We start from the raw sequence: 57671 nt of genomic DNA on the forward strand, positions 1-57671 counted from the left end.
TTTCCCTTTGATTATTGTAACCACTTTAATCATGGCACATAGATGCCGTATAGGGAGGAGACCATTACATCAGGTTAAATAAGCTTTAGCTCATTAAGTATTGGTGCATCCATTTTTCGTTACTGAGTATGTTTTTATAAAGCGCGAGTTGGTTTTGTGCTCGCTCTAAATTATGCTCTGCATGAGCCACTTTAAAGTACACATCGTTATTTAAGTAATCAGTTAAAAAGCGCACACTTAACATGAGCGGCATTATTTTAGCGCCTAACAGCAGGCTTTCTTGTTCTTTTGTACTCATGCTACTTTTTAATGGCGTTACATAGCCTTTAACAATGGCTGAAAATATATCTTTTCGAATAACAACGTTGCGTAAGTTTGTTGAATCCTCGGCTTCGGGGGAGCAAAAAGTGCGTACCATGTCGCCAAAATCATAAAGCCTAAATCCTGCCATACAGGTGTCTAAATCAATCACTGCTTTTGCTTTGTGAGTTGTATTACAAAATAGCATATTATTTATTTTTGTATCGTTATGACACACTCTAAGCGGTATCTGCTTGGCAATGTTGCTAAGCTCGGTAATTAAATGCTGCTGCGATAAGCAATATTCTATTTCGTCAGCGCAGTGCTTTACTCTATTTACAGAGTTATTTGTGATTGCGATATTTAATTGCTCAAAGCGCATCGCTAAGTTGTGAAAATCAGGGATTACAATATGTAGTTGTTGTGCATCAAAATCTTGTAATGCATGGGCGAATACGCCAAAGGCGTAAGCCGCTTGCTCGCTCTGTTGCGCATTTTTAACAACGTCTTCGCTGTAACTGTCACTAATATAGCTAAGGACGCGATAATGCGCGCTATCAATTTCTATTAAGTGTTCGTTGTTTTGTATGGCTATATGCTTAACTGTTTCAAGGGGGTAGTTGCTTTGTAGTTGTTTGGTATTTAAATGCTGCTCAATTAGTTTTGCATTACTTACTAATTGAGCAGGGTATTTAAATACCTCAGTATTAAGTTTTTGCACAATAAACTGTTTATCAATACACGTAAGTAGCCATGTACTATTTATATGGCCGCTACCAATCACACTAACTTGAGTTAACTCAGGATTTAATGCTAATTGTTCGCTTAGCTTATTTTGTATTGAGATGTTCATTGTGCTCACTTGTACCTAGTTTATTATGCGTATCGGGCTACTATTTTCTCGATAATTTCAGCATTAGCTTCAGGAAAATCATAATTTTCTAATTCACTAATTGCTACCCATTCACTAGGTTGTCCTTCAGCGCCATGTGCTTCACCGCTAAAGTTACTCACTACGTGTACATCTAATTTAACGCACTTATCGCCGTAGTCATGTTCAATCACCATAAGTTGACTAGAGCTGTGAATTGTTAATCCAACTTCTTCAATAAGCTCGCGTTTAAGTGCAACAAAAACACTTTCACCTGCTTCTACTTTGCCACCAGGAAATTCCCATAAACCGCCTTGATGTTGTTCATCTGCGCGTTTACAAATGAATATAGCGTTATTTTTCTTAATAACACCAACAGCTACATGTACAATTTCTATAGTCATTACTTTAAAACTCCATAAAAAAAAGCGACGCTAGCGCCGCTTTTTAATAAGCTAATAACAATATTGGGCTATTTTAATTTACCGCAACATTGTTTGAATTTTTGACCTGATTTACAAGGACAAGGGTCATTACGACCTACTTTTGGTTCTGTACGAGCCATTACAGTAGCTGTTTCTGGTGCTGGCGCTTCGCCACCTACTTGCTCAGCTTCTTCATGTTGGTATTCGCGAGGAGCATTTTCACTTTTACGGTGTTGCTCTTCTACTTTTTCAACATCTTCTTCTGCGCGTACTTGTACTTTACTTAGGATGCTTACAACATCTACTTTCAAGTTTTCAAGCATTTCAGAAAACAGCTCAAACGACTCACGCTTATACTCTTGCTTAGGATTCTTTTGCGCGTAACCACGTAGATGAATACCTTGACGTAAGTGATCCATAGCAGCAAGGTGATCTTTCCAATGCTGATCAAGACTTTGTAGCATAATCGCTTTTTCGAATTGACGTAAAACAGAGTCGCCAACTTGCTCTTCTTTTTGCTTGTACGACTGCTCAACCGCCTGCTCAATACGCTCACGAAGTTTTTCTTCGTATAGTTTATTGTCATCTGCTAACCACTGAGTAATTGGTAATTCAATTAAGAAGTCTTGTTTTAAACGTTCTTCAAGGCCAGGAATATCCCACATTTCAGCAAGGCTTTGTGGTGCAATGTACTGATCAATTACACTAGCAAGAACATCACCACGAATTGCTGTGATAGTTTCTGAAATATCGCCTTCTTCAAGTAGCTCATTACGTTGAGAGTAAACAACGCGACGTTGATCGTTTGCTACATCATCGTACTCAAGCAATTGCTTACGAACATCAAAGTTACGTGCTTCTACTTTACGCTGTGCATTTTCAATCGCACGGTTTACCCATGGATGTTCAATTGCTTCACCGCGTTGCATACCTAGTTTACGCATCATGTTAGTCATGCGTTCACCAGCGAAGATACGCATTAATGCATCGTCCATCGATAGGTAGAAACGGCTAGAACCGGCGTCACCTTGACGACCAGAACGACCACGTAATTGGTTATCTATACGACGAGATTCGTGACGTTCAGTACCAATGATATGTAAACCGCCAGCATCAATTACCGCATCATGGCGAATTTTCCAAGCTGCTTTAATTTCAGCAATTTGCTCAGCAGTTGGGTTCTCAAGTTTTTCAACTTCACTGTTCCAGTTACCACCTAACACGATATCGGTACCACGACCGGCCATGTTGGTTGCAATTGTTACTGTACCTGGTAGGCCAGCATCTGAAACGATATCTGCTTCTTGCGCATGAAATTTGGCATTAAGTACGTTGTGCTTAATTTTTTCTTTGCGTAAAAACTGTGATAAATACTCAGAGCTTTCAATTGAAATAGTACCTACAAGTACCGGTTGTCCGCGGTCTTGACAGTCTTTAATGTCAATTAAAATTGCTTCGTATTTTTCTTCTTGCGTTAGGTAAACTAAGTCGGCGCGATCATCACGAACCATTGGCTTATTAGTTGGCATAACAACAGTATCTAGGCCGTAGATAGATTGAAACTCAAAAGCTTCAGTATCGGCAGTACCTGTCATACCTGCTAATGTTTCGTATAAACGGAAGTAGTTTTGGAACGTAATAGATGCAAGTGTTTGGTTTTCGTTCTGAATATTTACACCTTCTTTAGCTTCAACAGCTTGGTGTAAACCTTCTGACCAACGACGACCTTCCATTGAACGACCAGTATGCTCATCGATAATGATTACTTCGTTTTCTTTTACTACGTAATCAACATCTTTTTGGTATAGCTTGTGGGCACGAAGGGCCGCATAAACGTGACTTAGTAGCGTAATGCTTGCTGCTGAGTAAAGCGAATCGCCTTCTTCAATTAAGCCGCGTTCAGTAAGTAGCTCTTCTACTTTAATTTGACCACGTTCTGTTAAATGAACTTGCTTAGACTTTTCATCAATAGTGTAATCGCCGTCGCCTTCAACACCTTCTTCGTCTTCTTTTTCTTGAAGTTCAAGTAAAGGAACGATGGTATTTATTTCAGTGTATAGCTCAGAGCTGTCCTCAGCTGGGCCTGAAATAATAAGCGGAGTACGCGCTTCATCAATTAAGATTGAATCCACTTCATCGACTACGGCATAAAATAATGGACGCTGAACACGTTCATCAATGCTAAAAGCCATATTATCGCGAAGGTAGTCAAAACCAAATTCGTTATTTGTACCGTACGTAATGTCAGCAGTATAAGCTAGCTTCTTCTGCTGTGGCATCATACCCGGTACGTTACAGCCTACAGTAAGGCCTAAAAATTCAAATAACGCACGGTTGGTTTCAGCATCACGTTTAGCAAGGTAGTCATTCACAGTAATTACGTGAACACCTTTGCCTGTTAAGCCGTTTAAATAAGCTGGTAGGGTAGCTGTTAGTGTTTTACCTTCACCGGTACGCATTTCTGCAATGCGACCTTGATGTAAAACCATACCACCTAATAACTGCACGTCGAAATGACGCATGCCATTTACACGCTTTGACGCTTCACGTACCACAGCAAAAGCTTCAGGTAGGATATCGTCAAGGCCTTGTCCGTTATCGTAACGTTCTCTAAACTCAGCTGTTTTAGCTCTTAAATCTTCATCAGAAAGCGCTTCAAGTTGCGTTTCTAGCGCATTGATTAGCGCGACCGTCTTTCTTAAGTTTTTAATAGTGCGGTCATTGCGACTACCAAAAAGCTTGGTAAATAAATTAGATATCATGATAAAACCGTTACAATGTATTCTTTGTCAGCCGAGTATCGGCTAACCCATTTTTAACAATTGGTAATTAATATGTGCTTTTAAATAACACTTAGAACATATTAATTAGCAATATTGTATTAAACCGCTCAAAAAGCACTGTTTATTACGTGCGCTACTATACCAGACTCTGCCAAACAACAAACTATCTCAATAAAAAGATCTGTGTATAAAATCGAAAAATTTGATCTGGTTCGTAAAAATAACTTTGTATTACTCAATTACAGTAAAAATAGTAGCGAACTGTAAAGATATGGTGCTAAATAAATTAAAAACAAGGGTTATAGCTGCGCTTAAGTTTGACGCTTAAACACAGCTATTAAATGAGTGTTTTATAATTTAAATTGGTTAACCGTTTTGTTAAGTGCTGCAGCTAAATCACTTAAGTCACGAGCTTCGTCAGCGAGGGTGTGCGCATGGTCAGCTGTACTGTTCACTAAGTTATTAATTGCCGAAAGGCTCGTATTAATATCTTCAGCTACGACTGTTTGCTCCTCAGTTGATGTTGCTATTTGATGACTTTGGTCTTGTACTTTAGTGACCGACTGCGCAATATTGTGAAGTGAGCTAAGTACTTCTTTAGTTTGCAGTACTGAGCCCTCGGTTTGATCTTGTCCTTGTTGCATCATCACTGAGGCCTGTTGAGCTATTTGCTGCAAGCGCGAAATCATATTACGAATATCGTCAGTTGATTCTTGTGTGCGACTTGCTAGTGAGCGTACTTCATCAGCAACAACGGCAAAGCCTCGACCGTGTTCACCGGCACGAGCTGCCTCTATAGCCGCATTAAGTGCAAGTAAGTTGGTTTGATCGGCAATTGAATTAATTACATCGACTAACGCACCAATGTTATTACTTTCTTGTTCAAGGCCTGCTACCACTTTAGATGCTTCGCCAATATGCAACGCCAGCTCAGTCATTACTTTTTGCGCCTGTGTAGAACGGCTTGCACCTTCAGCTGTAATTGCCTGAACTTCTTCAGCTGCGTTATTTGTATGTTGTGCATTACGTGATATTTCAAGCACAGTAGTCGCCATTTCAGTTACCGCAGCGCTGACGCTATCAACTTGCTGCTTCTCTTGCTGAATTTCAGAATTAGTTTGCTCAGAAACATGTCTTAGCTGAGCTGCTGCATTACTTAGCTGTTCTGCTTGCGCTGCGGTTTCTAGCATCATGGCGCGTAATTTATCAATAAAAGTGTTCATATGATTGGCCAGCTGTCCCACTTCATCTTGGCTATTAATATCAATTTTTTGAGTAAGGTCGCCTTCGCCCGATGCTATATCACGCATAATGTGCGTAAGTGTTGTGATGGGTTTTGAAATCATATGAGTAGCCCATAAAATCATGGCTAATATAATAATTAAGATAATAACTACTGCAGTTGTTGTTGCGGTTACTGCGGCATTTACGGGCTCTTCAATCATGCTAGTAGGAATAAGTAGACCTACATACCAATCTATATAAGGCTGCTCTAGCTGCAGACGATGGTAAACCACATAAAACTGCTCACCTTTAAAAGTAACCATTTGGCTACCTTTAAGGTTATTTCGCATTTGTGTATTTAATTCTTTAAAGCCTGCTGTATCTGTAAACTGTTGCTCAAGCGCATCGAGTCCTTCTTTACCGTTTGCACCTTCATCTGTAATTGAAAGTTTGTGTCCAGTGGCTTTTGAAAAGTGAACTACTTTTTGATTTCCATCGAGTAAAAATCCATAACCTTGGCCGTTAAAGCGAATATTTTCGACCATGTCGTTAATTTTGTTTAGTTGTAAATCAACACCGCCCATACCAATGAGTTTACGCTGTGCGTTATAAACAGGTTGTTGTACTACTGCGGATGCTACGCCTGTGGTTAAATCAACAGAGATTGGACCTACGTAAAGTTTGTTAACTTGCATGGCTTCTTGCCACCAACCACGCTTGTAGGCGTAATAAGGCTGGCCGTTGTAGTGACTTGTACGTTCATTTTCTTTAAAGTATTCACCGGTGGTTGCTGAGGCAAAAAAGGCCGATAAAATGTTTTCGTCATTTGAGCTTAAACGGACAAAGTCTTGGTTTACTTCGTTGTAGCCAGGGGCGCTTTCAAGTGCTTGATCGCGAGTATCCCAATTTTCAAAAAAGTTGATTAAATGTGGGTTATTAACAAAGGTTGATACCATTTTTCCGTACATCGCAAAGTAACTTTGCATTGAAAGTTGCTCGGTCTGTAGATAACTTTGCGCTTCATTTTCTATGTTTTCTCTAGAGAGGTTGGCAATGTGTTTAACAAAAAATGTTGAGGCAATAATTAGTAAAACGGTAATTGTTCCACCAATCAATAATAATATTTTCTTCCGTAATGATAAATTATTTAGCATGAGTACGCATATTTTTATTATTTATGAAATTATATCTAATCATATCTTACTTAAAATCTCTATAAAGTTAGATAGAAAGAACTAATTATGCGTTTAAAATAAAGGCTTATACAAAAATGACAAATAAAAGTAATAAATTAGTAGTATTAGGTGCAGGTTGGTTAGGACATGCGTTATGCGTAAGTGCGCAAAAAGCTGATTGGCAAGTACAAGGAACGCATAGAACAGATATACACGAGTTTGACTTTGAGCGTCAGTTTACACTTGAAGATGGGCAATTAAGACATCAAGTTGATTTACAAAATGCTTATTGGGTATGTGCTATTCCACCACGTAGCAGGCACAGTGAAAGTAATTATCCTGAAACACTCACCGCAGCGCTTAAGCTTTCAAAGGAGTTAAACGCAAAGGGCTTTTTATTATGCTCGTCAACCGGGGTATACGATCAAGAGCCTGGTGTATATAGCGAAAGTTGCGATATTTCATGCACAAACGAGCGCCAAATAAAGCTCTATGAGGCAGAAGAGCAAGTACTTGAGCAAGACGGGAAAGTGCTGCGTTTAGCTGGATTACTAGGGCCTAATAGAGAACCTGGTCGTTTTGTGGCAGGCAAAGAGCTTAATACATCAAGTGAGCAAGTAGTAAATATGGTGCACCAACAAGATGTAATTAATGCTATCTTTGCGGTGATAGAGCACTGGCAAGTAGGGCAAAATATTTATAATGTTGTTAATCCTGCGCACCCGACAAAAGCTGAATACTACGCAGTGAAGTGTGCAGAACATGGTGGCGAGTTACCACGCTTTACCAGTGATGATAAAGCTGAGCGCAAAGTTATTGGCTCAGCTATTGAAGCGCTAGGCTTTACTTACCAATATGGTATTTAATATGCTGAAGGCAGGGGACTGCTCTCTATGAAGTCACATAGCTTACCTTCACTTAGTAATGTATTAGCAGCTTCGATATCGGGAGCAAAGTAGCGGTCTTTATCATAATAACTCACATGCTCGCGTAATAACGCTTTAGCGCTTTGCACTTTATTTGATGGTTCAAGCGGCTTTCTAAATTCTAGCCCTTGAACCGATGCTAACCATTCTATTGCCAAAACACCTTGGGTATTATTGGCCATTTCATCTAAGCGCCTTGCTGCAAAGGTTGCCATAGATACATGATCTTCTTGATTTGCAGATGTAGGCAAGCTATCGACCGAAGCCGGATGTGCTAATGATTTGTTTTCTGACGCAAGCGCAGCAGCGGTTACTTGAGCAATCATAAAACCTGAATTTACCCCGCCGTTTTCAACCAAAAATGGCGGTAACTTAGATAGGTTTGAGTCAATAAGTAATGCAATTCGTCTTTCTGCTAAAGCACCAATTTCGGCAATCGCAATAGCGAGGTTATCGGCAGCCATTGCAACGGGTTCTGCATGAAAATTCCCTCCAGAAATGATGTCGCCTACATCGGCAAAAACTAGCGGATTATCGGTTACACCGTTTGACTCGCATAGCAACACTTCTGCGGCTTGGCGTATCTGAGTTAGGCAAGCACCTAGCACTTGAGGTTGGCAGCGAAGGCAGTATGGATCTTGTACTTTTTCACAATTGACGTGGGAATCACTAATTTGAGAGTGCGTATCGAGTAGCTCTCTAAATACTTGAGCGGTGTCTATTTGTCCGCGCTGACCACGAATATCATGAATACGTGCATCAAATGGCGCGCGACTGCCCATTGCAGCTTCTATGCTTATCGAGCCGATAACGCAGCTTTGTGCATATAAGTTCTCGCTTCTAAATAGGCCTTGTAGTGCAAACGCAGTTGACGCTTGTGTGCCATTTAATAATGCTAAGCCTTCTTTAGCTGCAAGGGTAAGAGGTTCAAGCCCCGCTATTTTTAACCCTTGTGCTGCACTAATTATTTTTCCTTTATGTCGCATTTGACCTTCAGCTAATAAAGGTAGGCACATATGCGCAAGAGGGGCTAAATCCCCCGATGCCCCCACTGAGCCCTTTTTAGGCACGCACGGATATACTTCGCTACTAAGCAGCTGCATAAAAAATTGGATTACTTGCAGGCGAATACCCGAGTAGCCGCGCGAAAGCGAGTTTACTTTTAAGGTGATCATTAATCTTACTGTGCTGTCATCCATGTATTCGCCAATGCCCGCAGCGTGTGAAAGCACAATGGAGCGCTGTAATAATTCAAGTTCGTCGTCGGCTATTTTGGTATTAGCTAATAACCCAAAGCCGGTGTTAATCCCGTATACAGTGCGGTGCTCATTAATAACGTTTTGAACGGTTTGTGCGCTGGCAGCTATTTGTGATTCAGCATGCTGTACAAGGCTTAACTTTACTGGTGAATTATTAATTTTTTTTAGCGTGTTTAAATTAAGTGAGCCTGGAGTGAGAGTAAGTTTGAACATGATTATTCCTTGTCTAACATTGGTAGGTCTAAATTTTGTTCTTTAGCGCAGTTCTTTGCTATGTCGTATCCAGCATCAGCATGGCGCATTACACCCGTTGCAGGGTCGTTCCAAAGTACGCGAGCAATACACTCTTTAGCTTCATTTGTACCATCGGCAACAATAACCACACCAGAGTGCTGACTAAAGCCCATACCTACACCGCCGCCATGATGAAGGGACACCCAAGTAGCGCCACTTGCTGTATTAAGCAGTGCATTGAGTAATGGCCAATCCGATACCGCATCAGAGCCATCTTTCATACTTTCTGTTTCGCGGTTAGGGCTGGCAACTGAGCCAGAGTCGAGGTGATCGCGACCAATAACGATAGGGGCTTTAAGTTCGCCATTTTTAACCATTTCGTTAAAGGCCAATGCAAGGCGTGCTCTATCTTTTAAACCTACCCAACAAATACGTGCAGGTAGCCCTTGAAATTGAATACGTTCACGGGCCATATCAAGCCAGTTATGCAAATGTGCATCATCAGGAATAAGCTCTTTTACTTTTGCATCGGTTTTATAAATATCTTCTGGATCGCCTGATAGTGCTACCCATCTAAATGGTCCAATACCTTCACAAAATAAAGGGCGAATATAGGCGGGTACAAATCCAGGAAAATCAAACGCGTTGGTAACACCTTCATCAAACGCCATTTGACGAATATTATTTCCGTAATCAGTAGTGGCGGCACCCGCTTTTTGCAGCGCCAGCATGGCTCTAACTTGGACTGCCATTGATTGTTTAGCCGCTTTTACTACCGCTTTTGGATCTTGCTCACGCATTTTTGCTGCGTGCTCCATTGTCCAGTTTTGTGGTAAGTAACCATTTAATGGATCGTGAGCTGATGTTTGATCTGTGACTACATCAGGTGTAATACCTGTTTTAACCAGTGTACTAAATACATCGGCAGCGTTACCAAGTAAGCCAACTGATAGGGCTTCACCTTTTATGCACGCGTCGGTTATTAATTGCAGTGCGTGTTCAAGGTTCGTTGCTTTTACATCAACGTAGCCTGTTTTTATACGAAAATCGATACGGCTTTCATCACATTCAACAACTAGCGCACTAAACCCTGCCATTGTAGCGGCAAGTGGTTGCGCACCGCCCATACCTCCAAGGCCACCCGTTAATACCCACTTGCCTTTAGCACTACCTGAAAAATGTTGCTTTGCCATGGCTATAAAGGTCTCGTAAGTGCCTTGTACAATGCCTTGCGAGCCAATATAAATCCAAGAACCCGCTGTCATTTGTCCGTACATCATCAAGCCTTTTTTATCGAGCTCGTTAAAGTGCTCCCAATTTGCCCAGTGTGGAACAAGGTTTGAGTTGGCAATAAGTACACGAGGGGCATTACTGTGGGTTTTAAATACACCAACGGGTTTTCCTGATTGTACAAGCAGAGTTTCGTCGCTTTCGAGTCTATCGAGGGTTTCTATAATTTTGTCATAACTTGGCCAATCACGAGCTGCTCGGCCAATACCACCATATACAACAAGTGCATGAGGATGTTCTGCAACTTCAGGGTCTAAATTATTCATTAGCATGCGCTTAGCAGCTTCAGTTTGCCAGCTTTTAGCACTTATTTTATCGCCATGAGGTGCACGTATTACGCGACTTGTGTCGAGTCGGTTGTTCATGTTTTGCTCCTGTTGTATATACAAGGTGATTTGTTATAAAAAAAGCGCAGTAAGCGCTATTGTTTGTTATTTTTTAAATGTTAAGTGTCCACCTAAGCGATATTTACTGCCTGGTGATACAAGGCGCGCAAAGCTTACAATGCCGTTAATAGACCATGTGCGTCGAATAACTTGTAAGCATGGTTCTTCGTTATATAAATTTAACCATTGGCACATTTCGCTGTTTGGCATAATAGCCTCTACGGTATGCCTCGCTTGGGTAAGTGGTGCAACACTAGATAGATATTCATGAGGTGTAAGCGTGCTAAAGTCTTGTTGTAAGTAACCAGCCGCAAGTGCAGGGTTTACAAAACGCTCTTCTAGCTGCAAGGGGCTGTCGTTTTCGTTATGCACGAGTACACTTCGATATACAACACTGTCAATCTCAACACCAAGCGCAATGGCAATAGGTGCGACTGCATTTATTGATTCAAGTATGAGTACACTACAGGTGTAGTTGCCGTTACGCTCTTTTACTTCATCAGCAATGTTTTTTATTTCGAGTAACGATGACTGCGATTTAAATGTGGCTACAAATGTACCAAGCCCTTGGCTGCGGGTTAAAATACCTGCCTCGGTTAATTCGCTTAGTGCTCGGCGGGCTGTCATTCTGCTGACACTAAATTGACTACTTAGTTCGTTTTCAGAGGGAACACGTTGGTTTTCTTGCCACGTACCGCTGCGAATTTTATCAACAATGAATTGTTTTATTTGCGCAAATTTAGGTGTCGTCATTAAATTTATGGTTACATTAAAAATAAACTATATAAATAAGATGACACAATTACCTTGTATATACAAGGTGGGTTGTTAGACTATATTTTCATCACTCTGGGCGTAAAAAGGGCTGTAAAATGCAAAGCACAACAAAAAATTATGAGTTAGAAGAAATCGACTTACTTTTAACTGATGCCAATATTGCCACTATGGATAGCAATATAAATGCCCCTTATGGCGCAATCGAAAATGCTGCTATAGCTATTAAAAATGGTGAAATTGCGTGGATTGGAGAGCAATCAACGTTGCCCAGTTTTGATGTGTTTGCAACGCCGACATTGAGTATAAAAGGGCAGTGGTTAACGCCGGGCTTAATAGATTGTCATACACATTTAGTGTTTGCAGGTTCAAGATCGCAAGAGTTTGAGCAGCGCTTGCAGGGTGTAAGTTATGAGCAAATCGCAGCACAAGGCGGTGGCATAGCAAGTACGGTTAAAGCCACAAGAGCAGCCGACCGTGAGCAATTGTTTGTTGATGCAAAAGATCGCTTAAATACGTTATTAAAAGAAGGTGTAACCACCGTTGAAATAAAGTCGGGCTATGGGCTAGATACTGAAAACGAGATAAAAATATTAGAAGTAGCTCGTTTATTAGGTGAGCATCATCCTATTGATATTAAAACTACTTTTTTAGGGGCGCATGCTCTACCGCCTGAATACAAAGGCCGTGCTGATGAATATATTGATTTGGTATGTACTGACATGCTTGATCAGGTAGTGGCTAATAATCTTGCTGATGCAGTCGATGTATTTTGTGAAAATGTAGGCTTTAGTCATTCGCAAACCAAACGTGTTTTCCAGGCGGCTAAAAAGCATAACCTCCCAGTAAAATGCCATGCTGAGCAGTTATCTAATCAACAGGGTGCTAAGCTGGTGGCGCAGTTTAATGGCCTTTCGGCGGATCATATTGAGCATCTCGATGAAGAGGGTGTAAAAGCCATGGCAGACGCTGGGACGGTCGCGGTGTTATTGCCAGGTGCATTTTATTTTTTAAGAGAAACTAAATTCCCACCTATTGAATTACTTAATCAATATAAAGTACCGATAGCTATTGCGAGTGATTTTAACCCAGGTACTTCACCGCTGTGCTCAGTGCACTTGATGATGAACATGGCATGCACATTGTTTAGATTAACACCTGAGCAAGCATTAGCTGGTGTTACTCGAAATGCAGCTAAAGCACTAGGGTTAGACGAGCGTGGTATTTTAAAGGTTGGCGCAAGAGCTGATATTGCGCATTGGCAAATAAGTCATCCATCACAATTAAGTTACCAATTTGGCGTAAATAAACTGCTAAATTTATGGATTTTGGGTAGAATTAATTAGTTTGTATTATTTTTACCCACATATAACTTGGTTTAAACTTTTTTAGCGAATACGGATGCCGTTAATTTGAACATACTAACCGACAGTAATTTTCCAATATTTTTTAGTGGTGCACTATTGATGGCGATGATTGCCACTTTATTTGCCGTTAAAAATGCCAGTATTAAATTTAGCTATTTATGCACAGCAGGTGTTGGTTTGGCTATTTTGAGTACGGGCGCAGCTTGGCTTGCCATTTTACTTGCCTTTGGATTTTGTTTTCATTTATGGCAAGCCTTCGAGCGAAATAATTGGAGCATGATTATTACCAGCTCAATGGCTGGTCTTTTATTTGTTGTTCTATTTTCAGCTCATTTATTATTGGAAGTTCCGTTATTTTGGGTTGTGTTAGCGATATTATTATTAGCTATTGTTGGCTTTTTAAATGATGAAAGCGCTGAAATAGAAGTCGTGATAGAGCCAGAACCTACAGGTGATGCATTTATTGAAGAGTCTCCGCTTTCGGTTTTTGCAGATAGAAAACAGTTACGTCAAGGTTACTATGCATGGTGCGACAATAAGCAAGTAAGTGCAGCGTTAATCGTTATTCGTCTTGAAGGATTTGAGCAAGTTAACCAGCACATTGGACGTGACTTTGGCGATATACTGTTAGCACAATCGGCTAATCGAATAAAAGAACTGCTTTCAAGTGACGAAATAGTGACTTTAGTTGGGCAAGAAAAGCTAGCCCACTTAGGGGGCCTTAACTTTGCATTTATTTGTAGTTTTGCGAATCAAAAACATTTGCATGAGTTGGTTATTGAACAAATACTGGGTGCAACGCTTAAGCCATTTAATGTCGCTAACTGCACTGTAGAGGTAAAAGCGAGGGCGAGTTATGTTGATTGTAATGAGCAAGACAATAACTTTGATAATTTAATATCGTACGCATACCTAGCACTCGATAGCCACCCAAATCGCAAGGTTGTGCCTTATCATCAACAAATGATGATTGAACTGCGAGAGCAACAAGCGCGACTAAAAGAATTAGCAAATATTGATTTTTCGAGCGAATTAGAACTCTATTTTCAACCTATAATTTGCAACGAAAACGGTCAAATTGAGTTTTTAGAATTACTACTGCGTTGGCAGCATCCTAAGCAAGGAATTTTATCTGCTAATCGTTTTATTGACGACATAAGAATAGCAGGGCTTGGTTACCCGCTTGCTAAATTTGTAATGGAGAGAGCCGCTGAGCTTGCAATGGCGCTTAGAGTAGAAGGTATTTCTATACCGCTTAGCATTAACGTATTTGGCCCTGAAATGCTAAATGAAGAGTTTGTTGAATTTGTTGATGTTGTTATAAATGAGCATCACTTAGAGGCGGGAGACTTGATTGTTGAATGCCCTTTACATATTTTTGCTGGTTTAGATGACAAAGGTCGAGGCATGATCGCAAGGCTTAATAACATAGGCTTAAAAGTATGTGTGGATGGACTTGGTGATAACCCAGTACTACTTTCTAAGTTACCAAGTTTAGCGGTTGAGTATATTAAGGTTTCACCTTCACTTACCGCTGACTTTAGTAATCAAAACAATATACGCAGTTTAGTTGGTGGAATGGTTGATATGCATAGCCAACAAAAAACAAAAGTAATTTTTGAAGGAGTAGAAACACTTGAACAACTTAAGTTTGTAAAAAGCTTAAAAGGTTATGCTGCACAAGGTTATTACTTTGGTCATCCGCTAAGTAGTATCGGCTTAATGAGCTGGCTAAAAGAGTGGCGATCGGTTCAACAACGTTAAGTGTTTTCTTTGGCTTGTAGGTAGCTATTTACAAGTGCACTAATCACTTGCCCTACATGGGCAGCACCGGCATCTAACCCGTTAGGATGCTGGCTAGGCGCTGCTTCACATAAGTGTAAGTACTTAGAGTAGCGATGGCTTGCAGCTAAATGCACAAAGTGCTCAGTGTCACTCACGCTAAATCCGCAATATGTATACGCACTAACTGGCATATAAGTAATACTATCTAAATCAACTTCAACACCCAGTGGTAAATCATTAAAATTACTTAGTGCATTTTCAATTGCCTGCGTTAGTGTGATTTTTCGCTTAACTTGTATAGATTGATAGCTATCAAACTTAAAGTTAGCTTCACTCATTGCATCTATAATTGCTTGATTATTTTTTAATTCATGTAAGCCAATAACATGGTAATTACTTAAATGTTGCTCGTTATACGCGTAGCGAAAACCATTACCACTATGACGACCTTCACATTCTCTAAAATCGGCATGAGGGTCAAAATTGATAGCATTAACAGGCGTGTTTTTTGACTTACTTAGCGCGCGAATAATACCTAAGCAATTATTGTGACCTCCGCTAATTACGATTGGCTCAAGCCCTGCTTTAAAAATAAGGCTTAATACTGACTCTACGCGTTCATCAAGTTGTTGGCATAAATCTCGTAATTGAGTTAACTGCTGGGCTTGCTGATTATTAAGTTGGTTGCTTTGCGCCATTAAATCATCAGTATTTACTTCACCCAATAAAAGTACTTTTTGAGTGGCAATAAATTGATTATGAGGTTGGTTTAAAAAACGTTTTAAAAAAGCAGACCATGCTTCGTTTGCACCGCCATTTCCTAAATTTGCTTTTGGGCCAATATCTTCGCAAATACCAAGAAGTACGTAGCGAATGCCAAATTGAGCTGCGTCAATAAGTGCTTGTTGCAGGTTTACTTGAGTGTCTAGCAAGGCCATTGATTGCCATGCTTTTTTTTCATTTACGCGGCTAGAGCAAAGTGCTCTAACCGCGCTTTCATCATATACTTTTAAATGGGAGGTCACGTTATACTTCTACAACTTCCAATTCTAATTCTTCTGCAGATAAAACAATGCCAGTACTATCAGCATAAATAAAGTCATCATCAAAAAATGATACACCGGCAAAGTTAACGCCTATAGCATCCTCGCCAGCACCTTCACTGTCAGCTGCAACAGGAATGGAAGCAATTGCTTGAATGCCTAAATCAAGTTCTTCAAGCTCATCAACGTGGCGTACTGCGCCGTAAACAACAATACCATTCCAGTTGTTTTCAAGTGCAAGTTCGGCCAATTCAATATCAATAAGTGCACGGCGAGTTGAGCCACCACCGTCAATAAGAAGCACTAAGTCTGTACCGTCTTGAGAAAGTAATTCGCGGATCAGTTCATTATTTTCAAAACATTTAACCGTTTTAATGCGGCCACCAAAGCTGTGTCGACCACCAAAGTTGATGAACATTGGCTCTAGCACGTCAACCACATCAGCAAAGTGGTCACATAAATCAGAAGTGCTGTAATCCATTATTTTATCCTCAAAAGGTACATTAATTTATACCTCAGTATACCCTCCTTATAAGCAATAACAACGACTTAATCGCAGTAAATTTAGACAAAACAAGCGCTAAATCATTAATCGCAATAATAGTGTCTTAAAAGCGTCACTCAATTGTTATTTACAACACATAAGCTAAATCGGTGTTCATATATTATGCAATGAGGGGGAAGTGATGGATAACAATAATATGTTTAAAAGGGCAGCTCTGCTAGATGAGCAATTATTTTTAACTCTGTTTAATTGCAACTCACCGAAGTGGTTTAAAACAATGGCGTTTGGATTATCAAAAAGCGGTGATGGAGGGCTTTACATACTTGTGTGTTTAGCGGTGTGGTGGCTTAGTAATAATGAGCAGCAACAATTATTACCTGTAACGATATTAGTTGGTTTTGCTATAGAAAGGCCCATTTATTTATTGGCCAAAAATAGATTTGCCCGCATCCGTCCATGCGACTGCTTAGTAACAAATGCTTATATAGTACCAAGTGATAAATTTAGTTTGCCCTCGGGTCACAGCGCTGCAGCGTTCTTAGTTGCGATTATACTAAGTCACTTTTTCCCTGAATATATATGGCTACTACTTAGTTGGGCTGCTGGTGTGGCTATTTCTCGTGTTGTATTAGGCGTACATTTTCCTGCTGATATTATTATAGGTGCGATTATTGGCAGTGTTTGTGGCTTATTCGCATTAGCGCTTGTGGTACCTGTATGAAAATATTGTATGGAGTGCAGGGTACCGGTAATGGTCATATAACGCGGGCTAGGGTTATGGCAAGTTGCTTTAATAAACTTGGTATTGATGTTGATTATGTGTTTTCAGGGCGAGCAAATAAAGATTACTTTGATATGCACGAATTCTCAGATTATAAAGCGTATCGGGGCTTATCGTTTAGTACTGAAAATGGGCAAGTGAAAAATTTAAAAACACTTAAAAACATGCGAGTTTGTAAGCTGGTGAGTGATATAAAATCGCTTGATATAAAACAGTACGATTTTGTACTTAATGACTTTGAGCCAGTCACAGCATGGGCTGCAAAACGGGCCGATATACCCGTTATCGGTATTAGTCACCAAGCCGCATTTTTGTCAGAAAACGTACCTATATTTGGTCGTGGTGTACTTAGAAAATCACTCATCAAGCATTATGCACCAGCATCTACCTACTTAGGCGTACACTGGAAGCCATTTGCAAATAATATAATCCCGCCTTTTATTGCTCATCATAATCATGAGAACCCTGTCGCGGTACTAAATAAGGTATTGGTATATTTACCGTTTGAAAACTTAGATAGCATTGTTGATTACTTAAAAGACTTTCCCGAAAAAGAATTTTATTGTTATCACCCAAATGCCTGCAATCAGTCTTTTGGACATATACATTTGCGACCACCCTCACGTTCTGGCTTTTTAAATGACTTAGCAAACACGAGTGGCGTTATTGGTAATGCGGGGTTTGAGCTTGCCAGTGAAGCGCTTAAGTTAGGTAAGAAGTTACTATTAAAGCCTTTAGATGGGCAGTTTGAGCAAACCGCAAATGCACAAACTTTGTTTGCCATGGGCATGGCGCATGTTATGAACTATTTAAACCCGCAAGCCCTTGATGACTGGAATAGCGCCCCGCAAAATAAGCAAATAAATTACCCTAGCGATCCCGCGCCTTTAATTGATTGGTTGGTTAAACAACAGTGGAATAACACACAATCGTTACACAAAGGTTTGTGGGATAGTGTCGCTTTATAGCCATCATAATTAAGTAGCTTGGAATAACCAATAATAAAAAGTTAAATTAATGAGTCGCTTCTGAGCTATCAGCTATAATACAAATGCATATTTTAAAAAGGCGTTAGCGATGAATTTTTTACAAAACTTAACAATCAAACGACGTTTACAGTTAAACGCAGTCGTTGTTGGTTTAGCAATGGTGGTCCTTTTATGCGTAATAATTTATGAAGCGAGAACAACGTTAAGCTTAAATAAAACAATTCAGCTTGCTGAAGAGCTTAATATCCATGAATTAGAACTGCGTAAACATGAAAAAAACTTTCTTTTTTATAAACAAGAAGAAGCATTAGACTTATTTGAACAAGATTATAACCAGCTTAAAAGTAAGATTGCTAAGTTGAATGTAATTATGCAAGAGCAGGGTATCGAAACCCAAAAAATAAGTAATCTAGATAGTTTGGTAAGTACTTATAACAATGACTTTATGAGTGTTGTTGTGCTACAAAAACGCATTGGATTACACCCAAAAGATGGGCTGTATGGCGAACTAAGAAGTGCAGTACACGAGGTTGAAAGCTTGCTCAAAGAGCAAGGTAATTACAAACTCTTATCTTCTATATTACAGTTAAGACGGGCTGAAAAAGATTTTATGCTACGTTTTGATCTTAAGTATTTAACTCGATTTGATGAAGGGGTTGATACTTTAAAGCAGCAAATCGCTCAGGCTCAATTTGATACGGGGTATACAGCTCAATTAAATGGCTTTTTAAATTCCTACCAAACGCAATTTCAAGCATTGGTCCAGGCACAGGTTGAATTGGGCTTAGATTTAAATTCAGGTGCACTTGGAAAAATGCGTAAAAGTGTTGAACAAAGTGATGCAATCGTTGCGCAGATACTATTAAGCACTAAGCAACAGGTAGATAAAAGCGTTGAACAGGCACAATTTTTAGCCATTCTTATTTTTGTGATTGCTGGCATTATTGTTTTGATGTTGGTTTATTTCACGAGCCGCTCGATTATTGTGCCTATAGAGCGGGTTTATCACACCATTAACGATATTCGTCGTAATAATGATTTAAGCGTGATGATAGAGCAAACAGGTAAAGACGAAATTACCACCATGACGGTCGACTTTAATAGCTTAATAGGCGATTTTAAAAACTTAATTAACGAAGTTAATGGTGCTTTAAATACGCTTAATATAGCAACAGAGCATTTATCAGAAAGTACTGCAGCAACAAGCTCCGGTATGCAAGAGCAATTACATGAAGCCGACATGGTTGCAACTGCAGCCACCGAAATGCAGGCGACGATTCAGGATATTTCACATAATACTGAAGCGGCTGCTAAAAAAGCAGAGTCAACAAATTTAAGTGCTCAACAAGGGCGCAGTGAAGTTGACTCTACCGTTAAGCACATTAGGGCCCTATCTGATTCGTTAGGGAATGCATCAAATGTAGTGTCGCAACTTGAAAAAGATGGCGAAACAATTGGTTCAGTGCTTGATGTAATTCGGGGGATTGCAGATCAAACAAATTTACTCGCACTTAATGCGGCAATAGAAGCGGCCCGTGCTGGTGAGTATGGTCGTGGCTTTGCTGTTGTTGCAGATGAGGTTCGTTCATTAGCGAAGCGTACTCAAGAGTCTACGAGTGAGATTGAAGGTATTATAAGTACCTTACAGCAGCGTACTCAAGAAGTGGTAAGTATTATGCACAAATGTCGTTCTCAAGGCGATGAAAGTGCCTCGCAAGCAATTAAAGCAGGTGAGTTATTAGGCGCAATTACTGAAGATGTACAAACAATAATGGAAATGAGCTCTCAAATAGCGGTTGCTATTGACGAGCAAAGCCAAGTGGCATCAGAGGTTAATAAAAATGTAGTAAGAATTCGCGACATTGCGCAAGATGCAACTGAACATGCTGCTAAAAACGCCCAAACTAGCGAAGAAGTATCTGAGCAAGCTAGAGTGTTATTTAGCGCTATTGATAAGTTTAAAGTGTAACTAACTTGAACCCTGGATAGTAAATATCTTAACCAGGGTTTAGGTTAACTAATCTAAAAATACCCACCTAAAGTTACCAATAAGGTTTAAGGAATAAACTTTATTGGTACACTGTTTTTGTTTTGTTCGTGCTCGGCTACGCGTGCCGAATATTCATCGCTCAACGTTTGTTGCTGCGCTTGTAGTTTTTCAAAGTAACTCCAACTGAACAGTCCGCTATTGTGACCATCATCGAAATCTAAACGCAGTGCATAATGCCCAACAGGTACTATGTTTTTTATACCTACAGATTGTTTATTAAGTACTAGCTTCATTGGACCAGAGCCATGGCCTTGCACTTCAGCAGAGGGAGAGTGAACGCGTAAAAATTCACAGCTAAAGACTGCTTGGCTATCGTCGTCAAAATAAACATCTAAATTTTTACTCACGCTGTGGTAATGCACTTTTGTAACGTGTTTCATTTTATATATCCCATTAAAAAGCCCCCAATCTGGAGGCTTTTAGTATAACGTTTATATTCGTTTTATAGAATGAAGCGGCTTAAGTCTTCATCTTCAACAAGTGCGCCTAGATGTTTTTCAACGTAAGCGGCGTCAATGACAAGTGATGAACCTGCTTTTTCAGAAGCATCGTATGAAATTTCTTCCATCAATCTTTCCATCACAGTATGCAAGCGACGAGCACCGATGTTTTCGGTTTTTTCGTTAACTTGCCACGCTGCCTTAGCAATACGCTCAATAGCATCATCACTAAACTCAATCGTTACTTGCTCAGTTTTAAGGAGCTCTCGTTGTTGCTCAGTAAGCGATGCATGCGGCTCTGTCAGGATACGTTTAAAGTCATCTGCAGTTAGTGGTTCAAGTTCTACTCGAATCGGTAAGCGACCTTGTAGCTCAGGTATCATGTCTGATGGTTTAGACATTTGGAACGCACCTGAGGCAATAAACAACATATGGTCAGTTTTAACCATACCGTGTTTAGTGTTTACTGTTGAGCCTTCAATTAGCGGTAGTAAGTCGCGCTGAACACCTTCTCGGCTCACATCAGGGCCTGAAGAATCACCACGTTTACAAATTTTGTCTATTTCATCTATAAACACAATACCGTTTTGCTCTACTGCAAAAATAGCTTGTTCTTTTAGCTCTTCAGGGTTTACTAATTTAGCGGCTTCTTCTTCCGTTAATAGTTTGAAGGCCTCTTTAATTTTTAACTTACGTTTAGTGCGTTTATCGCCGCCCATGTTTTGAAACATGCTTTGTAACTGGTTGGTCATATCTTCCATACCAGGAGGCGCCATAATTTCTACGTTTGATTGAGCTTGCGCTAATTCAATCTCGATTTCTTTATCATCTAATTGACCTTCACGTAATTTTTTACGAAATGTTTGGCGAGTAGATGAAGTATCGTCGCGTTGGCTTTCGCCATATTGATCTTTAACCGGTGGTAAAAGTGCATCTAAAATACGCTCTTCTGCTGCTTCTTCGGCGCGATGTTTAAACTTTTTAGTTTGCTGTTCGCGAGTCATTTTAATTGAAACATCAACGAGGTCACGTATGATCGTATCTACTTCTTTACCAACATAACCAACTTCAGTAAATTTAGTCGCTTCTACTTTAATGAATGGTGCGTTAGCAAGTTTTGCTAAACGGCGGGCAATTTCTGTTTTACCTACACCTGTTGGGCCAATCATTAGTATATTTTTTGGTGTTACTTCACTGCGTAAATCTTCATTTAATTGCATACGGCGCCAGCGATTACGAAGCGCAATAGCGACTGCTTTTTTAGCTTTAGCCTGACCTATAATGTGCTGATCTAGCTCGTGAACAATTTCTCTTGGGGTCATATCAGACATAATAGTTCCTATTATAATTCTTCGATTGTTTGGAAGTTATTAGTAAATACGCAGATGTTGCCTGCAATAGTTAAGCTTTTCTCTACTATTTCACGAGCGCTTAAATCTGTATTTTCTAAAAGGGCGGTTGCAGCTGATTGCGCAAAGTTACCACCACTACCAATCGCAATTAAATCGTTTTCTGGCTGAACTACATCGCCATTACCGGTAATAATTAAAGAGGCTGTTTCGTCTGCTACAGCGAGCAGCGCTTCGAGTTTTCGAAGGGCACGGTCGCTTCGCCAATCTTTAGCCATTTCTACTGCGGCTTTAGTTAGGTTACCTTGGTGCATTTCTAATTTGCTTTCAAAACGTTCGAAAAGAGTGAAGGCATCAGCAGTACCGCCGGCAAAACCAGCGATTACTTTGCCATTATAAAGACGTCGAACTTTGCGGGCGTTACCCTTCATTACGGTGTTACCAAGTGAAACTTGGCCATCGCCGCCAATTACAACTTTGTCGCCGCGGCGAACACTTACGATAGTAGTCATGTTATTCCTCATCATCGAGCTGCAGAGGCAACTCGTAAAAAACGATTATGATGAGGTTATATGGGTGAATGGTTTATTTTCAAGTCCAGCCCCAAATTCCGCAGCCGACTATTTTTACACGTTTAAGTTTGTTTTTATCGCTTTCGGCTTGGCGTTTGGTTTTATAAGGGCCTAAACGTACTTTATACCAAGTACCATTGCTGCCTTCAGCCTGTTTTATCTCAGAAATGAGCCCTGCAAATGCGATTTTAGCTTTTAACGATTCAGCTTGTGCATGAGTTCTGAACGAACCGCATTGCATAACATAAGGACCTTTTTGCTCAAGTTCTTTTACTTCAACTTGAATCTCGTGGTTTCTAATTTCTTTAATAAATTCCGGTGTACGTGGAATAACAACTTCTACTTTTGCGGGTGCAGTTGGGTTAGCTTGTTTTTCGACAAGTTTTGGATCGGCATTACTTTTTATAAACCATAGTGTGTAGGCAAAACCACCTACAAGTAAGATGGCTATAACGGCTAAAAGAATAGGAAATGGTTTTTTAGCGGGTGCGTTTTTTTTACTGTTTCTGCCTGCAGGCTTTTTATTAATATAATCGTGCTGTGCCATGGTGTTATTTTGGCCTTAACCTAAATCATGTCTATAGGGTCTACGTCTAAGCTCCAGCGTACTTTTTGTGCAAGTTTACTGGTACTTAAATAATCAACCATTTGCGCAAGGTACTGATGTAATATGCGACGATCTTGCGCTTGAATATGCAATTGAAAACGATACATACCTGCGACTCTTTCAAGTGGGGCAGGGATCGGACCGAGCAATTGTATACCAGATACCCCATTCACAGGAACCAAATCCGTCAAAAAATCGACGACTAGTTTAATACTATGCCCTTGTGCACGCACAATGGCCATATTTGTAATGGGCGGTAAGTCAGCATCATCGCGCTCACGAAGAGCAAAGCGGGCAAAGTCTTGGTAACCATTATTAACTAAGTCTTGCAAAAGAGGGTGTTCTGGAAAGTGTGTTTGTAATAACACTTGGCCAGGCTCACCTGAACGTCCAGCACGCCCCGCTACTTGGGTGACTAATTGCGCTAAATGTTCTGTTGCTCTAAAGTCGCATGAGTATAAGCCGCTATCTACATCTAAAATTATAACAAGGCTTACATCTGCAAAGTGATGGCCTTTGGCAAGCATTTGTGTGCCCACTAAAATGCGTGCGCCGCCTAGGTTTATTTCATCAAGTGCTTTTTCAAGGCTACCTTTACGGCGAGTTGAATCGCGGTCTATACGAGTAACAGGTGTATCAGGGAATTCGGTCGATAAAAACTCTTCAATTTGCTCTGTGCCTTTACCGTTAGGAAATATTTGCGTACTTCCACAGTCAGGGCATTGGTGAGGGACAGGGTACTGGTCGCCACAGTGATGACAGATCATTTGCCCAATCGCTTTATGAAATGTAGCGCTGGTACTGCATCGTTTACACTCGCTCAACCAACCGCACTCATGGCAAATAAGGGTTGGAGAGAAACCTCGACGATTTAAAAATACCATAACCTGTTTACCGCGATTTAAGTGCTGACGCATAGTAGCAAGGCTTGCATGTGCAATACCTGCTTGGTCGGGCTGACCTTTCATATCGAGTAACTTAAACTGGTTGTCAGTCGCTGTTTGCGCACGCTCGGTTAAACTTAACAGCTGGTATTTGTTATTAATTGCTTTGTGAAGTGTTTCAAGCGCGGGTGTGGCGCTGCCTAATATAAGCGGAATTTTATGCTGAAAAGCTCTGTAAGCAGCTAAGTCGCGGGCATGATAGCGAAGCGTATCTTGTTGTTTAAATGATGAATCGTGTTCTTCATCAACAACAATCATACCGAGTTTTAAAAATGGCAGAAAAATACTCGAACGTGTGCCAATAACTATCGCACAACTGCCTTTTTCGCAAAAGCGCCATGTTTGTAAGCGTTCGTTGTCGGTAAGTGCAGAGTGCCAAAGCATAATGGGTGTATCAGGAAAGCGGCGGCGAAAACGGTTTACGGTTTGTGGTGTTAGGCCGATTTCGGGCACGAGTACGAGGGCTTGCTCGCCACGTTTGAGTACTTCTTCTAGGCACTGTAAATACACTTCGGTTTTACCGCTGCCCGTTACGCCTTCTAATAAAAAGCTGCTAAAGCCAGTACTTTGATTTATAGCTGTGCAAGCAACCGCTTGTTCTTTATTAAGTACTGGTTTACTACCGACGGTTGGAGCAACACTTTGCCATTGGTTATCGTGCTCAATAGTTTGTGTTATGAGTTCTTTATCTATTAAGCTATCTATTGTTTTTTTACTAAAGCCCAGTGCTTTTAACTCCGTTAATGATGACTTACCTGATTGCGATAACTGCTTTAATAGGTTGAGCTGTGTTTTAGCTTTTAATGACGGTACTTTTGCACCTTTTTCTGTCAGGGCAACCATATTAATACTGGTTTTATCAGGCGATTCACCTTGGCGAAGTGCACCAGGTAGCGCTATATGAATAGTTTCGCCTAATGGATAGCAATAATAGCGGGCAGTAAAGCTAAGGAGTTCTAAATGCTGGGCACTTAAAATAGGGGCGTCGTCTATTACCTCTATAATATTTTTAATTTTATTTAAAGGGACGTCGGTACTGCTTTTAATACCCAGAACAACCGCTACTTTTTTTTGATTACCAAAAGGTACCAAAACCCGCATGCCAGGTAGTAAAGGAGTTGATAAGCCACTGAGCTGTTCTTCTATTTTATAATCAAAGGTGCGTGGAAGCGGAACTTTAATAGCAACTTCAACAAAACTCATAACAACTCAACCCGTAAAATTAATGCTGTAATGTACTAAAAATAACGCTAAAAACCTACTAGCAATAGTGCTTGAGAAAGAGATTGTTCACTTTTTTGGCAAAAATATAAATAAATACTTGTGTGGGGGGAGGTTGTTGGATAAAATCCGCCACCAACAAATTTGTTTTAACGACGTATGGTGCCAAACTCCGGGTTTGGAGAGCGATGCGGCCTTAACTAGAGGTTCCTATGAAAGAAGGTATTCACCCTAAGTACGAAGTAATTTCTGCAACATGTTCATGTGGAAATAAATTCGAAACTAGCTCAACTCTTTGTAAAGACATTCACTTAGACGTATGTTCTGCGTGTCACCCGTTTTACACTGGTAAGCAAAAAGTTTTAGACACTGGCGGACGTGTTGATCGCTTCAACAAGCGCTTCGGTGCACTTGCCAGCAAGAAGTAATTATTGCTGTTTAGTTAAAAAAAGCACCTTAGGGTGCTTTTTTTGTGCCTAAAATTTGTTATTTATTATCTTAAACCAACCTACATAAATCTTTGAGCAATTTAACGAATTAAATTGCACCATAACGTCGTTAAAAATTTTTTATTTAGAACAACTAGATACAAAAATTTTTGCCTAGTTCTAGCGTAATTTTCTTAACGTTAAATAGACCCCATATATAAGCAGATTGGTATTATTTCGTTGATTTTAACTATCCCCTCCTTTTGCATAACTATTTCCTATTCTTATTCTGAGTATGCATAATCCTTTACAGACAAATCGATAGATATTCTCTATATTTTAAATAGTACAATTTTTAACTAGGTTGATAAAAGTAGCTAACGTGGGCTTATCTGTTTTTAAAGTAGGGTAGTAGGCTGTTATTCTAAGTTTATGCTGTTACTTTAAGTATACATTTTATAAGATTTTGATAGGTATAATAGCACCTTAAAACTTACTTTTTAGGTGAATTTTTATTTATTAAATGTCGATATAATCCTGCAAAGTTACTGAAAAACCTATTAAAATTAAAGGATATAGCATATAACAGGATAGACCTGATATTGCTTGGAATTTAAAAATAATAAGGGTATCGTACCCCAAGACTCCATCTCTCACTTTAACTTAAATTGCAGGATACCATCGCGTTATGTCTGACTTTCGTGAACAAGCACTACATTACCACTCACATCCCGTACCAGGTAAAATTAGCATTGAGCTTACAAAACCAGCTGAAACGGCTCATGATCTTGCACTTGCGTATAGCCCAGGTGTTGCCGAACCTGTACGTGAAATAGCTGCAGATCCTGCAAATGCTTATAAATATACTGGTAAAGGTAACATGGTTGCGGTTATTACTAATGGTACTGCAATTCTAGGCCTTGGTAATTTAGGTCCTTTAGCGTCTAAGCCTGTAATGGAAGGTAAAGCATTATTGTTTAAACGTTTTGCAGGGCTTGATTCTATCGATATTGAAGTTAAGCACAAAACAACAGAAGACTTTATTAATACGGTTGCCAATATTGCCGACACATTCGGTGGCATTAACCTTGAAGATATTAAAGCACCAGAGTGTTTTGAAATTGAAAAAGCATTAATAGAGCGTTGTAGCATTCCTGTTTTTCATGACGATCAACACGGTACTGCCATTGTAACGGCTGCTGGTATGTTAAATGCGCTAGAAGTACAAGGTAAGTCAATTGAAGATGCAATTATTGTATGTTTAGGTGCAGGCGCTGCCGCTGTTGCGTGTATGGAGCTGTTAATTAAGTGTGGTGCACTGCGTGAACACATTTATATGCTTGACCGCAAAGGTGTTATTCATACCCGCCGCGATGACTTAAATGAATACAAACAGCTTTTTGCTAATAATACCGATAAGCGTACATTGCAAGATGTAATTGCAGATGCGGATGTATTTGTGGGTGTTTCTGGCCCTAACTTATTAGCGGCTGAAGATTTAAAGCTAATGGCTGCAAAACCAGTTGTGTTTGCATGTTCAAATCCAGATCCTGAGATTGATCCTGCACTTGCGCACGGCGCACGCAACGATTTAATCATGGCAACAGGGCGCTCTGATTACCCTAACCAAGTTAATAATGTTTTATGTTTCCCGTTTATTTTCCGTGGTGCACTTGATGTACGTGCAAGTGCTATTAACGATGAAATGAAAATTGCTGCAGTAGGTGCTATTCGAAGTATTGCCAAAGAGCCAGTACCTGCAGAAGTTTTAAAAGCCGCTGGAGTAGATAAACTAGAATTTGGTGCGCAGTATATTATTCCAAAACCAATGGATCCACGTTTACTGCCGCGTATAGCAAGAGCTGTTGCACTTGCTGCTATTGAGTCAGGTGTTGCACAAATTGAGCTACCTGAAAACTATATGCAGTAAATCTATACAATAAAATTTAGACATAAAAAAACCTCAGTAATTACTGAGGTTTTTTTGTCTTTGTAATATTTATTCTTCGTTTAAAACGGGTACTTCTAGACCCATTTCTTGCATTATTTTTTTAACTTCTTCTGGCACTTTTTCGGCGTTATCTTTACGTAAGTCATCGTCATTTGGTAAAGGTTGGCCAGTAAAAGCATGCAAAAATGCCTCACATAGCAATTCACTATTTGTAGCATGGCGAAGGTTATTGATTTGACGACGTGTACGTTCGTCAGTTAATACCTTTAATACATTTAGCGGGATCGAAACGGTGATCTTTTTAACTTGCTCTGATTTTTTACCGTGTTCTGCGTATGGGTGAATATACTCACCATTCCATTTAGCCATAAGATGTATCGTTGCCTCAGATTATTAATTTCTCACACGGTATAAAAAGCGTGTAAATATGCGTGAAATTCTATCGATTTAAAAAAGATAGTCAAATAATAGATACCGATCTATCTTAATAAGCCTATCGTAGGTGTAAAGATAAGCACACTTTTGTGAGCTAAAATGTGTTATTCGCAGAGGCCCCTTCTACTTTTAGCCATCTAGAGCTTTAAAATACTTTGACTTATCAAAACGGATAACTTACTCTTTTAGACGTCTAAACATCCAAATTAATCAGGTGACGAATATGAGCGAAAAAAACAAAGCGACCATTGCTGTACGTAACGGCGTTGATGCTGATAAACATCATGGTGCGGTGGTACCGCCAATTTATTTATCGACTACTTATTCGTTTGCCGACTTTGATACTAAGCGTGAGTATGATTATGGTCGTAGCGGTAATCCTAATCGTGATATTTTAGCTGAGACGCTTGCTAAGCTTGAAGGTGGCGCTCGTGGCATAATTACAGCTACAGGCATGGCTGCCGTGCATTTAGCTACTCAGCTACTTAATAGTGACGATAGGTTAGTAATTCCACATGATTGTTATGGTGGCAGCTATCGTTTATTTACATCTTTACAAAAACGCGGACTACTAAAGCTCGAAATATTAGATTTAACAAAAGAAGAAAGCCTTCAACAAATTTTAGTAATTAAACCAAAGCTTATTTGGATAGAAACCCCAAGTAACCCAGTACTTCGTTTAACAGATATTAAAGCGGTTACCGATGTGGCTAAGCAATGCGGTGCATTGGTGGCTGCAGATAACACGTTTTTGTCGCCTGCCTTACAAAACCCTATTAAGTTTGGTGTAGATATTGTGGTGCATTCAACCACTAAATACATTAACGGACACTCAGATGTAGTAGGCGGCGCTGTTATTGCAGCAACACAAGAGTTAGGCGATGAGCTTGCTTGGTGGGCTAATAACATTGGTATTACGGGTGCGCCTTTTGATAGCTATTTAACGCTTCGTGGTTTACGTACTTTAAATGTGCGCCTAAGGCAGCATCAAGAAAATGCACTGGCAATAGCTAAGTACCTTGAAAGCTCTGAATATGTAAGCCAAGTTTACTACCCAGGTCTTGAGTCACATCCTCAACATGAGCTGGCTAAAGCACAGCAACTTGGTTTTGGTGGCATGGTTAGTTTTGATATTAAAGGCGATATAAATGACGCTGCAGCATTTTTAACTAGCCTTAAAACGTTTAGTTTAGCTGAGTCACTAGGTGGCGTAGAGAGCTTAATTTGTCACCCTGCAACTATGACGCACGCAGGTATGGAGGCAACAGCACGTTTAGAGGCGGGTGTGGGCGATACGCTTATTCGTATTTCGGTAGGTATTGAAGATATACACGATTTAGTCGCTGATTTTGAACGAGTGTTTGAACTTGTAAAACCAGGGCAAAATAAAAATGTTGGCCGTGTAGGCAAAGGAGCAGGCACTTCTGGTGGTAACGTTAAATTAAGTGCAGCTCGTCCGGCGCTTTGGTGATTAATATGGTTAACTGTATACATAAATTTGGTGGATCGAGTTTAAGCTCAAGTGAGCGATACCAAAGCGTAGCAAAAATAATAATTACACATACTCAACCGGGTGATTGTGTGGTGGTATCGGCTGCGGGTAAGACAACCGATACGCTAGTATTACTTTGGCAAAGCTATCAAAAACAAGATACTCAAGCAGTAGCTGATATTTTACTGCAGTTAAATAACCATCAAAGTGATTTAATAGAGCAGTTATTAGAAGCTGATTTAAAACGAAGTGCACTTAAAACACTAAATACCGAGCTTAGCTATATTGCAGAACTTGCTCAAGCTGAGCAGCTAAAAGAGGCTGCATTACTTGCACATGGCGAACTGTGGTCAGCACGTTTACTCGCTACTTATTTACAGCAGCTAAATATTGAGGCATGCGCTGAAGATGCACGTACTCTTTTTACCTTAAATGATGGCGAATTAATGCATGCGCAAAATGCGCAGCAATGTGGGCAGTTAATTTTGCCTAATAAAATAAATGTTGTTACTGGGTTTATTGCCGCAGATATCAAAGGCGAGACAGTAACGCTTGGCCGAAATGGGAGTGACTACAGTGCAACACTACTTGCAAATTATTGCAATGCTAAGCAAGTATGTATTTGGACTGATACACAGGGAGTGTATAGCACTGATCCTCGAAAGGTAAAAAAAGCGATTAAATACGGCAAAATTTGCCGTGGACAGGCTAATTTATTAGCTCGTTTGGGTAACCCTGTATTACATGCAAAAACACTATCGCCACTTAAAAACACAGATATTAAGCTAGCTGTTCGCAGTAGTTTTGACGTACAAGCAAGTCCAACAGATATAGTCAAAGAAGGTTCAGCGAAGAAAAAGCGCTTTATAACCACGTTGCAAAATGTTGACCTATTAATGGTTGAAGGATTAAGTGAAGGTGAGGTTGCAAGTGTTAGTCAGCTTATTCAGCATAGCCTTCATCACTTTAACCATAATGGTGAAGTGTATTTAGTAGTACCTGCAGCACAAACTTATCTGGTTATTAATTATTTTGCGGGTAGGGCAAATATTAGCGAGTCAAATTTAAACGGTTGTGCAATTGTAGCGCCTGAGCAAGACGTTAATACATTAAGCTTACAAGCATTAGATTTATTAAAACTCCACAGCATAAAACCTCGTTTTGTCCATCAAGATACTGGCTATGCTTTATTGCTTACCGATCAATTTATAGATAGTGATATACAAAGTGCCTTACACGATAAGCTAATTAATAAAGGCCAAGAAATCGCAATTATAGTTGCGGGGCTTGGTAACGTTGGCGACGTTTTTATTAAACAGTTATCGGCACAATTTGAGCGTTTATCGGATGACTTTGGTATTAAATTAGTCGGTCTAATTCGCTCTAAAAAAATGCTGTTTAATGCAAGTGGTATTAATACACAGCAATGGAAAACTCAATGGCAGCATGAGGCAAATAGCTATCAATCTGCAGATTTACTGAATGCTATAAATGAGCTCGATTACGAGCATAAAATTGTAATTGATATTACCGCAAGTGAACAATTTAGCTTGTTATATCCAGACTTTGTAGATAGAAACTGTCATTTAATTAGTGCTAATAAATACGCTGGAACAGCACCTACTACTTGGTATAAAGCACTTCGTAGTAATATTACAGAACGTAATTTACATTGGCGATATAACACCAGTGTAGGCGCTGGCTTACCTATTAACTTTGCTTTGGCTGATTTGCAAAATAGTGGCGATAAAATAACACGTATAGAAGGTGTTTTCTCAGGCACGCTTTCGTGGTTATGTAGTAAATATGATGGAACAAGGCCATTTTCTGAGTTGCTACTGGAAGCTCAGAAAATGGGATTCACAGAGCCAGACCCTCGCGAAGATTTATCTGGGCGAGATATGCAGCGTAAGCTACTTATTTTAGCTCGAGAGCTAGGTGTTGAGCTTGAACTTGACGATATTAGTTTATCGGCATTGATGCCAGATGAACTTGCGCTGGGAAGTTGGGATGACTTTTTAAATAAAAAAGCACAGCTAGACGCGTTCATCGAAGAGCATGCAGTGACAGCAAAGTCTAAAAATTCAGTACTTAGATATACGGGCTTGTTAGAAATCACACAAGGTGAAGTAATTGCTAAAGTGGGAATAGCGTATGTGCCTAATGGCGATGCGTTAGCAAACCTTACACCAGGCGATAATATTTTTGTAATTAATAGCAAATGGTATAGCGATAACGCATTAGTGATTCAGGGGCCAGGAGCGGGTAGGGAAGTGACCGCTGCGGGTGTGCACTCTGATTTATATTGGCTTGTTCAAAACTTAAAATAAACATTTGGTTTAAACAAAAACGGCAGCTTAAATAAGCTGCCGTTTTTGTATTACATACATATTACTAAAATAGCTCTTCTTCTGTTTTAGTGTCTTCTTCAAATATATCGTTAGGCTGAGATAGCACATACTTTGTAGGTGCGGTGCCTTTTTCAAAATATTCAAATCGACTTGTGTAGTCATTTTTATGGCTAAGTAAGCCTGTAGCTAAATCAATACGAATAGAAACGAGTCCCTCAGGCGGCTCAATTGGGGCTTCAGGCTTGCCTTCAAGTGCCGCTTTCATAAATTCAACCCACGCTGGCTGCGCGGTTTTAGCGCCAGATTCCGCACCTGATATTTGGCTGCTATCTAGGTTGTTATTATATGTAGAGCGACCAAGAGCGTTGCCCGGATTATCAAAGCCAACCCAAACTGAGGTCATCACATTACTATTAAAACCGCTAAACCAGGTATCTACTGAGTCATTAGTTGTGCCTGTTTTACCTGAAATATCGCGACGATCTAGCGCTTGTGCTCGCCAACCGGTTCCACTCCAACCTGTTTTATGAGCCCAGCTACCACCCCCCCAAATTGCACTATTCATAGCATCAGCAATTAAAAATGCATTTTGCTTAGAAATAATTCTCGGCGCACATTTTTTCGTTTGCTCCATTTCATCATCACTATTATGGATTGAGAGTGCATTGTGTGTTGGCAAAGGCTCTTCGTCACAGGCAAGAGCAGGGTTTGCTTTAAACAATACATTGCCGTAAGCGTCTTGAATTTCTGAGATAAAGTAAGGTTCAATTAAATGACCGCCATTGGCAAATGTGCTCATGCCTCTTGCAAGTTCAAGCGGGGTAATAGAAGCACTACCCAGTGCTAATGATTCACTACGATTAATGTCAGCGTCTTTAAAACCAAATTTTAGTAAGTGATCAGCTGTACGTTGCAATCCAACACCACGTAGTAAGCGCACCGAAATAACGTTTTTAGACTGTGCTAAAGCACGGCGAATTCGAATAGGACCATTGTAAACAGCAGGGCTGTTTTTAGGGCGCCATGCTACGCCTTGGCTCTTATCCCACTGGTTTATAGGTGCATCATTTAATATAGACGCAAGCGTGTAACCTTTTTCAAGTGCTGCTGAATATATAAAAGGTTTTATATTAGAACCCACTTGACGCTTAGCTTGTATCGCTCGGTTGTATTGACTTTGCTCAAAGCTGTAACCCCCTACAATAGCTTTTATTCTACCGTCTTGTGGATCGAGGGATACAATAGCGCTTGATGCTTCTGGTATTTGGCTTAATAAGTAGCTGTTATCTTCGTTTTGACGTACCCATATTTGCATACCTGGCGTTAAAATATCAGTAGCTGCTTTTGGAGCAAAGCTTTGGCGGTAGCGAGTAATATACTTACGCGCCCATTTTAAACTATCCCAACTGAGAGTTGTTTGCTCACCGTTTTTAAGTAGTACTGTAGCTGTTTTATTATTAACACTGAGTACTGCTGCAACTTTTAAAGTGCCTAACTCATTTACGCTCTGTAATTTATTGAGTATTTGTTGCTCAGTTAAAGCTGGTTGTGTTTCAGGATTCCATAAAACATCAGTTGGACCTCTAAAACCATGACGCATATCGTAACTGTGTAAGTTATTTACAAGTGCGTTTTGCGCTGCTTTTTGAACCTTTGACTCTACTGAGGTAAAAATTTTAAAACCTGAGTTGTAGGCTTTATCTACCCCATAGCGCGAAACCATTTCAGCGCGCACCATTTCAGAGATATACGGTGCGTATAAGTTTATTTCTGCACCGTGAAAATAAGCTGTAATAGGTTGGCTAGTTGCTTCGTTATATTGCTCTTGTGTTATATAGTCTTCGGTCAGTAAACGGCCTAAAACTACATTTCGGCGTGCTTTTGCACGCGTTGGGTTACGAATTGGGTTTAAAGCTGAAGGTGCTTTAGGTAAACCTGCAATCATCGCCATTTGTGCAAGTGTTAAATCTTTTAGCTCTTTACCGTAATAAACTTGCGCTGCTGCACCAATACCGAAAGCACGATTACCTAATTCTATTTTATTAAGATAAAGCTCTAAGATTTCGTCTTTTGTTAACACTCCTTCAATATGAAGCGCTATAAATATTTCTTTAACTTTACGGATATATGCTTTTTCGCGTGTTAAAAAGAAATTACGAGCAAGCTGCATAGTAATAGTACTTGCACCTTGTTTTTTCTCGCCAGTAGATATAAGAACAACAGCCGAACGTACTATACCAATAGGGTCTATGCCTATATGATCGTAAAATCGATTATCTTCTGTCGCTAAAAATGCATTAATGAGTGTTTGAGGAATTTCATCAATAGTCACTGGAATACGACGTTTTTCACCAAATTGATTGATTAAAAGCCCATCTTTAGTGAATACTTGCATAGGAGTTTGTAATTGCACGTCTTTTAAAACTTGCACACTGGGGATATCAGGTTTAACGTAGTAATAAAGACTGATCAAAGTAATCAGACCAATTAACACACAAATGATAAAAAATTGTAAAGTTCGTTTTAATAAAATCACTTATATTTCCCTAAATGGACTCCCAATTGCGAGTTTTGACTGCTAGTATATATTGATTAAAAAATGAATAATATTTTTTCATATAAAAATTATAACTTGTTTATTATTAAAACAAAGGCCAAGTTGAAACATGCTAAGTCAACTATTTCAAAAACCGTCCCAAATGATGGTAGGAATTGATATTGGATCGCACTCTATTAAGGCTGTGCTTTTACGTGAAATTGAAACTGGATTTCGACTCGAAGCACTTGCAATTGAGCCGATGCCAAAAGGCGCAATGAGTGAGCGAACAATTCAAGATATTGAAGCGATTGGTAACGTAATTACAAAATTAAGAAAAAAATTACCAAAGTCGTTAAAATCTGCAGCAGTGGCTGTTTCTGGCCAAACAGTCATTACAAAAGTGATCTTCATGGATGTATCGTTAACTGATGCTGAACTTGAGTCGCAAATTGAAATTGAAGCTGATAGTTTAATTCCATATCCTCTTGATGAAGTGAGCCTCGACTTTGAGAAGCTTTCGACGAATGAGGCCGATCCTAGTAAAATGAATGTTTTGCTTTCAGCTGCTCGTACTGAGAGTGTAGAAGCGCGTGTTGGCGCTTTAGAAGCTGCAAATTTAGAAGCTAAAATAGTTGATGTAGAAAGCTATGCATTAAGTCGTGCAATGGATGTGTATTACCAACAATTACCCAGCGACGCATTTAATAAATGTGTGGCTGTGGTTGATATTGGTGCGGTTTTAATGCTCGTGAGCGTTGTTCAAGCAGGGGAAACAATTTATACACGTGACCAAGTTTTTGGTGGCGACCAATATACAAATAGTATCGTTGCTTATTATAATAAAGGATTTGATGAAGCTGAAATTGGTAAAACATCAGGCGATTTACCGCCAAACTACACCTTTGAAGTATTAGCCCCTTTTCAAACTTCGTTACTTCAACAAGTGCGACGCGCGGTGCAAATGTTTTTAACAACCAGTGGCAAAGAGCAAATCGACTATATTGTATTAACGGGTGGTACATCGATGATAAAAGGCATTGACCGATTACTCATTGAAGAACTAGGTATTCACTCTGTCGTTGCTGAGCCTTTTGAAAATATGGAAATTTCTCCAAAAGTAGATCGTAATGTAATGCAGCGTCACAAAACGCAGTTTGCAATTGCGACAGGGTTGGCATTAAGGAGCTTTTCAACATGCCACATATAAATCTACTTCCTTGGCGTGAATCGCAGCGCGAAGAATCGAAAAAGAAATTTGTAACTATACTTATTGGTGTCGTTATACTTTGTTTTGCGAGTATGTACTTATTAAGCTCTTTTTATAGTGCATTAAAAGACGGTCAAAACTTAAAGAATAACTATTTAAGTTCAGAAATTAGCATGCTAGATAAAAAAATAAGTGAAATTAGAAGTTTAGATAAAAGAAAAGAAAACTTACAACAGCGTATGAGGCTCATTGAAGAATTACAAAGCAGCCGTAATTTGGGTACGCAAATAATGGATGAAGTTGCCAAAATAGTGCCGGGTGGGGTTTATTTAACAAAACTCGAGCGCAGAGGTAGCCAAATACATGTATTGGGACGCAGTGAATCTAATAACCGTTTATCAACAATGCTGCGCCAAGTACAAAGCTCATATTTACTAGAGAATCCTTCAATGCAAGGCATTGTTGCAGGCGATCAATCTTCGCGTTTACTTAGTGATTTTAATATGGAATTTTATGTAAAACCATTTGATAAAATTGGTGAGGTTAGCGATGAGCCTTGATTTTAAAGCACTGAGTGAAATTGATTGGAATGAAATAGAGCTCGATAACATTGGCGATTGGCCTATTGCAGTTAAAGCAATTTGCTGTACGTTTGTTGCCGGACTTGTATTGTTTTTTAGTTATAGCCTATTAGTTTCTGATGAAATTGATAGTTACCACAGTGCAGTTGCGAAAGAGGTCGAGTTACGCACAACTTATCGCACTAAATACGCAGTCGCGAGTAAGCTTGAGATCTACCGTCAACAAATGATTGAAATGGAAGATAAGTTTTCACAATTATTAAAACGTTTACCTACCTCTAACGAAACCCCTGGTTTACTTGATGATTTGTCGTATGTTGGCACAACAAGTGGTCTGACTTTTTTAAAAATAGGTTGGTTACCAGAAGTCGAGAAAGAATTTTATACTGAATTACCGATTAAAATAGAAGTGATAGGGACCTACCATGAATTTGGTGAGTTTGTGGGTAAAGTAGCTCAGTTACCACGAATTGTAAGCTTACATGACTTTTCTATTTTATCATCGGGCGATAAACAGTTAACATTTAGTGTTGTTGCAAAAACATATCGTTATGAAGAAGGGGTTAAAAAATGAAGCTCCTTCGCGTAGTACCTGTAGTAATGGTGTTTGTTTTGAGTGGTTGTAATGATGATACGTCTGAGCAAAAAGAATTTATTGATCAAGTAAAAGCAAGCACAACACCAAAGGTTGAATCAATTCCTGAGCTGACAAAGTTTGAAATATTTGAGTACAGTGCTGGTCAGCTACGTAGCCCGTTTGTAGCGCCTCAGCCTGAGATAATCCAAAATAAATTAACGCAAGTAAAAAACTGTTTGCACCCAGATCAAGAGCGTCGCCGCGAACCGTTAGAAAAATACCCGCTAGATAACTTAGCAATGAAAGGCACAATTGGTTCTAGTGGACAAATATGGGCATTAATAACAGCAGCTGACGCTACTTTGCATCGTGTAACGGTAGGGAATTACCTTGGTAGTTATGATGGCAAAGTAAAAGCAGTAAGTAACGACTATATAGAGTTAGTGGAATTAATCCCTGATGGGTCTGGCTGTTGGAAAGAGCGCTTGACTAAATTAGAAATGTTAGAGGCGGCAACAGATGGCGCAAATTAATAATAAAAAAGGTAAAAATAGCATGCATAAGGATGTACTTTGGCTTCATCGTATTTCACGAACATTACTGGCTGCTGTTGCTTTAGTCACTGTAAATTCAGCCGTTGCAGGGCCGTTACTTTATGATGTTCGTTATAATCCATTACTTAAAGGCGAAACTGAGTTACAGCTTGTTTTTGATGAAGAGTTAACGCTTGAACCAAAAGTTCAGGTGTTTAATAGCCCAGCCCGAATCGAAATGTTTTTTGATACCGCAGAGTTAGAGGTTGGTTTAAACGATGTTGAAGTTAATCAAGCTGGAATTAGCAGTGTTACTAATGTTTTAACTAACAGTGGTTTAAAGGTAACGGTAAACTTAGATAGATTAAAAATTTATGAAACTGAAGTTCATAACAACTTAGTATCAATACGCGTGTCTGATAATCCTCTTACAGAATCTGAAAATGAAGATGTAGCGATGGACTCAGGTGACGTAAGTGGAAATTACATCAACCGTATCCAATCAATTGATTTTAGACGTGGTGAAAAGGGCGAAGCGAAAGTACTCGTATTTTTACAAGACACTCAAGCTGCAATTGAAGTCCATGAAAGTGGCGGTAAAATTTACGCTGACTTTCATCACACCGATATTTTAGATGACCTACTTTATGAATTAGATGTATTAGATTTTGGTACTGTTGTAAGTAATATCGAGACTTTTAAAGAAGACGGATTAAGTCGTGTCGTTATTGAGCCAAACGCTCAGTTTACATTTACGTACCAGCAAATAGATAATATTTTAACGCTGACGGTAGAAAAAGATGAAACGCAAAACGCCTATTTAGATGGTGGCGTTGAGTATCAAGGTCGCCCTATGACCTTAAATTTTCAAGATATTTCTGTGCGAGCAGCACTACAAATTATTGCGGGTTATAACGATTTTAACTTAGTAACCAGTGATTCAGTGACAGGTAATATAACACTGCGCTTAGATGGCGTACCGTGGGATCAAGCGCTTGACGTAGTATTGCGTATTAAAGGGCTAGACAAACGCATGGATGGCTCTATTTTAATGGTAGCGCCTGCAGAGGAGCTTGCGGCACGTGAAGCTAAAGATTTAAAAGCTAAACAGCAAGTTGAAGACTTAGAACCACTCTATAGTGAATACATTCGATTAAACTATGCTAAAGCCGAAAATTTTGCTGACTTATTAAAAACAGATAGGAACAGTATTATAACTGCCCGCGGTAGTGTATCGGTTGATCAGCGTACAAATACTTTATTGGTAAAAGATACTGTAAAGAGTATAGAAAACATTCGCCGGATGATAGAAACACTCGATATTCCGGTACAGCAGGTTGTAATCGAATCTCGAATGGTAACTGTGCGCGATAACGTTACTGAAGACTTAGGCGTACGCTGGGGCTTTAGTGATCAAGGCAGTAGTGTTGGTATTTCTGGCTCCCTTGAAGGCGCTGAAGGTATTTATAATGCGACATCAACTTCAAATGCGCCAAGTATTTCAGATCGATTAAATGTAAATTTACCAATTTCTAATCCTGCGGCCAGTATTGGTTTGCACATAGCAAAATTGGCTAACGGTACATTAATTGATTTAGAGCTAAGTGCTCTTGAAGAAGAGAATAAAGGCGAAATTATTGCTAGCCCGCGTATCATAGCGGCTAATCAGCAAAAAGCGCGAATAGAGCAAGGTACTGAAATCCCTTACACTGAGTCAGCTTCAAGTGGTGCTACTACTGTAAGCTTTAAAAAAGCGGTACTAAGCTTAGAAGTAACACCTCATATCACACCTGATAATAAAGTAATTCTAGACTTAATTATTACTCAAGACACACGTGGTGATACTGTACAAACGGGAACAGGTGAAGCAGTGTCTATTGATACCCAAGAGATTCAAACTCAAGTGTTAGTTGAGAATGGACAAACCGTAGTACTCGGTGGTATTTTCCAGCAGCAGATCATTAATACTACGAGTAAAGTGCCAATTTTAGGTGACATTCCTTACGTAGGAAGACTATTTAAAACCACAAGTGAGTTTAATGAAAAGCGTGAATTACTTATTTTTGTGACACCAAAAATACAAATTGATTAAAATACAGTGGTTTTATGTTAACCAACGGGTGATTATTTAGATTAATTGCTCGTTATATGGCTTTTTATGCTAATTGACTTGAAATACCCCCGCAATTACTGAGATAATCCCCTCCTTAATTTTGGGGCCAGGTCGTTAGGCGGGGTTTTATTTCAAATTTTAGAGTTTGTTTGTACTAAAAGATATGGCTGAGAAACGTAATATATTTCTAGTTGGCCCCATGGGGGCTGGCAAAAGCACGATTGGTCGTCACATCGCTGACCAATTACACCTTGAATTTGTTGATTCTGATCAAGAAATCGAACGCCGCACAGGTGCAGATATTGCATGGGTATTCGATCTTGAAGGTGAAGAAGGCTTTAGACTTCGAGAAGAGTCTGTTATTGGCGATTTAACCGAGATGCAAGGTATTGTACTTGCTACCGGTGGTGGTTCAGTAATGAGCAAAGAAGTTCGAAACAAGCTTTCGGCTCGAGGTATCGTTGTATACCTAGAGACACCTATAGAGAAGCAAGTTGCACGCACGCAACGCGACAAGCGTCGCCCATTACTGCAAACTGAAGAAGCACCTCGTAACGTACTAGAGCGCTTAGCAGAAGAACGCGAGCCACTATACAAAGAAGTTGCTGATTTTGTTGTACGTACCGATGAGCAAAGCGCTAAAGTTGTTGCTAACCAAATCATCGAGAAATTAGATTTTTAAAAACCAATAATAAAGGAATAGCCAAGCATGCTTAAATTAACTGTTAATTTGGACGAGCGAAGTTATCCTATTTATATTGGGCAATCTGCACTTCAAGATAATGGCCGCCTGGTTCACCACATTGGTGATTGTCGGCCTATCATCATTACTAATGACACAATAGCGCCTTTATATTTGCAAAGGTTACTTGATTCATTAGCTGATCTAAATCCGCTATCTTTTATTATTCCTGACGGTGAGCAATATAAATCACTGGAATGGTTTGAAAAAATATCAGCATTTTTACTACAAAATAACTGTGGCCGAGATACGTGTTTAATTGCGTTAGGTGGCGGTGTTGTAGGTGACCTAACTGGTTTTGTAGCGGCTTGTTATCAGCGCGGCGTACCGTTTATTCAAATACCAACGACAGTGCTTTCACAGGTTGATTCATCGGTAGGTGGAAAAACGGCAGTAAATCATCCGTTAGGTAAAAATATGATAGGGGCATTTTATCAGCCTCAAGCGGTTTTTATTGATACGCAAACATTACACACTCTACCTGCACGAGAGTTTGCAGCAGGTATGGCTGAGGTAATTAAGTATGGTCTGATTTACGATACCGAATTATTTGCCTATTTAGAGCGAAATGTGACTAATTTACAGCAACTAGATGAAGCATGCTTACAGCATATCATTTTTAGATGTTGTGAAATAAAAGCGCTTATAGTTGCTCAAGATGAAAAAGAACATGGCTTACGGGCTTTGTTAAACTTAGGCCATACATTTGCCCATGCAATTGAGGCACAGATGGGTTATGGCGTTTGGTTACACGGCGAAGCTGTTGCAACAGGAATGGTATTAGCAGCTAAACTTGCCAAGACACGCCAAGATTTAAGCGCAGATGAAGTTGATCGAATTATTAAGCTGCTTGAGCTATATAATTTACCAACAGAAATTCCAAAGCAAATGACTAGCGAGCAGTTTTTAACGCATATGCGTAAAGACAAAAAGAATAAAAAAGGCACTATCCGCTTTATTCTACCTACCCAATTTGGCCAGTGTGCATTAGTTGATAATGTATCTGATGATCAAGTTAGAGACTTAATCGAGCAGTAAATGCAGTCACAAATTTTACCAAGCCGTGCGGCTTTGGTGGATAGAATCGCACTGCAATTTGAGTACGGGCAAAATTTAATTGTTTTACTTGGCACTTCTGGGCTAGGTAAAAGTTATATGCTCGAAACCTTCATTACAGATAAATACAACGACTTTAATAAAGCCTTTGTGCAAGTAAGTGCACAAATGACTGACGCTCAGCTAATGAGTGAGTTATTAGAGCAAAGCTTTAACTCTCCCCTGATTGATCATAACTTAAGTTTACCTGAAAACTATTACCAATTACTGCAGCAGCAACCATGCGGGCCATGTTTATGGGTACTTGATGGCGGTAGGCAATTATCTGATGAGATGTTAATTGAGCTTGAGTTACTTTCTAAAAACAGCCCAAATACGCTATATATTATAATAGCTTCACAGTCTAAACTGGCTTTAAATAACGCTGTTGAAATTTATTTGGAGCCGCTAACGCTTCGAGAAAGCAAGATGTTATTGCAGTGGTACTTTACAGACTTACCCTATGATGAAGACCCTGTATTTAGTACTTTTTTAGCTGAGGCTCACGGTAATCCCAGCTTATTGCTTGCTTGGCAACCTAGTGAGCACATAGCCGATATTATTGTAAAAGACAAAGTGTCTTGGCGATTACACTTATTGATTTTGATGTTGCTGATTATGTTTTTAATTATTGGTCTGCTTTATAAGTCGGATATGACACAGTGGTGGCAACAGTATTATCAGCAAGAAGAAACACAAGTAATAAATACAGCAATATCTATAGAGCAAGTAAGTGAGCCGGCTATAAAGAAAAATGACTCAATAATTAACTTAAATGACCCCAAAGTTGTTGAGCCAGATATTAAAGCAGAGCGTGTACACATTAATGATGTGCCTGCCATCATGCAAAGCCTTACCGAACCTGGCAACACCGTTAACGTATTAGACAATGATGTTGATGATAGTACTAATAATAAAAGCAGTGTATCAAGTGACGTTAAATCTAAAGCTCTAAAAGTAAATACAGTAGAGCAAACTCAGATCAGCCAAGATAATATATGGTACATGCAGCAAATAGATACAAATAGTGTTATTCAATTATTAGCCGTAACTCAGCAGGAAGTTAGCGATAATTTTATTGCTCAATTCAATCTACAGCAGCAAACTCATACTTACCAAACAAAGCGAAATAATAAAATATGGTGGGTTGTTACATTTGGCAGTTTTGAAAGTATAAACGAAGCAAAATCAGCAATGGATACTTTATCTGCTGAGGTTAGAAAAAATAAACCTTTCTATAAAAAAATTAGTAAAATAAAGCAAGAAATAGCACTCGTTGATCAGTAAAACACACTGCTTTAGTGTAAAATCGCGCAACACCAGATTGAAGTAAAGAGCCAATGCAGCAAAAGAGTAGAGCCTTCCTTAAATGGGCCGGCGGAAAATACAGCCTAGTTGAAAATATTAATGCGCGATTAAACCAAGCTAGCAAGCATGCTGATACGTTGGTTGAACCTTTTGTTGGTGCAGGCTCTGTGTTTTTAAATAGTGACTTTAAACACTATATTCTCAACGATATAAATGCAGACTTAATTAACTTATACAAAGAGCTAAAAAGCTCTCCAGATGAGCTGATTAGTGACGCTAAAAAGTTATTTGTAGATTTGAATAATCACGCAGATGCTTATTACGAATATCGTGTGCAGTTTAATCAAAGTCGTGATGTATATGAACGTTCAATATTGTTTTTATACATGAACCGCCATGGTTACAACGGACTTTGTAGGTATAATTTAAAAGGTATTTTTAATGTGCCTTTTGGTAAATATAAAAAGCCTTACTTTCCTGAAAAAGAAATGTATTTTTTTGCTGAAAAAGCACAAAAAGCAACCTTCACCTGTTTAGATTACGATGACGTTTTTAAGTTAGTGCCTAACAATGCAGTTATTTATTGCGACCCACCTTATGTACCATTAAGTAAAACCGCTTCTTTTACGTCTTACGCTAAAGGGGGGTTTAATTTAGATGATCAGGCTAATTTGGCTAATCTGGCTGAGAAGGCTGCCTTTGAAAATGATACACCAGTGCTTATCTCTAATCACGATACCGTATGGACTCGAAAAATTTATAGCCAAGCATCACTTGATCAAATTCAAGTAAAGCGCACTATTAGCCCCAAAGGTGGCTCTAGAAATAAAGTTGACGAGTTGATGGCTATGTATTTAGCACCCAAGCAACCACTGCGTAAATTGCGATAACAAAAGCAATAAATAGTACAATCGCAATTAGGATGATAGAGATAGGAGAGTGTTGTTTAAAATCGACTTGGCGTTTATTTTCAGATTGAACACCAAAAAATGCTGCTAGCACACTTTGCAACGCACTAAAAAATTGCAGCATTATTTAAAATAAAGGTTTTAAAGATGGAGTGTTTTTAGAATCATCAGAGCTAGTAAGTAGCTCTAGTAAATCGAGGTAATGAAACTGAGCACTACGGCTATCGCCAGTTAACCACGAAAACCACGATGACTCTTCTTCAGCTTTAATACACGTGATTGTAGTTAATGTGTTTTGAGCACTTACCACTTGTGTATTATGACAATTACCTACTGAGCTTAATTCTTGCTCAGAGCTTGAACCAAAGCTAAACGCCCCGATAAGCAGTAATGCCGACGCAATTAATATCCCAGTTTTAAAAGCACGCATGATGAAATCCAATAATTTGTTACTTTTTTAATCATAGCAAATATTGATTAAAAATCAAACTTAAAGTTACCTGAAATAGGGGCTATTACGCCATATTACTTGGGTAACATCTTCAATTAAGTTACATTAACGCAATACACTATTTATTGATGGAGTTAATCATGTTTAACCCAGAGCAAAAATATTTAATAGCCCCTTCTATTTTGTCTGCTGATTTTGCAAAACTAGGCGAAGATGTTGATAAAGTACTCGAAGCGGGCGCTGACGTGGTTCACTTTGATGTAATGGATAATCACTATGTACCTAATCTCACAATTGGTCCTATGGTGTGTAAAGCACTAAGAGATTACGGCATTACAGCACCTATCGACGTACATTTAATGGTTAAGCCTGTAGATAGTCTTATTCCATTGTTTGCAGAGGCTGGCGCATCAATTATTACTTTTCATCCAGAAGCTAGTGAGCACGTCGATCGTACAATACAGTTAATAAAAGATCACGGCTGTAAAGCAGGCTTAGTGTTTAACCCAGCAACAAGCCTAAGTTATTTGGACCATGTTATTGATAAGCTAGATACCATTTTACTTATGTCGGTTAACCCAGGTTTTGGCGGGCAAAGCTTTATACCTCATACGCTTGAAAAATTACGCCAAGCAAAACAGCGTATTATTGAGTCAGGCCGAGATATTCGCTTAGAGGTTGATGGGGGTATTAAAGTCGATAATATTGCTGCAGCAGCACAAGCGGGTGCTGATATGTTTGTTGCAGGCTCAGCTATTTTTAATCAACCAGATTACAAGGTTGTGATTGACCAAATGCGTAAACAGCTTGGAAGTGTAAAATAATGAAGTACGACGTCGCCTTATTTGATTTAGATGGTACTTTGGTTGATAGCGTTTACGACTTGTATATTGCTATTAATTTAACCTTGAGCAGTCTTGCTTTCCCTATTGTTAGTCAACGCTTGGTTGAAAGCTGGGTCGGTAATGGGGTTGAAGTCCTCGTTAAACGCGCTTTGAGTGGCGATATGCAAGTGAGTGAACATCTAGATGAGTCACTTAGTAGTAAAGCAATATTACAGTTTTATAAGCACTATGAACAACAAGTTGGTGAGTATAGTGTTTTGTACCAACATGTAGAAACCGGGCTTGCAGCACTTCGTGGTATGCCTAAAGCACTAATCACTAATAAGTCTCGAATATTTACAGAAAAACTACTTGATAAACTGGCACTAACGAGTCATTTTGATGTGATTGTATGCGGTGACGATATGGCAAAAAAACCATCGCCAGAGCCATTGCTATTTGCCTGCAAAAAACTAAATGCAGAGCCTAATAAAGCAATAATGATAGGTGATTCTAAAAGCGATATACTTGCAGCTAAAGCCGCTAATATAGACGTAATTGCACTTAGTTATGGCTATAACCAAGGTGAAAATCTTAAGGATTATAATCCACAGTACCTATGCGATCACTTCTTAGATATAATACCTGTTCTAACGCAGCGTTAAATATTATTAATTAAGCAAAATAAAGGAAAATCATGAGTAAACCAGTAGTTTTAAGCGGCATTCAGCCAACCGGTGGTATGACAATAGGCAACTATGTTGGCGCTATTAACCAGTGGCTAAAGTTACAGGAAGACCACGAAAGTTTCTTTATGTTAGTAGACTTACACGCTATTACGGTTCGCCAAGAGCCTGAATTACTGCGCTCTCGAGTGTTGGATGGTATTGCTCTTTACGCGGCATGTGGCATTGATCCTGAAAAATCTGCTTTATTTGTACAATCACAAGTACCTGAGCACGCACAGTTAGCGTGGGTATTAAATTGTTACGCGCAAATGGGTGAGCTTAATCGAATGACTCAGTTTAAAGACAAGTCATCTAAGCATGCAAATAACGTAAACGTGGGCTTATTTTCATATCCGGTATTGCAAGCTGCGGATATTTTATTATACCAAGCTGATCAAGTACCCGTCGGTGAAGATCAAAAGCAACACTTAGAGCTGACTCGCGATATAGCCACACGCTTTAATAATTTATACGGCGACGTATTTAAATTACCAGAGCCGTACATTCCTGAGTTTGGTGCACGCGTAATGAGCTTGCAAGACCCACTTAAAAAGATGTCTAAGTCTGACGAAAACCCAAATGGTTATATCATGTTATTAGATGAGCCAAAGCAAATTGTGAAAAAGCTTAAAAAAGCAGTAACTGATTCAGATGAACAAGCACGTATTTATTTTGATCGCACAGAAAAGCCTGGTGTATCAAACTTGCTTACTTTATTGAGTGTTGCAACTAAGCGCTCAATAGAAGACCTAGTTCCTGAGTATGAAGATAAAATGTATGGCCATTTAAAGAAAGATACAGCAGATGCAGTTGTAAATATGATTGAGCCAATTCAAGCCCGTTTTAAAGAGATCAGAGAAGATCAAAACCTACTTAATAGCATAATGAAATCAGGTGCTGAAAAAGCAAGTGTACGTGCTGAGAAAACATTGAAATCGGTATACGATGCGCTTGGTTTTATTCCTCGCGGGTAAGTTTATTAAAATAAAAAAATGCCGCTTGTTAGCGGCATTTTTTATATAGCACATATCAACATGATAGACCCAAATAGAAACAGTAGCGATATCGCTAGTTTATCTGTTTTATCCATTATTCAGCGCCTCTTACTGTTATATCTGCCGTGCTATCAACACTGACTAAAGAAACGCTGTAGCCTTTGTTTTCAAGTAAGGTAAGTAAACTATCTTGTCCTGCAAGGTGGCCAACTCCAACAAGTACAAACTCATTTTTGTCGTTGTTAAACATGGCTTCTACTTTTGGTAACCAATCATTATTTCTATCTGTAATGAGTTGTTTATAACTATTCGGATCATTTTGCTGCATATCTTCAAGTGCTACTTTATTCAGTGTGTCTGTATCACCTTTGCGCCAGGCAGCTAAAAGTTCTTTAAACATATCGCCATAGTTGTGAAGCTCGGCTAAGTTACGTTTAATGAAATCGTTCTCGTTGCCTTGACCCATTGTTTTAAAAAGCTCTAACTGAAATTCGATTGTTTCTAAGTAATTTTTTGTTTTGTTATCTTCAGTCGCTTTTTTAGTAAAGTAAGCATCAACCCCTTCACCCATTAAATTTTGCTTTTGAAGCTCCATCGACATTAAGACAATACTAACCATAGCAGGGCGAAAACCATCTAACTTAGCTAGGTTAGCGCCAAACTCGCTAAGCTTATTTTCAAGTAAAGCCTTAATCTCGGGTTCTAGCTTTTGACTTAACGTTTCGTTATTTGTATACGATAGCGCACCTAACATTTGCATTTGTGCATTGGTGTCGGCTGGGTCAGGTAACGGTGCTTCTAAAATAATTGTATCTGCTTGTTCATAAGCATGGTTAAACTCAGCGGGTAGTGGCATTTCAGCTTTAGGTAGTATGTGAACTGTACCGCCAATAAATAGTGAGTCATTGCCATTACTTACTTGCCATACAGAGCTTTGAGCCTGTGCTGTATTTGCTAAAAGGCTGCAACTAAGTAATACGCTGGCAGATACTAATTTTTTTGTGAATTTTTTCATGATAATTCCTTAATATAACTTTTAATTTTATTGTTTTTAGTTCGATAACACATTGCTGAAATATGCAGTGATTGACGATGTTACCTTTGAAAGATTTTTATCAATTTGCGAGTTTATTTTGCTCATTGAAGAGTCAAGCTCAGCTGAAATTTTTTCATCTATTGAAGAAAGTAACGTTTGCTTATCAACATTACTTTTTAAAGACTCAGAAGCGTCTATTTTGTTTGTTTTTTGTAGTTTTTGATTAACAGGGTTAATTGCCTTTATGCTTTCACCAATCATGCATTTCTCAAAATTATTTTGAACGGTGTTTTGTTTAGTGTCAGCTGCAACAACTGAAGTAGTATTAAAAGCAGTTGCTAGTAGTAAAGCCGGTAGTACTTTTTTCATTGTGCTGTTCATAATTAAACCTTTTATATTTTTTGCTGCAGCCAATTTAGAATCACAAATGATTTTTTACTAAGCTGCTTGTTGATGACGGTTTAAAGAATATCGCTGAATTTATTAAGAGTCGCTTATCTAGTTATGAGCAATTAATAGATAAGGTTTTAAAGCTAAATAATTGTTTAAATTTAGTGTGTTAGCTTTAAACCTTATAATGCTAATATAAGGTTTAAAATGCTTTTTCTATAAAATAAAGTGTAGATGTGATACGGTTTATAAAAATAAAAATACGTAAAGACTATGAATTATCAAATCGGACCTTGGCAATTTATTAGTAATCGCTGTGTGATTACTTCAAACCATTTAGAAAGGGAATTAGATCCACTTTTAGTAAAGTTATTACTCCACTTTATAGATAAGCCTCAACAAATCGTTTCCCGCCAAGAGCTTATTGAGAGTGTGTGGCAACAAAGCTTTGTTGACGATAATGCGATTAACCGTGCAATATCAGAGTTAAGAAAGCAACTTGCCCACCCAATTGAAAAAGCGCCGCTTTTAAAAACGCATTACCGTAAAGGATATAGCCTAACAGTAATACCTGAGCGTTTAACGCAAGCAAACGTTTCGAAAGAGCCTGCAAACATTTTGCCTGACTCACCGGGTATTTCTGCCAAAAATGAAGAGATAGCTACTGCAACTATTTCGCAACCAGTTCAAAGAACGAATAGTAAAAAGTTTTTGATTTATTCTTTATTCGCCATTATTTGCCTGTGCTTTTTAGTATGGTTTGGGTTGTTTTTTATTAATGCACCTTCTAGCGAAAAGATTAAACAGATCACGGTTAATAAGGTAGCAAGCACGTGGAATATAGGCAGTGAGGTTCATCCTGAGATGTCCTCAGATAAACAATATTTAGCTTATACAAATGTTGAACCTGAAAATGACGTAATGCATGCATTTGTAAAGCGACTATCTGATCAAAGGGAAGTTGAAATTACCTATCCTGGCTTTCAAGTATCCATTTTATCGTGGCAGTTAAATCAGCACTCTGTGTTGTTACAAGCGACAAACTTAAAGCAGCAAAAGTGTGAAATGGTACTGGTTGATTTAAGCCAGTTTCCTGTTATAGGAAAGGCTACATTAATTAAAAAGTGCGACCTTAGATACACAGGTTATGCGCAAGTAGACGAAAGTGGTGAGCATATTTATTACACCGAATATAAAAATGAGCATGAGGGTTCAGGTTTATATAAATATGATTTAGAACTTAAAAAAGAATTCATAGTGATCCCACCACCAGGCATCATGTATGGCGTAATCATGCCGCGCTTATCTCATTCTGGTAGTAAAATAGCATATGTACTTAGTCAAAAGGGTAAGCCTTTTTCTGTATTTAGCTACAACTTTGAGACCCATGAAACCAAGCGGTTATTTAAAGCAAAGAAAAGCATAATTAGCTTCGCGTTTGATTGGCTTGCAGACGATAAAGGCGTGATTGTTTTTGAAGACTCTGATCTTTCAACCATTGTGTTTGATGAAAATAATATTATTAAACGCACACTAACGGTTACCCCAGCAATTTCACCTTATTATATTGCAGTTCAATCTGCTAATAGCCTTTTTTACTCAGCAAATAAAACACAAACATTTTCGTTAATTAAAGCGACTAATCTTTTTAGCGATACTCCTGAGTATGAAGCACTCTACAAAAGTGATGAAGACGACTACATCATTGCAGAAGTCATTAATGAGAAAGGGCCAGCGCATATTTTTGTATCCGAGCGCTCTGGTAGCAGTCAGTTGTGGTTATCTCAAAATGGACTTACAAAGCAACTTAGTAACTTTACTTATGAAGGTAAATCTACCTTTGCTATTGGCGGACTAAGGGTATCGAGTAAGCAAGATCGTGTTTTATTAAGAGTTAATAGTGATATTGCATTTTTTGACGTTATGTCGAACAAGCTCTATACCATAGCTGAGTTTGAAGGGCGAAAAATACTAAGCTATGTATGGTCTAAAGATAATGAAAGTATAATTTATTTAGAGCGACGTGGTTCAGAAAATCTATTTTCTCAGTTTAATTTATTAACGCGAGACACAACTATATTAGAGGATGTTAAAGCCAACAAATTAATTTCAGGCGCTGACGGTACTAATTATGCAATTACTAATAATCAGTTAATTAAATTATCAAATAAACAGAGTTGGGAATTGCCTAAAGACGCGCGACAAGCACAAGTTTTTGCCATTAATGGTAATTACCTTTACTACTCTGATGCTATTTCAAGAGTTGCTAGGCTTAATTTAGAAGATAAAACAGTAAAAGATGTGCACGTTGATTTTAAACCCATCGCATTTTTTATTAGTAATAACAATCAGATTTTATTTACAGAATCGAAATATAAAGACATGCAAATAATACAGATAAGCTGGAATGACTAGGGCGTGTCTATCTTTTTAGATTAAGTTTGTAGCAGTGTGTTGTTTTTCTTTAATAACATTTTCGATTGTTATACCAATTCGCTTAATTAAGTGATCTATTTTGAGGATGGAAAAACGTGTTGATAGCTAGGCAAAAAATTCGCTATTTAGTTGTTCTCGGCAATTGCTCCTGCATTGCTCTACCTTCTGCATCCATGCAGTCGTAAATGAGAATTTTTTAACACAGGTAGCGACACGTTTAGCCCCGCAAAATGATTAAGTATTATTGCGGATTTGTATTATGTTGATAAATGAAAAATTAGAGCAAAAAAAATAGCGAGAAGTGAGTCTTCTCGCTATTTTTAATCAAATGTAATCTCGACAGTTAAATAACCTTAATGCCGATTGATTTGTAACAACTAAACCTCTATTTATTTAATAGAGTTTTTAGGTAATGCCCTGTATGTGAACGCTCACATTCGGCTACTTCTTCTGGCGTACCTGCAATGAGTATTTCACCACCGCCAGCACCGCCTTCAGGTCCTAAATCGATAACCCAATCTGCTGTTTTAATTACATCGAGGTTGTGCTCAATAACAACAATTGTATTGCCGTGATCGCGCAAGCGATGAAGCACAACAAGCAGCTGTTCAATGTCAGCAAAGTGTAAGCCTGTTGTTGGCTCATCTAATATGTAGAGCGTTTTACCAGTATCACGCTTTGATAGCTCGCGCGCTAATTTTACACGTTGCGCCTCACCACCAGAGAGAGTAGTAGCGGCTTGACCTAAACGCACGTACGACAAACCAACGTCCATCAGCGTTTTAAGCTTACGGGCAATAGCCGGTATTTTATCAAAGTAATCATGAGCGTCTTCAACAGTCATCTCAAGCACTTGGTGTATGTTTTTACCTTTGTATTGTACTTCGAGGGTTTCGCGGTTATAGCGTTTACTCTTACATACATCACACGGTACATACACATCAGGTAAAAAGTGCATTTCAACTTTAATTAAGCCGTCACCTTGGCAAGCTTCACAGCGTCCGCCTTTAACGTTAAAGCTAAAGCGACCTACTTTGTAGCCACGTGAGCGCGCTTCTTGTGTACCTGCAAATAACTCACGAATGCCGGTAAATATACCTGTGTAGGTTGCCGGATTTGAACGCGGAGTACGACCAATCGGGCTTTGATCAATATCGATCACTTTATCAAAATGATCTAAACCGCTAATTGATTTATATGGAGCAGCTTCGGCAGTGGTTGCGCCATTTAGCTCTGTATGAGCAAGTTTAAACAAAGTGTCGTTTATTAGCGTTGATTTACCTGAGCCCGATACACCTGTCACACAGGTCATTAAACCAAATGGGATTTTTAAATCCACATTTTTAAGATTATTACCCGTTGCGCCAAATAGCTCTAGCCATTTGTCATTTGTTGGGTGACGTTCTTTTGGTATTTCTATTCTACGTACGCCAGATAAAAACTGGCCCGTAACAGACTCTTTGCTTGCTAAAATATCGTCGCGTGTTCCTTGAGCAATAATATGCCCACCATGAACACCCGCGCCTGGGCCAATATCAATAATATGGTCAGCGGCACGAATAGCATCTTCATCGTGCTCTACCACAATAACGGTGTTACCTAAGTCGCGCAAATGGACCAGTGTTTGTAATAAACGGTCGTTATCGCGTTGATGCAGCCCAATAGATGGCTCATCTAGTACGTACATTACACCTACAAGGCCTGCACCAATTTGGCTTGCTAAGCGAATACGCTGAGCTTCACCACCTGATAGTGTGTCGGCGCTGCGCTCAAGTGATAAGTAATTTAGGCCAACGTTAATTAAAAACGATAAACGGTCGCGAATTTCTTTTAATATTTTTTCAGCTATTTGGCCTTTTTGTCCGGTTAGCGTTAACCCTTCAAAAAATTCCATAGCTTCACCAATACTCATGCACGTGATTGCAGGTAAGTTGGTTTTTCCAATAAATACATTTCGAGATTCTTCGCGTAAACGCGAGCCATTACAGCTAGGACATGCTTGGCTTGTTTGGTATTTAGCAAGCTCTTCGCGTACTGAGTTTGACTCGGTCTCGCGGTAGCGGCGATTCATGTTGTTTAACACGCCTTCAAACTCATGATTGCGCGTAATTAAATCGCCACGGTCGTTACGGTAATTAAACGCAATTTTAGTGCTACCAGAGCCATCTAAAATAATTTTTTTCGAGTCGCTGTCTAAATCTTGATAAGGCACATCTAAATCAAAACTATAATGCTCAGCAACGGCTTGTAGCATTTGATAGTAATAAAAGCTGCGTTTATCCCAGCCTTTAATTGCACCGCCAGCAAGGCTTAACTCTGGGTTATGCACTACGCGATTAGGATCGAAATATTGACGTATACCTAAACCATCACAGGTTTGGCACGCACCAGCAGGGTTATTAAACGAAAACAAACGCGGTTCTAGCTCAGTCATTGCATAGCCACAAGTAGGGCAGGCAAAGTTTGCTGAGAATAGAATTTCTTCAGCGCTGCTATCATCCATGTATGCTACATGTGCAACGCCATTAGACATTTCAAGCGCAGTTTCAAACGATTCTGCTAAGCGTTGTTGTAAGCCATCTTTTACTTTAAATCTGTCTACAACAACTTCTATTGTATGTTTTTTATGAAGCTCAAGTGTTGGTGGATCAGATAAGTCACATACTTCACCGTCTATACGGGCGCGAATATAACCTTGGCTTGATAGCTGCTCTAATAACTTAACATGCTCACCTTTACGCTCTTTTACTATTGGCGCAAGCAGCATTAACTTACTGCCTTCAGGCAGTGCCAAAACAGTATCTACCATTTGACTAACGGTTTGCGCAGCAAGTGGTAAATCATGTGTAGGGCATCGTGGTTCGCCAACGCGGGCAAACATAAGTCGTAAATAATCGTAAATTTCGGTAATAGTACCCACAGTTGATCGTGGATTATGAGACGTTGATTTTTGCTCAATAGAAATTGCAGGAGAGAGGCCTTCGATGTGATCTACATCAGGCTTTTCCATAAGCGATAAAAATTGTCTTGCATACGCAGAAAGTGATTCAACATACCGGCGTTGTCCTTCTGCATAAAGTGTATCAAATGCAAGTGATGACTTCCCCGAACCAGATAGACCAGTAATAACTATTAATTTATCACGTGGGATGGTTAGGCTGATGTCTTTTAAATTATGCGTACGGGCGCCTCGGACTTCAATGTTTTCCATGCTATCTCGTTTATTACCAAAATTATTTACTCAGTATCGCATAATACGAAGCAATATTAATCCTTGATCAATGAAAAATCCTTACTTATAGGCGATTAATTATTGCCAAGCTTATGGTAGAATCCCAACCTCAATTTTTCATAGAGTAAGATCACGCAGATAATGACCGCATCTTCACTTAATTCACGAGAAAAACGCGCCGCAGTATCGCTGGCGAGTGTGTTTGCATTTAGAATGCTCGGCTTGTTTATGCTGATGCCTGTATTGGCTATTTATGGACAATCGCTTGAAGGTTTTTCGCCTATTTGGATTGGTTTTGCCATTGGTGCGTATGGTTTAACGCAAGCCGTATTACAAATACCTATGGGTCGATTATCCGATAAGATTGGTCGTAAAAAGGTTATTGTTGGTGGCTTAGTCGTATTTGCTATTGGCTCTGTAGTTGCTGCATTAGCTGACTCTATTCAAATGGTTACCGTAGGCCGCGCTCTACAAGGTATGGGCGCAATAGCCAGTGCACTACTCGCGTTTGCTTCTGATTTAAGCCGCGATGAGCAACGACCAAAAGTAATGGCCGTTATTGGTATGAGCATAGGAATGAGCTTTGCCTTTGCTATGCTACTTGGGCCAATTGTCGCAGCTTCGTGGGGTATTGCGGGTGTATTTTGGTTGACTGCTATTTTAGCTGTTTTTGGTATATTTATAGTGACTATGCTAGTGCCAAATGCGGTAAATAAAGCGCCCAAAGGCGATACATTAGCAAGCTTTAGCGACATTAAAAAACTAATTAAGCACCCTCAGTTAGCACGATTAAATGCAGGTGTATTGCTATTACACTTAACGCTAACCACAATATTTGTCGTACTGCCGAGTCAATTAATTAAAGATGGCTTAGTTGCCGACCATCACTGGTATTTATATATTCCAGTGCTATTTTTAGCATTTTTATTAATGGTACCAATAATGATTGTGGCCATTAAAAAAGAGAAAGAAAAACAAGCATTTATTGGCTCAGTAGCCTTGTTAACTATTAGTATGCTAGCAATGTCGGTATGGGTTAATAGTGTAGTAGGCATTGCTGTGTGTATGCTGCTTTATTTTGTGGCGTTTAACTTTTTAGAAGCCACTATGCCTGCGCTTGTATCGCGAATAGCACCTGCAAGCCAAAAAGGTTCAGCAATGGGTGGCTACTCATCTAGTCAGTTTTTAGGCGCCTTTTTAGGCGGTATGTTAGGTGGTTATGTAGCACAAACTACAACGACGCAAGCTGTGTTTGCGGCAGCGGCACTTGTTGGGTTAATATGGCTTATTATTGCGTGGAAAATGCAAGTCCCACCCAAAAGTAAAGTTATTAGTTTAATGACCAAATTAGATTCTGAAGAGCATGCTCAAACACTTGCTTCTCAGTTAGTTGCTTTACCAGGCGTAATAGAAGCAACTGTGGTTCGCGATGAAAGTCGCAGCTATTTAAAGATTAATGATAAAGAATTTGACCTAGACCAAGCGCGTAAAGTAGCTGGTTTAATCTAACATTTATAGGAGATGGTTCCATGGCACGCGGTGTGAACAAAGTAATTTTGGTTGGTAATTTAGGGCAAGATCCTGAAGTTCGTTATATGCCTAACGGCAATGGTGTAGCAAATATTACCTTAGCAACTTCGGATAGCTATAAAGATAAAAACACTGGCCAAATGGTTGATAAAACTGAGTGGCATCGTGTTGTGTTCTTTGGCAAATTAGCTGAAATTGTTGGTGAATATTGTCGTAAAGGTTCACAAATTTATGTTGAAGGTAAGCTTCAAACACGTAAGTGGACCGATCAACAAGGCCAAGAAAAATACACTACAGAAATAGTTGTAGATGGCTTTACTGGTCAAATGCAAATGTTAGGCGCACGTGGTGGCGATCAGCAAAGTGGTGGTTACCAAGGTAATCAGCCGCAAGGTGGACAACAAGGTGGTGGTTACCAAGGTAATCAGCCGCAAGGTGGTCAACAAAGCGGTGGTTACGGTCAAAATAACCAAGGCCAAGCTGCACAGCAAAGTGGCTATAATCCGCAGCAACAAGCCGCACCAGCAGCACAACCAAAACCGGCTCCAGCACCACAGCAGCAAAGTAATCAATATCAGCCGCAAGGTGGTTATGCACCACAGCAAAAAAGTGCACCACAACAGCAAGGTGGTTTCGCTCCTAAACCACAAAGTGCTCCGCAAGGTGGCGCATCAAACCCAATGGAACCAACCATTGATTTTGACGACGATATCCCTTTTTAGTGTCCCAACCTTTACAGTGTAAAGATGTATTATAGAAAAGCCCCGTTCATACGGGGCTTTTTTATACGAGTTGTGTAGTGAGGGCAACCCAGAACTATCAATGAATATCGTCATTAAGCAATAAAATGAAATAGTATTAGTAAACATGTTAAATTATGGTGATATTTACATTTTATTTAATTGATATATATATCGTTAACACTTACCATTAAAAGACTTTTACCTTGATTACACAATGAGAAACATGAAAACTAATATCTTATTTTTATTTCTTGTTTTTCAATTTGTGAGTCCAATTTCAAACGCTCAACCTTCTTCAAGTGTTACTCATGTTTTATTTATAAATTCAACAAACCAAGATATGCCTTGGCACAAAAGTGTTGATTCTGGACTGCGTAAAAAACTTATAGAACGTTCTTTTAGTTATGAACTCTTCGTTGAAAATATGGATGTAAACCGATTCGATGAAGCAAATCAAAAACAGTTAATGAAGGACTACCTCAAACAAAAATATAAAAATAAGCACATCGATATCATTGTTACTCAGTCTCCTTCTGCAGCAGTACTTTTATCGCAATTAGATGACTTTTTTATAAATGCTCCAAGAATATATTTGGAACCAGGCGCTCAATTTAGTTTGCCTAAAAATACTAACGGAGCAGTGATCCAAGCTAAATTAGATTACGCGCAAGCAACAGCAAGCGCTGTTAATTTAATGAAGCCTAAAAAATTAATCGTTATATTAGATACAAAAAACGATATTGGGATGAGCTTTTATCGAGGGCTCTTTTCGGTTATTAACCGTGACTTTTCGTATTTAGACGTAGAGAAGTGGTTTGATCTTTCAATGCCAGAGCTACTCACTAAAGTAAAAAATGCGCCAGATGATTCAATTATATTGTTTACACCCATTTTCAGACATTACGATAATAAATCCCTTAGCCCTTATCAGCTCGTAGAGCAATTAGCAAAAGCAAGTTCAGCGCCCGTTTTTAGTTATTGGAAGGTACTATTAGGCTCAGGTGTTGTTGGTGGGTATGTGTTGTCGGGTGAAAAAATAGGCGAACGTATTGCCGATTCGATAATTTTATACAATGAAAATAAAAGCTTAAGTGAAATAAGTGGTGAAGGGCTAAGTGTTTACGCTTATGACTGGCGTCAATTAAACAAGTTCGATATAGCTCCACAAAGCTTGCCAGAAAAGTCGATTATATCTTATTACGAGCCAACCTATTTTGAGCAAAATAAAACATTAATTTACAGCGCTACTGCGATTATTTTTATTCTTAGCAGCTTTTTAGTTTTCGTATTGTTTTTAAATCAACGCCGCATTCAACTTTTAAAAGAGCTTGATGAAGAAAAGCAAAGATTAGAGTCTCGCGTTGAACAGCGTACTGAAGAACTGTTGCAAGCCAAAGAAGAGGCCGAAAAGCTGACATCTGCTAAGTCTGAATTTTTAGCAAATATGAGTCATGAAATCAGAACTCCTATGAGTGGGATTATTGGCTTAACCAACATTTTGCTCGAAAAAGGTTTGCCTGGAGAATATGAGCATTATTTAAATAAAATTAAATATTCTTCAGATCAACTTCTTGTAGTTATTAACGATATTTTAGACTTTTCAAAAATTGAGTCTGGAAATATTAACCTTGAGGAATTTCCTTTTTCTGTAAATTCGGTTGTTGACTACATCAAAGCAACTTTTGATGAGCTAGCTCAACGCAAAGGGATCACATTTGATATTGTCATTGGTAAAGAGGTTAAACT

47 protein-coding genes (1 of these 47 running past the window's edge) are annotated in these 57671 nt (G+C 39.1%); 26 read left to right on the forward strand and 21 right to left on the reverse strand.

Translation table 11 applies throughout. The annotated features are described in order from the left end of the window. Positions 1-85: 85 nt before the first annotated feature. The 4 genes from I6E72_RS08915 to I6E72_RS08930 all read right to left on the reverse strand — a co-directional run bounded on the left by I6E72_RS08915 (position 86) and on the right by I6E72_RS08930 (position 6757). Positions 86-1153, reverse strand: coding sequence for a phosphotransferase enzyme family protein (locus tag I6E72_RS08915; protein ID WP_197111950.1), 1068 nt, complete (start codon positions 1151-1153; stop codon positions 86-88). A gap of 23 nt (positions 1154-1176) precedes the next feature. Beyond that, a complete protein-coding gene (gene mutT, locus I6E72_RS08920) occupies positions 1177-1575 on the reverse strand; it encodes an 8-oxo-dGTP diphosphatase MutT (RefSeq protein WP_007582062.1) in 399 nt (132 codons plus the stop codon). Between the two features lie 68 nt (positions 1576-1643). Further along, positions 1644-4358, reverse strand: a complete 2715-nt coding sequence (gene secA / locus I6E72_RS08925; protein WP_010553814.1) for a preprotein translocase subunit SecA — start codon at positions 4356-4358, stop codon at positions 1644-1646. A 371-nt stretch (positions 4359-4729) separates the two neighbouring features. Beyond that, entirely contained in the window at positions 4730-6757 is a 2028-nt protein-coding gene (locus I6E72_RS08930) for a methyl-accepting chemotaxis protein (protein WP_024589902.1), read from the reverse strand. A 116-nt stretch (positions 6758-6873) separates the two neighbouring features. Here I6E72_RS08930 and I6E72_RS08935 point away from each other — a divergent pair, with 116 nt between their 5' ends. Then, the gene (locus tag I6E72_RS08935; RefSeq protein ID WP_008137681.1) at positions 6874-7644 is read left to right on the forward strand and encodes an NADP-binding protein; all 771 of its coding nucleotides are present in this window, start codon (positions 6874-6876) and stop codon (positions 7642-7644) included. On the opposite strand, the gene hutH is transcribed toward I6E72_RS08935, so the two are convergent. The 3 genes from hutH to hutC form a co-directional block, all read right to left on the reverse strand. Then, positions 7641-9176: a histidine ammonia-lyase gene (gene hutH, locus I6E72_RS08940; RefSeq protein WP_197102475.1), complete on the reverse strand. Its 1536-nt coding sequence runs from the start codon at positions 9174-9176 to the stop codon at positions 7641-7643. The two genes, I6E72_RS08935 and hutH, sit on opposite strands and share 4 nt — an antisense overlap. A 2-nt stretch (positions 9177-9178) precedes the next feature. Beyond that, positions 9179-10852, reverse strand: a complete 1674-nt coding sequence (hutU, locus tag I6E72_RS08945) for a urocanate hydratase (RefSeq protein ID WP_010553810.1) — start codon at positions 10850-10852, stop codon at positions 9179-9181. 66 nt (positions 10853-10918) lie between these two features. Continuing rightward, a complete protein-coding gene (hutC, locus tag I6E72_RS08950; protein ID WP_007582045.1) occupies positions 10919-11626 on the reverse strand; it encodes a histidine utilization repressor in 708 nt (235 codons plus the stop codon). Between the two features lie 119 nt (positions 11627-11745). On the opposite strand from hutC, the gene hutI reads away from it, so the two are divergent. Both hutI and I6E72_RS08960 read left to right on the forward strand, forming a co-directional pair. Further along, a complete protein-coding gene (hutI, locus tag I6E72_RS08955) occupies positions 11746-12993 on the forward strand; it encodes an imidazolonepropionase (protein ID WP_197111952.1) in 1248 nt (415 codons plus the stop codon). A 120-nt stretch (positions 12994-13113) separates the two neighbouring features. Next, entirely contained in the window at positions 13114-14778 is a 1665-nt protein-coding gene (locus I6E72_RS08960; RefSeq protein WP_197112158.1) for a GGDEF domain-containing phosphodiesterase, read from the forward strand. On the opposite strand, the gene I6E72_RS08965 is transcribed toward I6E72_RS08960, so the two are convergent. After that, a complete protein-coding gene (locus tag I6E72_RS08965) occupies positions 14775-15824 on the reverse strand; it encodes a formimidoylglutamase (protein ID WP_197111954.1) in 1050 nt (349 codons plus the stop codon). The genes I6E72_RS08960 and I6E72_RS08965 overlap by 4 nt on opposite strands. A 1-nt stretch (position 15825) precedes the next feature. Beyond that, positions 15826-16323 (reverse strand): ribonuclease E activity regulator RraA, encoded by a 498-nt coding sequence (gene rraA, locus I6E72_RS08970; RefSeq protein WP_002959955.1) that lies wholly within the window; start codon positions 16321-16323, stop codon positions 15826-15828. A gap of 205 nt (positions 16324-16528) precedes the next feature. Here rraA and I6E72_RS08975 point away from each other — a divergent pair, with 205 nt between their 5' ends. The 3 genes from I6E72_RS08975 to I6E72_RS08985 all read left to right on the forward strand — a co-directional run bounded on the left by I6E72_RS08975 (position 16529) and on the right by I6E72_RS08985 (position 20086). Then, the gene (locus I6E72_RS08975) at positions 16529-17068 is read left to right on the forward strand and encodes a phosphatase PAP2 family protein (RefSeq protein ID WP_033026551.1); all 540 of its coding nucleotides are present in this window, start codon (positions 16529-16531) and stop codon (positions 17066-17068) included. Next, positions 17065-18096, forward strand: a complete 1032-nt coding sequence (locus I6E72_RS08980) for an MJ1255/VC2487 family glycosyltransferase (RefSeq protein ID WP_033026549.1) — start codon at positions 17065-17067, stop codon at positions 18094-18096. Before I6E72_RS08975 ends, I6E72_RS08980 begins: the two co-directional genes overlap by 4 nt. A gap of 109 nt (positions 18097-18205) precedes the next feature. Continuing rightward, a complete protein-coding gene (locus tag I6E72_RS08985) occupies positions 18206-20086 on the forward strand; it encodes a methyl-accepting chemotaxis protein (protein ID WP_101217276.1) in 1881 nt (626 codons plus the stop codon). Positions 20087-20172: 86 nt separating this feature from the next. Here the strand turns inward: I6E72_RS08985 and I6E72_RS08990 are convergent, their stop codons facing one another. The 5 genes from I6E72_RS08990 to priA all read right to left on the reverse strand — a co-directional run bounded on the left by I6E72_RS08990 (position 20173) and on the right by priA (position 25282). After that, on the reverse strand, positions 20173-20547 hold the full coding sequence (locus I6E72_RS08990) for a gamma-butyrobetaine hydroxylase-like domain-containing protein (RefSeq protein WP_010553804.1): 375 nt from the start codon (positions 20545-20547) through the stop codon (positions 20173-20175). 62 nt (positions 20548-20609) lie between these two features. Then, complete coding sequence (hslU, locus tag I6E72_RS08995) at positions 20610-21938, reverse strand: HslU--HslV peptidase ATPase subunit (protein ID WP_007582032.1); 1329 nt, start codon at positions 21936-21938, stop codon at positions 20610-20612. Between the two features lie 11 nt (positions 21939-21949). Further along, complete coding sequence (gene hslV / locus I6E72_RS09000) at positions 21950-22468, reverse strand: ATP-dependent protease subunit HslV (RefSeq protein ID WP_002958366.1); 519 nt, start codon at positions 22466-22468, stop codon at positions 21950-21952. A 79-nt stretch (positions 22469-22547) separates the two neighbouring features. After that, on the reverse strand, positions 22548-23075 hold the full coding sequence (locus I6E72_RS09005) for an SPOR domain-containing protein (RefSeq protein ID WP_007582031.1): 528 nt from the start codon (positions 23073-23075) through the stop codon (positions 22548-22550). A gap of 20 nt (positions 23076-23095) precedes the next feature. Next, positions 23096-25282 carry a primosomal protein N' gene (gene priA, locus I6E72_RS09010; RefSeq protein ID WP_197111955.1) on the reverse strand — a complete coding sequence of 729 codons (2187 nt, stop codon included), beginning with the start codon at positions 25280-25282 and terminating at the stop codon, positions 23096-23098. 230 nt (positions 25283-25512) lie between these two features. Between priA and rpmE the strand changes: the two genes are divergently transcribed. Beyond that, the gene (gene rpmE, locus I6E72_RS09015) at positions 25513-25728 is read left to right on the forward strand and encodes a 50S ribosomal protein L31 (protein ID WP_007582029.1); all 216 of its coding nucleotides are present in this window, start codon (positions 25513-25515) and stop codon (positions 25726-25728) included. A 688-nt stretch (positions 25729-26416) separates the two neighbouring features. Further along, a complete protein-coding gene (locus I6E72_RS09020; RefSeq protein ID WP_197102488.1) occupies positions 26417-27658 on the forward strand; it encodes a malic enzyme-like NAD(P)-binding protein in 1242 nt (413 codons plus the stop codon). A 69-nt stretch (positions 27659-27727) separates the two neighbouring features. Here I6E72_RS09020 and metJ read toward each other — a convergent pair whose 3' ends face one another. Continuing rightward, complete coding sequence (metJ, locus tag I6E72_RS09025) at positions 27728-28048, reverse strand: met regulon transcriptional regulator MetJ (protein WP_007586263.1); 321 nt, start codon at positions 28046-28048, stop codon at positions 27728-27730. Between the two features lie 289 nt (positions 28049-28337). Here metJ and metB point away from each other — a divergent pair, with 289 nt between their 5' ends. Continuing rightward, positions 28338-29585 carry a cystathionine gamma-synthase gene (gene metB / locus I6E72_RS09030; protein WP_197102490.1) on the forward strand — a complete coding sequence of 416 codons (1248 nt, stop codon included), beginning with the start codon at positions 28338-28340 and terminating at the stop codon, positions 29583-29585. A 5-nt stretch (positions 29586-29590) separates the two neighbouring features. Further along, a complete protein-coding gene (gene metL / locus I6E72_RS09035; protein WP_197102492.1) occupies positions 29591-31936 on the forward strand; it encodes a bifunctional aspartate kinase/homoserine dehydrogenase II in 2346 nt (781 codons plus the stop codon). Positions 31937-32000: 64 nt separating this feature from the next. Here the strand turns inward: metL and I6E72_RS09040 are convergent, their stop codons facing one another. Next, positions 32001-34493: a penicillin-binding protein 1A gene (locus I6E72_RS09040; protein WP_197111957.1), complete on the reverse strand. Its 2493-nt coding sequence runs from the start codon at positions 34491-34493 to the stop codon at positions 32001-32003. 130 nt (positions 34494-34623) lie between these two features. Here I6E72_RS09040 and I6E72_RS09045 point away from each other — a divergent pair, with 130 nt between their 5' ends. From I6E72_RS09045 to I6E72_RS09085, 9 genes are all read left to right on the forward strand, one after another. After that, the gene (locus tag I6E72_RS09045) at positions 34624-35703 is read left to right on the forward strand and encodes a pilus assembly protein PilM (protein WP_024589891.1); all 1080 of its coding nucleotides are present in this window, start codon (positions 34624-34626) and stop codon (positions 35701-35703) included. Then, complete coding sequence (locus I6E72_RS09050; RefSeq protein WP_007586268.1) at positions 35691-36263, forward strand: PilN domain-containing protein; 573 nt, start codon at positions 35691-35693, stop codon at positions 36261-36263. Before I6E72_RS09045 ends, I6E72_RS09050 begins: the two co-directional genes overlap by 13 nt. Beyond that, positions 36253-36858, forward strand: coding sequence for a type 4a pilus biogenesis protein PilO (locus tag I6E72_RS09055; RefSeq protein ID WP_007586270.1), 606 nt, complete (start codon positions 36253-36255; stop codon positions 36856-36858). Before I6E72_RS09050 ends, I6E72_RS09055 begins: the two co-directional genes overlap by 11 nt. Further along, positions 36855-37394: a pilus assembly protein PilP gene (locus tag I6E72_RS09060; RefSeq protein ID WP_197111959.1), complete on the forward strand. Its 540-nt coding sequence runs from the start codon at positions 36855-36857 to the stop codon at positions 37392-37394. Before I6E72_RS09055 ends, I6E72_RS09060 begins: the two co-directional genes overlap by 4 nt. Further along, complete coding sequence (locus I6E72_RS09065) at positions 37381-39486, forward strand: type IV pilus secretin PilQ (RefSeq protein ID WP_101217493.1); 2106 nt, start codon at positions 37381-37383, stop codon at positions 39484-39486. Before I6E72_RS09060 ends, I6E72_RS09065 begins: the two co-directional genes overlap by 14 nt. Positions 39487-39670: 184 nt before the next feature. Continuing rightward, complete coding sequence (gene aroK, locus I6E72_RS09070; protein WP_004589350.1) at positions 39671-40189, forward strand: shikimate kinase AroK; 519 nt, start codon at positions 39671-39673, stop codon at positions 40187-40189. Between the two features lie 27 nt (positions 40190-40216). Further along, positions 40217-41287 carry a 3-dehydroquinate synthase gene (aroB, locus tag I6E72_RS09075; protein WP_010553793.1) on the forward strand — a complete coding sequence of 357 codons (1071 nt, stop codon included), beginning with the start codon at positions 40217-40219 and terminating at the stop codon, positions 41285-41287. Continuing rightward, positions 41288-42631: an AAA family ATPase gene (locus tag I6E72_RS09080; protein ID WP_197111961.1), complete on the forward strand. Its 1344-nt coding sequence runs from the start codon at positions 41288-41290 to the stop codon at positions 42629-42631. 53 nt (positions 42632-42684) lie between these two features. Continuing rightward, on the forward strand, positions 42685-43542 hold the full coding sequence (locus I6E72_RS09085; protein ID WP_024589888.1) for a Dam family site-specific DNA-(adenine-N6)-methyltransferase: 858 nt from the start codon (positions 42685-42687) through the stop codon (positions 43540-43542). Here the strand turns inward: I6E72_RS09085 and I6E72_RS09090 are convergent. Together I6E72_RS09090 and I6E72_RS09095 are read right to left on the reverse strand one after the other, a co-directional pair. Beyond that, positions 43499-43684 carry a DUF2970 domain-containing protein gene (locus I6E72_RS09090; RefSeq protein ID WP_081709141.1) on the reverse strand — a complete coding sequence of 62 codons (186 nt, stop codon included), beginning with the start codon at positions 43682-43684 and terminating at the stop codon, positions 43499-43501. The two genes, I6E72_RS09085 and I6E72_RS09090, sit on opposite strands and share 44 nt — an antisense overlap. Before the next feature lie 3 nt (positions 43685-43687). Beyond that, entirely contained in the window at positions 43688-43990 is a 303-nt protein-coding gene (locus tag I6E72_RS09095) for a hypothetical protein (protein WP_010553790.1), read from the reverse strand. Positions 43991-44151: 161 nt separating this feature from the next. Between I6E72_RS09095 and rpe the strand changes: the two genes are divergently transcribed. From rpe to trpS, 3 genes are read left to right on the forward strand one after another with little or no spacing between them, the layout of a single operon-like run. Then, positions 44152-44835: a ribulose-phosphate 3-epimerase gene (gene rpe / locus I6E72_RS09100; RefSeq protein WP_165721225.1), complete on the forward strand. Its 684-nt coding sequence runs from the start codon at positions 44152-44154 to the stop codon at positions 44833-44835. Then, positions 44835-45500 carry a phosphoglycolate phosphatase gene (locus I6E72_RS09105; RefSeq protein ID WP_197111963.1) on the forward strand — a complete coding sequence of 222 codons (666 nt, stop codon included), beginning with the start codon at positions 44835-44837 and terminating at the stop codon, positions 45498-45500. The genes rpe and I6E72_RS09105 overlap by 1 nt, the downstream gene beginning before the upstream one ends. A gap of 32 nt (positions 45501-45532) precedes the next feature. Next, positions 45533-46537 carry a tryptophan--tRNA ligase gene (trpS, locus tag I6E72_RS09110; RefSeq protein ID WP_024589884.1) on the forward strand — a complete coding sequence of 335 codons (1005 nt, stop codon included), beginning with the start codon at positions 45533-45535 and terminating at the stop codon, positions 46535-46537. A gap of 115 nt (positions 46538-46652) precedes the next feature. Here the strand turns inward: trpS and I6E72_RS09115 are convergent, their stop codons facing one another. Together I6E72_RS09115 and I6E72_RS09120 are read right to left on the reverse strand one after the other, a co-directional pair. After that, on the reverse strand, positions 46653-47573 hold the full coding sequence (locus I6E72_RS09115) for a TraB/GumN family protein (protein ID WP_024607211.1): 921 nt from the start codon (positions 47571-47573) through the stop codon (positions 46653-46655). Positions 47574-47609: 36 nt separating this feature from the next. After that, positions 47610-47975 (reverse strand): hypothetical protein, encoded by a 366-nt coding sequence (locus I6E72_RS09120; protein ID WP_024607210.1) that lies wholly within the window; start codon positions 47973-47975, stop codon positions 47610-47612. A 282-nt stretch (positions 47976-48257) separates the two neighbouring features. On the opposite strand from I6E72_RS09120, the gene I6E72_RS09125 reads away from it, so the two are divergent. Next, positions 48258-50399, forward strand: a complete 2142-nt coding sequence (locus tag I6E72_RS09125; RefSeq protein ID WP_024607209.1) for a winged helix family transcriptional regulator — start codon at positions 48258-48260, stop codon at positions 50397-50399. Positions 50400-50805: 406 nt separating this feature from the next. Here I6E72_RS09125 and uvrA read toward each other — a convergent pair whose 3' ends face one another. Then, a complete protein-coding gene (gene uvrA, locus I6E72_RS09130) occupies positions 50806-53631 on the reverse strand; it encodes an excinuclease ABC subunit UvrA (protein ID WP_024607429.1) in 2826 nt (941 codons plus the stop codon). 162 nt (positions 53632-53793) lie between these two features. Here uvrA and I6E72_RS09135 point away from each other — a divergent pair, with 162 nt between their 5' ends. From I6E72_RS09135 to I6E72_RS09145, 3 genes are all read left to right on the forward strand, one after another. Further along, positions 53794-55161, forward strand: coding sequence for an MFS transporter (locus I6E72_RS09135; RefSeq protein ID WP_010553785.1), 1368 nt, complete (start codon positions 53794-53796; stop codon positions 55159-55161). A gap of 20 nt (positions 55162-55181) precedes the next feature. Next, complete coding sequence (gene ssb, locus I6E72_RS09140; RefSeq protein ID WP_007586300.1) at positions 55182-55904, forward strand: single-stranded DNA-binding protein; 723 nt, start codon at positions 55182-55184, stop codon at positions 55902-55904. A gap of 244 nt (positions 55905-56148) precedes the next feature. Then, positions 56149-57671: the 5' portion of a response regulator gene (locus I6E72_RS09145; protein WP_197111965.1), read on the forward strand. It continues 1207 nt past the right edge of the window; the window shows 1523 of its 2730 coding nt (coding positions 1-1523); its start codon is at positions 56149-56151; its stop codon lies off the right edge, out of view.

This window comes from Pseudoalteromonas sp. NSLLW24 (genome assembly GCF_015864725.1).
In the GTDB taxonomy this organism is placed as follows: Bacteria; Pseudomonadota; Gammaproteobacteria; order Enterobacterales; family Alteromonadaceae; genus Pseudoalteromonas; species Pseudoalteromonas arctica.

Bases quoted from the DNA above. Each gene is read 5' to 3' on its own strand.
- I6E72_RS08915 (WP_197111950.1), bottom strand. From the start codon at position 1,153: ATGAACATCTCAATACAAAATAAGCTAAGCGAACAATTAGCATTAAAT.
- mutT (WP_007582062.1), bottom strand. From the start codon at position 1,575: ATGACTATAGAAATTGTACATGTAGCTGTTGGTGTTATTAAGAAAAAT.
- secA (WP_010553814.1), bottom strand. From the start codon at position 4,358: ATGATATCTAATTTATTTACCAAGCTTTTTGGTAGTCGCAATGACCGC.
- I6E72_RS08930 (WP_024589902.1), bottom strand. From the start codon at position 6,757: ATGCTAAATAATTTATCATTACGGAAGAAAATATTATTATTGATTGGT.
- I6E72_RS08935 (WP_008137681.1), top strand. From the start codon at position 6,874: ATGACAAATAAAAGTAATAAATTAGTAGTATTAGGTGCAGGTTGGTTA.
- hutH (WP_197102475.1), bottom strand. From the start codon at position 9,176: ATGTTCAAACTTACTCTCACTCCAGGCTCACTTAATTTAAACACGCTA.
- hutU (WP_010553810.1), bottom strand. From the start codon at position 10,852: ATGAACAACCGACTCGACACAAGTCGCGTAATACGTGCACCTCATGGC.
- hutC (WP_007582045.1), bottom strand. From the start codon at position 11,626: ATGACGACACCTAAATTTGCGCAAATAAAACAATTCATTGTTGATAAA.
- hutI (WP_197111952.1), top strand. From the start codon at position 11,746: ATGCAAAGCACAACAAAAAATTATGAGTTAGAAGAAATCGACTTACTT.
- I6E72_RS08960 (WP_197112158.1), top strand. From the start codon at position 13,114: ATGGCGATGATTGCCACTTTATTTGCCGTTAAAAATGCCAGTATTAAA.
- rraA (WP_002959955.1), bottom strand. From the start codon at position 16,323: ATGGATTACAGCACTTCTGATTTATGTGACCACTTTGCTGATGTGGTT.
- I6E72_RS08975 (WP_033026551.1), top strand. From the start codon at position 16,529: ATGGATAACAATAATATGTTTAAAAGGGCAGCTCTGCTAGATGAGCAA.
- I6E72_RS08980 (WP_033026549.1), top strand. From the start codon at position 17,065: ATGAAAATATTGTATGGAGTGCAGGGTACCGGTAATGGTCATATAACG.
- I6E72_RS08985 (WP_101217276.1), top strand. From the start codon at position 18,206: ATGAATTTTTTACAAAACTTAACAATCAAACGACGTTTACAGTTAAAC.
- I6E72_RS08990 (WP_010553804.1), bottom strand. From the start codon at position 20,547: ATGAAACACGTTACAAAAGTGCATTACCACAGCGTGAGTAAAAATTTA.
- hslU (WP_007582032.1), bottom strand. From the start codon at position 21,938: ATGTCTGATATGACCCCAAGAGAAATTGTTCACGAGCTAGATCAGCAC.
- hslV (WP_002958366.1), bottom strand. From the start codon at position 22,468: ATGACTACTATCGTAAGTGTTCGCCGCGGCGACAAAGTTGTAATTGGC.
- I6E72_RS09005 (WP_007582031.1), bottom strand. From the start codon at position 23,075: ATGGCACAGCACGATTATATTAATAAAAAGCCTGCAGGCAGAAACAGT.
- priA (WP_197111955.1), bottom strand. From the start codon at position 25,282: ATGAGTTTTGTTGAAGTTGCTATTAAAGTTCCGCTTCCACGCACCTTT.
- rpmE (WP_007582029.1), top strand. From the start codon at position 25,513: ATGAAAGAAGGTATTCACCCTAAGTACGAAGTAATTTCTGCAACATGT.
- I6E72_RS09020 (WP_197102488.1), top strand. From the start codon at position 26,417: ATGTCTGACTTTCGTGAACAAGCACTACATTACCACTCACATCCCGTA.
- metJ (WP_007586263.1), bottom strand. From the start codon at position 28,048: ATGGCTAAATGGAATGGTGAGTATATTCACCCATACGCAGAACACGGT.
- metB (WP_197102490.1), top strand. From the start codon at position 28,338: ATGAGCGAAAAAAACAAAGCGACCATTGCTGTACGTAACGGCGTTGAT.
- metL (WP_197102492.1), top strand. From the start codon at position 29,591: ATGGTTAACTGTATACATAAATTTGGTGGATCGAGTTTAAGCTCAAGT.
- I6E72_RS09045 (WP_024589891.1), top strand. From the start codon at position 34,624: ATGCTAAGTCAACTATTTCAAAAACCGTCCCAAATGATGGTAGGAATT.
- I6E72_RS09050 (WP_007586268.1), top strand. From the start codon at position 35,691: ATGCCACATATAAATCTACTTCCTTGGCGTGAATCGCAGCGCGAAGAA.
- I6E72_RS09055 (WP_007586270.1), top strand. From the start codon at position 36,253: ATGAGCCTTGATTTTAAAGCACTGAGTGAAATTGATTGGAATGAAATA.
- I6E72_RS09060 (WP_197111959.1), top strand. From the start codon at position 36,855: ATGAAGCTCCTTCGCGTAGTACCTGTAGTAATGGTGTTTGTTTTGAGT.
- I6E72_RS09065 (WP_101217493.1), top strand. From the start codon at position 37,381: ATGGCGCAAATTAATAATAAAAAAGGTAAAAATAGCATGCATAAGGAT.
- aroK (WP_004589350.1), top strand. From the start codon at position 39,671: ATGGCTGAGAAACGTAATATATTTCTAGTTGGCCCCATGGGGGCTGGC.
- aroB (WP_010553793.1), top strand. From the start codon at position 40,217: ATGCTTAAATTAACTGTTAATTTGGACGAGCGAAGTTATCCTATTTAT.
- I6E72_RS09080 (WP_197111961.1), top strand. From the start codon at position 41,288: ATGCAGTCACAAATTTTACCAAGCCGTGCGGCTTTGGTGGATAGAATC.
- I6E72_RS09085 (WP_024589888.1), top strand. From the start codon at position 42,685: ATGCAGCAAAAGAGTAGAGCCTTCCTTAAATGGGCCGGCGGAAAATAC.
- I6E72_RS09090 (WP_081709141.1), bottom strand. From the start codon at position 43,684: ATGCTGCAATTTTTTAGTGCGTTGCAAAGTGTGCTAGCAGCATTTTTT.
- I6E72_RS09095 (WP_010553790.1), bottom strand. From the start codon at position 43,990: ATGCGTGCTTTTAAAACTGGGATATTAATTGCGTCGGCATTACTGCTT.
- rpe (WP_165721225.1), top strand. From the start codon at position 44,152: ATGTTTAACCCAGAGCAAAAATATTTAATAGCCCCTTCTATTTTGTCT.
- I6E72_RS09105 (WP_197111963.1), top strand. From the start codon at position 44,835: ATGAAGTACGACGTCGCCTTATTTGATTTAGATGGTACTTTGGTTGAT.
- trpS (WP_024589884.1), top strand. From the start codon at position 45,533: ATGAGTAAACCAGTAGTTTTAAGCGGCATTCAGCCAACCGGTGGTATG.
- I6E72_RS09115 (WP_024607211.1), bottom strand. From the start codon at position 47,573: ATGAAAAAATTCACAAAAAAATTAGTATCTGCCAGCGTATTACTTAGT.
- I6E72_RS09120 (WP_024607210.1), bottom strand. From the start codon at position 47,975: ATGAACAGCACAATGAAAAAAGTACTACCGGCTTTACTACTAGCAACT.
- I6E72_RS09125 (WP_024607209.1), top strand. From the start codon at position 48,258: ATGAATTATCAAATCGGACCTTGGCAATTTATTAGTAATCGCTGTGTG.
- uvrA (WP_024607429.1), bottom strand. From the start codon at position 53,631: ATGGAAAACATTGAAGTCCGAGGCGCCCGTACGCATAATTTAAAAGAC.
- I6E72_RS09135 (WP_010553785.1), top strand. From the start codon at position 53,794: ATGACCGCATCTTCACTTAATTCACGAGAAAAACGCGCCGCAGTATCG.
- ssb (WP_007586300.1), top strand. From the start codon at position 55,182: ATGGCACGCGGTGTGAACAAAGTAATTTTGGTTGGTAATTTAGGGCAA.